Consider the following 57,300-nt stretch of genomic DNA (forward strand, 5'->3'; position numbering starts at 1 on the left):
CCAGGGCCAAAATTCAGAAGCTACATACCGGTATTGCTAATGCCCGCAAGGACTTTCTGCATAAGGCTTCAAGCCAGATCAGCCAAAACCACGCCATGATCGTGATTGAAGATTTGCAGATACGGAATATGTCCCGTTCAGCGTCCGGCACCCGCGAGCAGCCCGGTAACAACGTGAAAGCCAAATCGGGTTTGAACAAATCCATTCTGGATCAGGGCTGGGGAGAATTCAGACGACAGCTTGAATACAAGACGGCATGGAATGGTGGCTGGCTGATTGCCGTACCACCGCATCATACCAGCCAGACTTGCCCTTGTTGCGGTCATGTCTCCAAAGATAATCGCCAGACACAAGCCCAATTTCATTGCGTTGAGTGCGGATTTGAAAATCATGCCGATATAGTCGGTGCGATTAATGTTTTAAGGGCGGGACACGCCCGGTTCGCCTGTGAAGTGAGTGATGCAGTCAGGTCGCCAGCAGCAGGAACCCACCGAGGTGAGTTGGCCTCTGTGGGCTGAACACGGTAGGAATCCCCTTCCTTGGCCTCTTGGGGCCGAGCGTTAGCGAGAGGGAGGGGAGGATGTCAAGGCTGCTTTCCCATCTTGTTTCCCGCGATATAAGCTGTTATTGTTGCTTTTTTAACGAAGTATGGTGGCAAGGCAAATGAACGCTTCCGGCAAGGCATTAGTCGTATCGTTGGTAATGATTGCAGGTATTTTGACAGGCTGTGACCAGGGCGTGCCTGTTAACAGCCAACCGGTTACCGTTCATGGCGATATAGACCATTCTGAAGTGGAACTGGCTCGCGCCAAACAGGCCGAAGCACAGGCCCGGGCTGCCGAGGCCAAGGCCCGCAAAGACGAAGCCAAAGCCATTGCCGACGAAGCCCGTTTGCGCCAAAAAGAAGCCTTAAGCAAGGAAACTGAAGCAAAATCCTTGGCAGCCAAGGCTAAATCAGATGAAGAAGCTGCCCGGCTGAATGCCGAGGCCGCCAAAAACAATGCCATAGAAGCGCAGGCCAATGTAGAGCTGGCCAAGCTGAAGACGGAAGAAGCACGTTTGAAAACCGAAGAAGCCAAAGCGCGTGCCGATGAGGCAAAAACCCGTGCAGATGAAGCCCGCTTGCTGGCTGAAGAGGCCCAGGCACGGCTGGAAACCGCCAAATTGCAGCTGGAAGAAGCGCGTTTGCAAATGCCTGTGGCAGCTGCTACGCAAAACCTGGCGCCCGGTGCCAGCCTGTCTGCACCTGAAAGTCCGAATCCAGAGCCAGGCTCGCCTGCCCCAGATAGTACAGGCCTAACACCTGAGGCGGTTACGCCGGCTGAACCAGACTAGCCGCTGGCACAAACACCTGGCCGACCTTGATCAGGCTGCTGTGAATGTCAAAGGGGCCACCGGCCGCGCTTAATAAATTGCCGCAGTTGCCACCACGCATATCAGTGGCGGGAATACCGGTTTGTGATGACATAAAACAGGTAAAGGCCGGAAGCGTTATCGGTATTTAAAAACGTTTAAAAGTGGATAAGAACAATTAAAAAGCCACTGAAAGCCCGCCATCAACAGTTAGGACTTGGCCGTTAATATAGGAGGCGGCCGGAGAGGTCAGAAAAAGTACGGGGCCGATGATTTCCTCGGGTTTGCCCAAGCGTTGCAGAGGGTTGCGTTCCTGGATTTTACGCATGGTTTCCGGCTCTTTGATCAGGGATTCATTGTGTTCGGTATCAAAAATACCCGGGGCAACCGCATTGCATAAAATGCCTTCATGACCATATTCAACCGCGATGGAGCGGGTCATGGTATTAAGGGCTTGTTTGGTAATGGGGTAAATAAAATCGCCATGGCGAATGACATGACCGGCAATGGAGCTGATGGTAACGATGCGGCCATGGCGGTTCTTGCGCATAAGGTCGATGGCCGAGCGGGAAATGCCGATATTGGCCAGGATATTGGTATTGACGATATGTTCGATTTCAACCGGTGTAAGGTCGTGCAGGGTTTTGCGAATACGAATGCTGGCATTGTTGACCAGGATATCCAGGCGTCCGTACTGCTCTTCTATCTGGGTGAACGCCTCGCGCCGGGATTGGAAGTCATTAATATCAAAAGACAGCCAACTGGCCGACAGGCCCATGTTATTGAAAGCGCTGGCGGTATCTTTGGCGCGTTGCTCGTCACGGGCATGCACAAGAACGGTGGCGCCGGCATTGGCCAGACCATGGGCTATCTGGTAACCCAGACCTCTACAGGCGCCGGTCACCAGGGCAATCTGGTCTTTCAGGGAAAAAAGCTGGTTGGTGGTGCTTGTTGCATTCATGAATTGGCTCCTTGGTCCCGCTACTGGTTGTTTTGTCCAAGTATAGTGCGTATTGACTGCTTTTTAAACAGGGTAAAAACCATACTGCAGGGATAGAATTAATTCTCTTTTCATCCGGTTATGGTATTTTAAAAAATAAAACAGCAAACCGTTTTCAGGAATATTAATAACATGGCAGACAAATCTTTTTTATTACCCGGTATCCAATATCCCATTATCCAGGCACCCATGGCGGGGGTTTCCACACCGGCCCTGGCTGCGGCGGTATCCAATGCCGGCGCTTTGGGTTCATTGGGGGTGGCAGCGGTCAATACGGTGGGTGCTCGCCAAATGATTGAACAAACCCTGGCTTTAACCCATAAACCGTTTAACGTGAATGTGTTTTGTCACCGGCGAACCCCACAAAACCCACAGCAGGAACAGGCTTGGCTGGTACATCTGAAACCCCTGTTTGAGGAATTCGGTGCCACACCGCCTGCACAGCTGAATGAAATTTATGACACTTTTGTGGATAACCGGCCCATGCTGGACATGCTGCTGGCGCTTAAACCTGCCTTTGTCAGCTTTCATTTTGGCCTGCCTTCCACAGGCTATATACAGGCCCTGAAAACGGCTGGCATTACCTTGCTGGCTAGCGCCACCACCCTGGAAGAAGCCCGGCAAATAGAAGCGGCAGGCATTGATTTTATTGTGGCCCAGGGGTACGAGGCCGGTGGGCACCGGGGGGTATTTAACCCAGAGCAGGGTGATGCCTGCATGGGGACATTGGCATTGGTGCGACTGCTGGTTAAGCATTGCCGGTTACCCGTTATTGCCGCGGGGGGAATTATGGATGGCAGTGGCATTAAGGCCGTGTTAAAGCTGGGGGCTTGTGCTGCCCAGATGGGAACGGCCTTTGTGCTTTGCCCCGAGTCATCGGCCAATGCAGCTTACCGTGCCAACCTGAAGAGCGAACGGGCCTTGCATACGGCGGTTACCACCGTTATTTCCGGCCGTGCCGCCCGAGGCATGGTGAATCGCATGATGACCGACCTTGAAACGAGCACCGCACCGGCTACACCGGGCTATCCCATGACCTATGATGCTGGCAAGGCATTGATCGCCGCGGCCAATGCCAAGGGCAATTTTGAATTTTCCGCCCAGTGGGCAGGGCAAGCGGCTTACCTAGCACGTGAAATGCCGGCGGCACAACTGGTAAAAACGCTGGTGGAAGAATGGCAAGAAACCTGATTGGCAGTTCTTGACAATAGTCCAAAATCAGATTGCCCAAGTTTAACGTTAAACTTGGGTATTTTTTATTTAAAACAAAAATACTCTATAACAAATGTTTTTTGTGTTACGGAAAGTGAAATTTTGGCAAATACTTTTCCTTGATGTGGGTTAAGCATATGATATAGACTATTGTGAAAAGAGTAGTGGCTTGCGAAATATCAATCGTTCTTTCAGCTGAATCACCTAGTATGGGCTTAAATCTCATCTAACTGGATAAGAGTTTTTCCTATGTACTCTGAAAAAATACACCCGCATAACATCAAGTATTTTTTTTCAAGATTCTTAATATTGTTTGTCTTGCTTGCCGCATTGGGTGGAATGTCTGCGCCCATGGCCCAGGCTTTGCCCGAGTTTCTGGACACCCTGGTCCCTGAAGAAATTTTCCCTGGCGCTGATCGCTTTGGCCCGGCAGAAGGCAAACCCATGGTTGCCCGGGCTTATGCCAATAATAAGCAAATCGGCTATGTGTATCTTACGACGGATATTGTTAATACCAGGGGCTATTCAAGCAAGCCGATTGATGTGGTGGTTGGGTTGGATAGTAACGGTACGATTGTGGGTGCCAAACTGGTCAGGCACCATGAACCCATTGTTTTAATTGGGATTCCTCAGTCAAAAGTAGATAATTTTATCCAGGGTTATGTCGGGTTGAACATGATTACCACCCCGCGCCGGCCAAATGCCCCGCCACCGGTGGATATTATCAGTGGTGCAACGGTTACCCTGATGGTTATTGGTGACAGTATTACCCGTTCGGTCATGGCGGTTGCCCGTCATTACAATATTGGCAAACCCCATCAGGAGGTGGCGCAGGCAATTGCTGAGCCGGTACAAAAAAGAATTATAGACATGTCCCTGGATGAAACGAAATCCTGGGATGCCCTGCTGGAAGAGGGAGCAGTCCGCAATCTTCATATCTCGATTGATGACGTCAACAAGACATTCGAGCAGACCGGGCGTCAGGGAGCAATAGATAAACCTGAAAAAGGGGACCCTGACGATACTTTTATTAATCTGTATGCCGCTGTGGTCAGTGTGCCGTCAATAGGGCGCAGCCTGCTGGGTGATGCCGAGTGGAACCATTTGCGTGACCGCCTGAAACCGGGGCAACAGGCTATTTTAGTGGCCGGTGAAGGGGTTTACTCTTTCAAGGGCTCAGGTTATGTACGTGGCGGTATTTTTGACCGTATTGAAGTGATACAGCAGGAAGGCAGTTTCCGTTTTACCGACCTGAATCACCAGCGGATTGCCGATCTGATGGCGGCAGGAGCCCCTACCATTAAAGAAATCGCCCTGTTTACGGTGCCCGAATCTGCCGGTTTCTTTGAGATTACCGAACCCTGGCGTTTGCAGTTAATGGTTCAGCGCGTTCTTAACGTAAGGGAAAAAGCATTCGTCACGTTTGACCTTGATTATGAACTGCCACAGGCTTATACCATTGCCGATCCTGATGCGCCTGTCATGTCTGTCACTGCCGATAAAACGCAGCCGTCAACGACTTTGGCAACAAGCGCAACAACAGCGGCTGGTGCGCCCGCCACTGTTTCTGCCGAAGAAACCATCAGTCTGGAAGACGCCGAGGCGTATGAGCCCTTATGGAAACAAATCTGGAAATCCAAAGTTGTCCAGATCACAATTGTCGTGATCGCGCTGGTACTACTGGCCGGTGTGTTTTTCTTCCAGGAAACGCTGGCCAAACACCCTGTTTTCTATGACCGTTTCCGCCTGGTTTTCCTGACGTTCTCGCTCTTTTACATTGGCTGGTTTGCCCAGGCACAGCTGTCGGTGGTGAATGTCCTTACCTTTACCTCTTCTTTGCGCACCGATTTCCAATGGGAATACTTCCTGATGGATCCGATCGTGTTCATTTTATGGTGTGCAACGGCCATTTCCATGGTGTTCTGGAACCGGGGGGCATTTTGTGGCTGGCTTTGTCCGTTTGGATCCCTGCAAGAGTTATTGAACCGGATAGCCAAAAAAATCGGTATCAAACAGGTTAACGTCCCGCATGGCGTGCATAGCCGGATGGCTGCCATTAAATATGTCATTTTTGTGGTGTTGTTTGGGTTTTCCCTGTATGAACTTTCACTGGCCGAACAGCTGGCAGAGGTGGAGCCTTTTAAAACCGCCATTATCCTGAAATTCATCAGAACCTGGCCATTCGTGCTGTTTGCCGTGCTGTTGTTGTTGGCCGGTCTGTTTATCGAGCGCTTCTATTGTCGCTACCTGTGTCCTTTGGGGGCTGCCCTGGCCATTCCTGCCAAGATGCGCATTTTTGACTGGCTGCGTCGTTATAAAACCTGCGGTAACCCCTGCCAGCGGTGTGCCAACGAGTGTCCGGTCCAGGCCATTCATCCGGAAGGGGATATCAACCCTAATGAATGTATCCAGTGCCTGCATTGCCAAATGCTGTATCACCACGAAGAGAAATGTCCTCACCTGATACAGAAAAATTCAAAAAGAAAGAGAACCAAAGCACCGCCTCCGCAGTCCTTGCCGCAAGAAACGGTCGTCAGGTTTATACCGAATGCAGGCAAGACAGGCAATCAATAGCAAGTAATACCTGAAGCAGTAAATATGGTTTTTTAGCTGTAATGTGAAATGACACAGATATCTGAGAGGGATTAACTCTGGCGTCAAATTAAAAAGGAGTTTTTATGTCTGAGCAAAAATCGGATAAAGTGGGTCTGAGCCGTCGTTCCTTTCTGGGAACCGCTGCGCTGACAGGGGCAACGGGTCTGGTTGGTGGCGCACACCTGCCTTCTTTCGCTGCCAAAGATGACAAATCGGGAAAAGGTCTTAAATATGAAGTGGGTCCGGGTGAACTGGACGAGTATTATGCGTTTAACTCCAGTGGCCAATCAGGGGAAATACGTGTGCTGGGTTTACCTTCCATGCGTGAGCTGGTACGGATTCCCGTTTTCAATATGTGCAGTGCAACAGGTTGGGGGCGGACTAATGAAAGTCGTAAAATCCTGAACGAAAACCTGACACCTGCAACCCGGGCATACCTGGAAAGCCAGAATATGCCGGTGCTGCCCAATGGTGACGCGCATCACCCGCATATGTCATTTACCGACCAGACCTATGATGGCCGGTATGTTTTTATTAATGATAAAGCCAATAACCGTGTTGCCCGCATCCGTTGCGATGTGATGAAAACCGACAAGATTCTTGAGGTTCCAAACGTGTCGGGTGTGCACGGCTTGCGCCCGCAGCGTTACCCGCGTACGGGCTATGTGTTTGCCAATGGTGAGCATATTGTGCCCGTGCCTAATGAAGGCACCTTAATGGATGACCCCCAGAAAAACTTCTGGGCTGTTTATACCGCCATTGACGGGGACACCATGAAAGTGGCCTGGCAGGTATTGGTGGATGGCAACCTGGATAATGGTGATGCCGACTATCAGGGGAAATATTCTTTTTCTACCTGCTACAACTCCGAAAAGGGCCTGACCGTTCAGGATGCTTCGGCCAATGAACAGGACTGGTGCGTTGTTTTCAATATCAAGCGTATTGAAGAGGCCATTAAAAATGGTGACTACAAGGAAATTGGCGGGGTGCCAGTGGTTGATGGCCGTCATGGGTCCAAATACACCCGCTACATTCCCGTGCCCAACTCGCCGCACGGATGTAACGCGGCACCAGATGGTATGCATATTGTCCTGAACGGCAAGCTTTCCCCAACGGTTACCGTGCTGGATGTTAACAAGCTGGATGATTTGTTTGACGATAAAATCCAGCCCCGTGACTGCGTGGTTGCCGAGCCAGAACTGGGTCTTGGCCCGCTGCATACCGCGTTTGACGGTCGTGGCAATGCCTATACTACGCTGTTTATTGACAGCCAGATGGTGAAGTGGAATATTGACCTGGCCAAACGTGCTTTTGCCGGTGAGAAGGTTGATCCCATTATCCAGAAGCTGGATGTTCATTATCAGCCGGGCCATAACCACACTACCATGGGTGAAACCAAAGAGGCCGATGGCAAGTGGCTGGTTTCATTGAATAAATTTTCTAAAGACCGTTTCCTTAACGTGGGCCCGCTGAAGCCGGAAAATGACCAGCTGATTGATATTTCAGGCGATGAAATGAAGCTGGTACATGACGGCCCGAGTTTTGCCGAACCGCATGATATGTGTCTGGTCCATCGTTCCAAGGTGCATCCAAAACATATCTGGGACCGTAATGATCCCATGTGGGAAGACGCCCGTAAAATGGCGGAAAAAGACGGAGTAGACCTGGACAAGGCCGCCGATATTATCCGTGATGGCAACAAGGTTCGTGTTTATATGGTTGCCATTGCCCCTGTGTTCAGTATTCCTTCTTTTGAAGTCAATGAGGGAGATGAAGTCACGGTGGTTGTTACCAATATGGAAACGATCGAGGACCTGACGCACGGCTTTACCCTGGAAGGTCATGGCATTGCCATGGAAATTGGCCCTCAGGCGACTTCTTCCATCACATTTGTGGCGGGTATTCCTGGTGTGCATTGGTATTATTGCCAGTGGTTCTGCCATGCCTTACACATGGAAATGGCTGGGCAGATGTATGTCCGTCCCAAGCAGTCGGCCTGATGTGTTTAATGGCATGAAATTAAACACCAGGCACTTATTGCCAGCCGGCATTTTGCTGGCCGGCATAAGTTTTGCCCACGGCAGCCAGGCTGCCATCATTCAGCTTGTGCCCACCGATAGCCTGCAACAGGCTATTGAACAGGCACAGGCGGGTGATGTGCTGCGTCTGGCAGCAGGAGAATACAGGGGTAATGTTGTTATTGACAAGCCCCTGACCCTGGAGGGGCCTGCCGACCGGAGCGCGGTGGTGGTGGGCGCAAGAAAGGGGCGTACCGTTTGGGTGCAATCACCCGATGTAGTGGTACGCAGCCTTACGGTCACGCAGTCAGGACTGAGCCTGCCTGATATGGATGCGGGCGTTTTTCTGGATAAAACCGCTACTAAAGCATTAATTGAAAATAATGATATTTTGAATAATTCGGTGGGTGTTTATGTATGGGGGGCGCATGAGGCGCTGGTACAGAACAACCGGATTGTTGGTACGACAGAATTGCGCGTGTCAGAACGGGGCAATGGTGTGACCTTATGGAATTCTCCCGGTGCCAAAATAATCGGCAATGATATTTCCCTGGGGCGTGACGGTATTTTTTCAAATACCAGCAAGCATAACGAGTTTCGAGGCAACCGTTTTAGTGAGCTGCGTTATGGGGTTCATTATATGTACACCAATGATAGCGAGGTTAGTGAAAACGTCTCAATCGGCAACGGCATTGGCTATGCCATCATGTTTTCCGAACGTTTGAAGGTTAAAGATAATATTGCCATTGACAGCCGGAGCCAGGGAATTATGATGAACTATGCGAATGGTTCGGATATTTCAGGAAACCTGGTGATCAATGCTGAAAAATGCGTGTATTTTTACAATGCCAATAATAATGTGATTAACAGTAATCACTTTGAAGAATGCCAGATCGGCATTCATTATACCGGTGCGGCACAGGGCAACAAAATAAGCAACAATGCCTTTGTCAGCAACCAGAACCAGGTTAAATATGTGGGTTCCCGTTATTACGACTGGTCGGTGGATGGCCGGGGTAACTTCTGGAGTGATAACAGTGCTTTCGACCTGGATGGTGATGGCATTGCCGATACCGCTTACCGTCCCAACGATGTGATTGACCAGGTGATCTGGCGGGCTCCCGTTGCCCGCTTACTGTTGAACAGTCCTGCGGTTGGCGTTGTAAGGTGGGCGCAATCACAATTCCCGGCCATTTTGCCCGGTGGGGTGATTGACAGTGCGCCTGTCATGAAAATGCCCATTACACCTGCGCTGAAAAAATACAGGGAAATGCAATGAGTAGCAAATATCATGTTGTCTTGTCAGGTGTCTCCAAGGCATATGCAAAGCAGTTTGCCGTTAACAATGTAGATATACAGCTGAAAGCGGGCGAGTGTGTGGCCCTGGCCGGCCATAACGGTGCGGGTAAAAGCACCATTATCAAGTTGATCCTGGGTCTGATTCACCCTACACAGGGAAAAGTTCAGTTATTGGGACATGATGTATCAAGCCGTAGCGCGGCCCAGATCCGTGGGCAGATTGGTTATTTACCTGAAACCGTTGCCTTGCACCCCTCTTTGACCGGCGCTGAAACATTGGCTTTTTATGCCAAACTGAAAAAGCAGCCACTGGCGAATAATCCTGGCTTGTTGTCCCGTGTCGGGATAGCGCAGGCCGCCAAGCGCCGTGTAGGGACTTATTCCAAGGGAATGCGTCAGCGGCTGGCGCTTGCCCAGGCGTTGCTGGGCAATCCGCAGGTCTTGCTGTTTGATGAGCCCACCACGGGCCTGGACCCGGCCTCCCGGCAAATGTTTTATGAAATTGTGTCAGAGCTACGCAATCAGGGTTCAACCGTATTACTTAGTACGCATGCATTGGCAGAGCTTGATGGTCAGGCTGACCGTATTATTGTCATGAAAAATGGATCCAAGATTGCCGATGGCAGCATGTCTGAATTGCGTCAGCAAAGCGGGTTGCCCATCCGGATTCGTATAGCCTTAACACCCGGCTCTGAAAGTGCCGGGAAATTGCCGCCCGTATGGCGTAAACATAATGAATCTGCTTATGACCTTCATTGTTCCGAACAGGATAAAGTCCAGGCCATATGCAGTCTGGGCCATATCAATGGGATCAATAATATAGAAATACATACACCCAGCCTGGATGATATGTATGCGCACTTCCTGCGGAGGGAAGATGTATGAACGCTGTTTTTATTATTACCGGTAAAGAAATCCGTGATGGCATGCGCAATCGCTGGGTACTTGCCACTACCGTTTTATTGGCCATGCTGGCTTTGTCCCTGGGGTTTATGGGCAGCTCACCCACCGGGGCCGTTAAGGTGGACCCGTTAACCGTCACGGTTGTCAGCTTGTCCAGTCTGTCTATTTTCCTGATTCCCCTGATTGCCATGCTGCTGTCTTATGATGCCATTGTTGGAGAGATAGACAGGGGAACGATGGCATTGCTGCTGAGTTACCCGGTTGCCCGCTGGCAGGTGGTGATTGGCAAATTTCTGGGTCATCTGTTTATTTTGGCCCTGGCCACCATATTTGGTTACGGCCTGGCCGGTATTACCCTGCAGCTGGTGCATGGTACGGTTAATACCAGTGCCTGGGAACCGTTTGTATTTTTAATCATCGCCAGTATTTTGCTGGGAGCCAGTTTTCTGTCCATGGGATATTTAATCAGTACTCTGGTTCGTGAAAGAGCCACTGCGGCGGGTATTGCCATTGGGGTGTGGTTGTTTTTTGTGGTTATTTTTGATATGGCCCTGCTGGGCGCACTGGTTGCCGATACCCAACAAACGCTAACGGCATCCGTTGTGAATATGGTGCTTTTGTTTAATCCGGCTGATGTCTATCGTTTGCTGAACCTGACGGGCTATGAAAATATTTCGATGTATGCAGGCATGGCGGGCTTAAGCGAGCAGATTGACATGAGCAGGCATGTACTGATGGTGGTGCAGTTATTGTGGATTGTTATTCCCTTTGCGCTGGCCACTTTCTTTTTCAGGAAGAAACAGATATGAAGCGGTCTTTCTTGAATGCAATGGTACTGGCAGCTGTGTTGCTGGCAGGGTGCGGAAGCGAAGGCGGTCCGGCATCAGCACCACCTGCTCCAAAAATGGTTACCACAGATGTGGTTGGGCATTATTGTTCCATGAACCTGTTTGAACATCAGGGCCCCAAAGGCCAGATTCACGTTAATGGCGCTAGTGAGCCGGTTTGGTTTTCTACAATCCAGCAAGTATTTGCGTATACGCTTTTACCCGAAGAACCCAAGGGCCTGAGTGCTATTTATGTGAATGATATGGGGGCGGTTAGCGATTGGTCTCAAAAAGGGGCCAATGATATCTGGATTGATGGTTATAAGGCATTTTATGTGATTGAGAGCCAGTTTGTGGGTGGCATGGGCGGCGAAGATGCCTTGCCTTTTGCCGATGAAACCAAGGCAAAAGCGTTTACCAATGCCTATGGCGGTCGGGTGGTAACATTTGAGACCATGCCCGAAACCTATATCCTGAACTATGACGGCGTTATACAGACGCCTGTTATGGATGGCACTCTTTCACCAACCGGAGCAAACTGATGAAAACATTTACCCCGTCACGTCGTCGTTTTATTGGCATATTTGCCGCTTCAGCCGGTTTGGGCATGATGCCCTGGATGGTGCGCAAGGCATCGGCCCTAACACTTGAGCCGGCCGTTTGGCGTGGAATTGCATTGGGTGCGGATGCCGAGTTGCATATTTATCATGCCAGTGCAAAAAAAGCCCGGCAGCTAATAGAGCTGGCGGTGGCCGAGGTGCGCCGGCTGGAAAACATATTCAGTTTATATCAGGAAGACAGCGTTTTAAGCCAGCTTAACCGGGACGGGTTTATTGATAACCCACCGGCCGATTTTATACGTTTGCTTAGTGACAGCAAATATTTCAGCACACTGACTTCGGGTGCGTTTGATCCTAGCGTACAGTCTTTATGGAAGCTGTATGCCGAGCATTTTACCCGGAATCCGGGCGCAACCCATGAACCCGATGCGGCAGAAATCAGGCGTGTGCTGAGCCTGGTTAATCATCGCCAGATTTATATTGAAGACCGGCGTGCCGGATTCCTGATGCCGGGAATGGCCTTGACCCTGAATGGCATTGCACAGGGTTACATTACCGACCGTGTCACGCAACTGCTGCGCCAGGCCGGACTGGATCGGGCGCTGGTGGACATGGGGGAAATACGTGGGCTGGATGTGAACGAGAGTGGGCCAGACTGGAAGGCCGGTATTCGTGACCCTGAACAGGCAGGGCGGATCCTGGCAACCATCCCCCTGAAAAATGAGGCGCTTTCTACCTCGGGGGGCTATGGCACAACGCTTGATGAAGCGGGTAAATTTACCCATCTGTTCAACCCGCTAAGCGGTGCCTGCCAGCCGGCATATCGCAGTGTTTCAGTACGGGCACCCAATGCGACAACGGCAGATGCTTTGTCAACCGCATTTTCTGTTATGTCATTGGATAATATTAAAGCCGTCGTGAACCAATTGCCGGGTGTTGGTGTTTGGTTGTTAATGCCAGATGGTACGCAAAACCGATTTGGTCAGACAGCCTGAATAACAAACAAACTCCGTTTTTTAACGGAGGTTTGTTGTTGGTTTAAAAACCGGTTTAAAGACATGTGGGTTTGGCATGTTGAGCGGGTTTTAGCGACGGTTGCGTGGTTTGTTGTTATTGCGGGTTGCAGCGGCACCGTTTGCAGGGCGGCCAGGCAAGTGTCTAAAGGTAATACGGCCTTTATTCATGTCGTAAGGTGACATTTCAAGGGATACTTTGTCACCAGCCAGAATGCGGATATGGTGTTTGCGCATTTTTCCACCGGTGTATGCAATTAGCGGGTGGCCGTTTTCCAGGGTGACGCGAAAACGGGAATCAGGTAGTACTTCGGTTACCAAGCCATTCATTTCTATTAATGCTTCTTTGGCCATAGATTAATCTCCTGTGTGATTGAAAATAACATGCATATGCGGCCTTGGCCGTAAGCTTAAAAAAAAGCGGTATGCGTAGATAGGCGCTGTGGCGCTGGCGGATATCGGGATGTAGCGTTTTTCCGCAATGGGAAAAGAGGTATAGCGTATAGCTGCCTGGCGTTAACCAGGTTCAGGGGTGAATTCTTTAAATATTAAACAATTAATATTTTTGAATAAACGGTTAGGTTAATGATACCCGTTGAATATTACGCCATCATAACGACGACAATGCACTATTATATCATACTTGACGTTGTTTGTTAACTACAGCTTGGCCTGGTTAGGCAGGTCTTTCAGGGCAGGTGCAGGGGGCAGGCCGGTCACATCCAGGATTTCATGCTCATCCAGGGTTTCGCGCTCTAATAGTGCAGTGACCAGGGCATCCAGTTGGGGGCGATGATCGCGTAGCAATTGTTTGGCCTGTTCGTGGCTGTTATTGATGATTTTATGGACTTCTTCATCAACCAGGGCGGCGGTTTGTTCGCTGACGGCATCAAGCTGTCGCTGGCCCATCCCCAGGTATTGGTTCTGGCGGGCAGCCAGTTTTACCATGCCCAGTTTTTCGCTCATGCCCCAGCGGGTCACCATGTTGTGGGCCAGGTCGGTCGCCTGTTCAATGTCATTTTCAGCGCCGGTGGTTTTGGTGCCGTAAACGATTTCTTCGGCAGCCCGTCCGCCCAGCATGCCAATAATACGTGCCCGCAAGTAGGCTTCGGGGTAGTTGTAGCGGTCTGCCGGCGGGCGCTGGTAGGTAACACCCAGGGCTTGGCCGCGAGGCACGATGCTAACCCGGTTGACGGGATCGGCGCCGGGCACGACCAGGCCAAGAATGGCATGACCACTTTCATGATAGGCAATCCGCTCACGATCGGCCGGGCTCAGGATAATGGGGCGTTCGGGGCCCAGAATGATTTTTTCAAGAGAGTCAATAAAGTCTTTCAGGTGGATTTCATGCTGCCCGCGCTTGGCCGCCAGCAGGGCGGCTTCATTGCACAGGTTTTTAAGATCGGCCCCCGACAAGCCGGGTGTGGTGGCGGCGACTTCCATTAAGTCTGCATCTTGTGCCAGGGGTTTGTTACGGGTATGCACCTGCAAAATGGCTTCGCGACCGATTTTATCGGGCAGGTTCACCACCACCCGGCGATCAAAGCGGCCGGCTCTTAACAGGGCCTTGTCCAGAATTTCCGGCTGGTTGGTGGCGGCCAGCACAATGACTTCTTCCTTGCCGGAAAATCCATCCATTTCAGTCAGGATCTGGTTAAGTGTTTGTTCCTGTTCGCTGGCTCCGCCCATGACGGCCTGGCCCCGGGCACGGCCGATAGAGTCAATTTCGTCAATGAAAATGATGGATGGTGCATGTTCGCGGGCCTGCTTGAATAAATCCCGCACGCGGGCCGCGCCCACACCGACAATCATTTCAACAAATTCAGAACCGCTCATGGAGAAAAAGGGAACCTGGGCCTCGCCGGCAACGGCTTTGGCCAGCAGTGTTTTACCGGTACCCGGTGCGCCCACCAGTAATATACCCCTTGGGGCAGTGGCACCCAACGCCGTGTATTTCTTGGGGTTTTTCAGGAAATCAACAATTTCAACCAGTTCGTTTTCGGCCTCATCAATACCGGCCACATCTTCAAATGTGATTTTTTTATCCTGTTCGTGATCATAGCGGCGGGCCTTGCTTTTGCCCATGCCAAACATGCTGCCGCCCAATGCCCCGCCGGCCTGTTTTGAGGCGCGCCGGTAAAGCCATACGTAAAAGAAAATAATAAGCAGTACCGGCCCAAAGCCGAACAGCAGGCTGGTCAGGGAACTGCTGCCGTCCTGGATGGGGGTGGCGCTAATGTTGACATTATGGTTGGCCAGAAAGGAGGCAAGCCCCGGGTCGGTGAAGTCGGGTACAACGGTCGAGAACGCCGTGACATTACGGGGCGGTTCTGAGGCTGCTTGCTGGGCAGTACCTTCGGCCAGAGGCAGGGTGACCGGATGGTTGAATTGCCCCTGGATGATTTGGCCCTGATTGTGAATGGACAGGACATTGCCATTGGCAACCTGTTCTTTAAACGTGGTGTAAGGTACTGGCACTGCCTGGTTGGCATCCGGCAAAAACCATTGAGTGACCAGATAATTGCCAACCAGAATCAGCAAAATAATGAGCCAGAAATTGCGTTGCGGCAGCCGGGGCGCGCCGGGGCGTCCCGGCGTATTGTTAAATGAGTTGCCTGAAGAAGAATTATTGCCGTTTTTCATCGTGCGTTGATTGCTCTGGAATTGTTATGGGGCAGAGGCCTTGCGGCTTTGCCTGAAGGACTCTTTCAGTGAAATAAACGGGGGAATCGTTTATGCCTATCATAGCATTGAAAATGTATCTTCATGCTACGATCAGGTTGGCGGGTTATTGGCCATCTGATTGACGAAACAATATATTCAAAGTCAAAGGCTAATCCAGATCACAGGTTGTGAAAAAATGCAGGTTCTCCTGTTGCGTCAGGATGCGGCTTCAGCAAAATTGCCGTCACGGAAATCCTGCAGGGCCTGGTGCAGTTCTTCCTGGGTATTCATGACAAACGGTCCGTACTGGGCAATTGGCTCATTCAGGGGCTGACCGGCAATTAACAGTACCCGTGCATCGGCACCGGCCTGAATGACGACACCATCGGCCTGGTTATTGTTTTCCAGGATGGCCATGCGCTGGACCGGCACCGCTTTGCCTTCAATGGATACGTTGCCACGGTACACATAAACGAAAGCGTTATGGGTGGCGGGCAGGGACTGCACGAAACGGCTGCCCGCCGGCATATGCAGGTCCAGGTAAAGTGGCTCGGTGGTTTCACGCGTAACGGCACCGGCTACACCATGGCTGCTGCCAGCAATAACCGTTACGTCAACGCCTTCCGGTGTGCTGAATTTGGGCAGTTCTTCGGCTTTAATGTCCCGGTACCAGGGTTGGGTCATTTTGTTGCGGGCAGGCAGGTTCAGCCAAAGTTGAAAGCCTTCCATAAGCCCTTCTTCCTGTTGCGGGATTTCAGAATGAATGACGCCCTTGCCAGCCACCATCCACTGCACGCCGCCATTTTCCAGCAGGCCTTCGTTGCCGGCGCTGTCACGGTGTTGCATGCGTCCGGCAATCATGTAGGTAATGGTTTCAAAACCACGGTGCGGGTGGTCGGGGAAACCGGCAATGTAGTCGTCGGCTTTATCGCTGCCAAAATTGTCCAGCATCAGGAACGGGTCAAGCCGGCGTTGCAGGTTTTGGGTAAGCACCCGGGTCAGCTTGACGCCGGCGCCATCAGAGGTGGCCTGGCCGGCAACAATATGTTCTACCTTGCGAGGGTAGGTAACGGTGCTGTGGTTGGTGTTCATGTTGTACTCCTTGCCGGTATATTGCACTTGCAGGGTGCTGCTTGCAATGCCGGAAATTGGGGGATTAATCGTATTATTCCACTATACACAAGACATCAGTATTGAAAAACCACCAAAATGGACCAGATTGTTTCACAAGAGGAACAATGGGTGCCAGCAAAGTGGTTAATAAAAATTACCTTGCAACATCTGCTTTCAGTGACCCACTAGCAGGGTGACCCGGAAGAGCGTTTGCGGCATCAGGAGTCAATCGAATCGGGCTGGTCCAGTTTGCGTATGTGAACGGTTGCAATGCGTTGTTCTTCAAGACTTGCAATACGGAACTCGAACTGCTCATGGGTCAGGGTTTCACCTTCCAGGGGCAGGCGGCCGAAGCGGTTAATCACATAACCGCCCAAAGAGGCATAGTCACCTTCTGCGCTAACCAGCCCTTCTGTCTGCAAGGCGATTTCCAGCTGATGCAGGTCAGCACTGCCTGCCACCGTCCATTGCCCGGGTCCGGTCGCCTGGATTTCCATGGTTTCGTCTTCATCGGGGAATTCACCGGCAATTGCCTCAAGAATGTCGATGGGTGAAACCACGCCTATGAGTTCGCCAAACTCATCACTGACCAGGACGATTTGTCCGCTGGCGCTACGCAAAGTTTCGATCAGGTTGATGGCCGTGATGGATTCAGGCACGTAGACTGGGGTGCGCAGACTGTTTCTCTCATTGATTTTGCCATCACGGATCAGGTCGCCAAGCAGGTCTTTTACACGCGCTACACCAATGACGTTGTCAAGCGAACCGCGGCAGACCGGGAAGTAGCCATGGGGCACTTCAAGCAGTCTTTCACGGATTTTTTCAGGTTCTTCATCCAGATTCACCCAGGAAATATCCGAGCGGTGCGTCATGATGGAGCGTACGTTGCGTTCGGCCAGCGTCAGGACACCACTGACCATGCTGCGCTCTTCCGGGGCAAAGGCGGCGGGTAGCATGATGTCGGGCGTATTGGCCAGTTCACCGGTGTGTTCCTCTTGTGACTGGCGCCCACCCAGCAGGCGCAGAACCGCCTTTGAGGTGCGCTCACGCATGGGAAAACGGGCCTGTTCCTTGACCGTATTGCGTTGGGCTACCTGATTCAGGGCCTCTATCATGATAGAAAAGCCAATGGCCGCATACAGATAGCCTTTGGGCAGATGAAAGCCCAGGCCTTCGGCGAACAGGCTTAAGCCAATCATCAGCAGGAAGCTCAGGCACAGTACGACAACCGTTGGATGTGCGTTCACGAAACGGGTTAACGGTTTGGAGGCAACCAGCATGACACCGATGGAGATAATTACCGCGGCCATCATGACCGGTAACTGGTCTACCATGCCAACGGCGGTGATGACAGCATCCAGGGAGAATACGGCATCCAGTACCACAATCTGTGTGACGACCACGCCAAAGCTGGCGTAGCCGCCGGAAGCCGGCCCCTTATGGGAGACCCCTTCAAGACGCTCATGAAGTTCTGTTGTTGCCTTGAAAAGCAGGAACAGGCCACCTACCAGCAGGATTAGGCTGCGGCCTGAAAACCCCTGACCGAAGAGGCTGAACAGCGGGGTGGTTAGTGTAACGATCCATGAAATGACCGAAAGCAGGCCCAGGCGCATGATGAGTGCCAGGCTAAGGCCAATGACCCGGGCCCTGTCCCGCTGGTGTGGCGGCAGTTTTTCTACCAGGATGGCGATGAAAATAAGGTTGTCTATGCCAAGGACGATCTCTAGCACGACCAGCGTGGCAAGACCGATCCAGATGGCTGGATCCATGAGTAGTTCAATCATTGTAAAAGACTATTGAGGTTTGGCTGGCGTGGGCCAGCGCCGTACTGGGAGGTTCTAGGTCAGAAGCCATGGGGCATGTTCAAATGAAATACGAAGTGGATAAATGGTTGAAAAGAATCATTGTTTTATTGTTACATAATCCTAGCACGCGATTATGACAATTACAAGATACAAACATGACGGGGCTGGTGAGGACGGCTTGGTCGGTATTTTTTAATTTCCTCTTTTGGAGGAGCCGGTGAATATGCTATAGTCACGCCCTATGCGAAGCCTTCAACGCCCTCTTCGACATAAAGTTACCGATGCCTGGCAAATTTTATTTTTCCTGGCGGCGCTGTCGTTTTTGTGCCGGGCGCTGATTCCTGCCGGATACATGCCCGATTTTTCAGGTGCGCGTGAGGGCAAGTTTTCCATTACCATTTGTACCGCTACCGGCACCAACACCATACTGGTGGACGCAAACGGGGAGCTTGTTGAGCCATCATCGGGTGACTATCCCGACAATCAGGATTGTGCATTTTGCCTTGTAGCATCGCAAACATTAATGCCTGCCCCGGAAATGCCCGCGTTGGCGGTTTTCCTAACATCCCGTCCTGTCTCTTTGCCGCATGCCAATCATGCGCTCCCCCCGCTTCCTGCCCAGGGTCCGCCACTGGGCTCGCGCGCTCCTCCTTTAAACCTCGGTTAAGTCTTCGTCTGTGATTGTGTCCGTATCAATCACGCTTTAACGGTAGTTTTTCCGAGGTTTTTTTATGTTTATTTTTCATTCCGGTGCCTGTCTCAGGCGGGCCGTGTCATTGCTTTCTTTTGCGTCTTATTCCCAGGTCATGTTTACGCCTGGACAGTAAGCCTTTGCAGGGGCTGGTGAACCTGTAAGTACATCGCAACAGGCATTCAGTCAGATTTCGTCAAGATCCGGCATCATCCTTGAGTTGCGCCCGGTTTGCGTTACTTATAAACATAAATAGATATAAAAATTAACAAATGACAAATTTTAAACCAGTTTTCTTATCACGCTATCGCCTGCCCGTGCAGGCATTTCCTGCGTTGGCAGGTGTCATATTGGGTACCGTCTGGGCCAATACCAGCGCAGCCAGTGTTACGCAGCTGGCGCCCATTGTGGTAACGGCATCTGCAAGCGAGCGCTTGTTGGAAGATGCGCCAGCCAGTGTCACGGTGCTAAGTAGCGAAGAATTGAGCCGTCGGCCAATTTATAATGTGGCCCAGGCGGTAGAAGGAACGCCCGGTGTGAACTTGAGCAGCGTTGGCATTAATGGCAAGGGTATTTCAATCCGTGGCATGAAAACAGACCATACCCTGGTTCTGTATGATGGCATGCGCATCAACCAGTCGGGGCCGCTTATTTACGGTTCGGATTTTGAGCACGGATGGATGCCCGCAGAAGCCATTGAGCGTATTGAAATTGTTCGTGGCCCCATGTCTTCGTTATATGGCTCCGAGGCGCTTGGTGGTGTGGTTAACGTTATATCACGGCGCGCCACCGATGAATGGGTTAACGTCTTTTCTGCCGATGGCGTTTTCCCCCGCAACAGCCGGGGCGGTGACCGGCACCGTATGGGGGCCTATATTTCAGGCCCCTTGATACAGGACGTGCTTGGCTTGACGGTCTCCGGGCAATATCAACACACACAAGCCCTGTACGCCCCCGAAAGTGCGACGCCTACGGCCTTTCATGAAACTTCCATGGGGTACCGGAAAGACCTGCTGGGTACGGTGGGTTTAACTTGGACGCCCGATGACAGGCAACGCCTGGATGCCACGATGAGTGTCGGTAAAGAAGACCGCTGGCGTCACAGTACCACTTACCGTTCAGACGACAATATCCGCCGGCAGCGCCTTTCTCTGTCACACACCGGAGACTGGGACTGGGGGAAAAGCGAAATCAAGCTGTACCGTTCCAACCTTAAGCGTGTTAATGACCGGACAGATGGTGGTAGCACCGGCCCGCACCAGTTTACCGATAAGGTTGCCAGTGGCATGGTCAGCTTTGAACCTTTGCATGGGCACACGGTGACGTTGGGTGGCGAATTGCGCAAGGAAATCCTGGAAGATCCTACCGTGAATGCATCCGGCCGGGAAAGTGCCACCCACAAGGCTTTTTTCCTGCAGGATGAAATGATGCTGGGCGAAAACTGGGAGTTGTTGCTGGGCAGTCGTTTCGACCATCATCCCAATTATGGCTGGCAGACCAGCCCGCGTGCTTATGTGCTGTATCACTTCAATGATGAACTTGTTTTCAAGGGTGGTGTGGGCAAGGGGTTTCGGGCGCCTACGCTTAAACAGCTGTCGCCAGGTTATCGCGGCTCATGGGGGCGGGGCTCGGAGATATTCGGTAACCCCGACCTGAAGCCCGAAACCTCGGTGTCGTATGAAGCGGGTTTTGATTATACCGGTGACCGCTGGCAAGCTAATGCCATGCTGTTCCTGAACCAGGTGGAAGACCTGATTGATACCAACTGTGTTGCCGGGTGTGCCGACCGGAGCAAAACCTATGAGTACGTCAATATAAACAAGGCCCGTATTAGCGGCCTGGAAGTGGGTTTTGGAGTGGAGCTGCCCTGGCAGCTTCAGCTGAATGCCAACTATACCTATCTGGATGCCGTAGACCGAAGCAGCAAAACGCGTCTGACTGACCGTCCGCGCCATGTCGCCAATGCCACCCTGAACTGGCAGCCGGCCGATGACTGGGATGCCAGCCTCAGGTGGCAGTATGTCGGTTCCCAGCGCACGACAAGCGCATCAGGCTATCAGCCGGCTTATTCAATCCTTTCCCTGTACGGCAGTTACGATGTCAACCGGCATGTGACCCTGCATGCAGGCATCGAAAACCTTACCGACAAGCGTCTGGCCGATGAGTCTGCAGACTATGTGCTCAGTGATGAAGGACGTCGCCTGTTTGTTGGCGTGGAAATGAGGTTCTGACATGATGCGTAAACTGACTCTTCTTAATCTATGGATATGGTGGTGTGTGGGTGTTGCCGGGCTGGTACCGGCACAGGCTGCGGCCGAAGTTTCTGCTCCGCTTGTCAAGGTGGTCACCAACCGGTCGGTGCTGCCGGCCAAGTTTCAGGTGCTGGCACCAATCGCCAAGCGTGCCGGCGTCCGGCTTGAGCATGTGGACGTTGGCACGGCAGGTGCCCCTGCCGGACAATGGTTGCCGGGCGCCAGTTTGGTTGTCCTGGATACGCCGCGCCCCAGTGCCCGTGCCGAAGTGGACGGTGCGATTGGTCAAAGCCTGCAAACGGGTGATGTCCCCTGGCTCAGGGTTGGCGGCCGTGTTGAAGACTTTGGCGGCATGACGGCCGAACAGGCCCGGCAATTGTCAGCTTATTACACCAACGGCGGGGCCGGTAATTTCAGGCTGTTTTTCCAGGCTGCCAAAGACCTGGCCCAAGGCCGTTCCATTGCGTCGTTGCCAGCTGCCGAACAAGTGCCCGAGACCGGTTTTTATCATCCGGCCGCCCCGCAAGTATTCGAGTCGCCTGAGCCTTATTTGGCCTGGGCCCGGGCACGCATGCCCCAGGCTGTTGGCCAGCTTGCTTTCCTGATTCACAATGGGGTGGTTAGTGATATGCAGACGCAGCTTATTGATGCCCTGATTGCCGCATCTGAAGCCAGAAACATCTTGCCTGTTGCCTTCTGGTATGACAGTAACGACCCCAAGGCATTGACGAAGGTTATCAAGCCGGCCGGTGCCGATGCGATGGTTAATATGCGCATGACGCAAAACAGCGCCGAGCGGGCTGCCGAACTGGCGCAACTGGACATCCCTGCCATCCAGACCTTGACCTATCGTGAGGGTGATCAGGCGCAATGGCTGGCAGCGCCCAGCGGTGTGGCACAAAGAGTGGTGCCGATTTTTATGGCCATTCCCGAAACCTGGGGCATGAGCGATCCCATGGTACTGTCTGCCCTGCAGGACGGGGCGGCAGTTCCCATGGCCGAACAGGTGGATGGTTTGCTGGATAAACTGCGCAAGTTAATTGAGTTACGCCGCAAGCCTGCCAGCGACAAGCAGCTGGCGCTGATGTTCTGGAATTATCCGGCCGGAGAGCGCAATTTTGGCGCCTCACACCTGAATGTCCCGCTTAGTATTGAAAATATTACCCAGGCGCTGAATCAGGCCGGCTATGATGTTGATCCGGTGGATGAAGCCGGCATGATTGAAAAGGGTCAGGCCATGCTTTCCATGCTGTATCGAAGCAGCCAGCCAGAAGATTTGCTGGCCCGTGACTTGGCGGCAGTGTTGCCGGTTGCGCAATACCAGGCATGGCTGGACAAACTGCCAGCCGGGCCACGCGAGGGTATGGCGGTCTGGGGGAATCCGGCAGACCATTGGGCGGTTCGCACGGTAAATGGCGTGCCCGCGTTTGTGATTCCCAGAATGAAGTTGGGCAAGCTGGTTATCATGCCACAAATGCCAAGAGCTGCGCAAATGGGCAGCCATTATCACGATGAGTCGATGGCGCCCGATCATTTGTATATGGCCGCCTACCTGTGGCTGCAAGCGTCTTTCAGTGCGGATGCCCTGATCCACCTGGGCACGCATGGCACCCAGGAATGGTTGCCAGGCAAAGACCGGGGGCTTTCCATGCGCGATTATCCCTTTCTGGCGCTGGGGAGTTTGCCTGTTTTTTATCCCTATATCCAGGATAACGTGGGTGAGGCGCTGCAAACGCGACGCCGGGGCAGGGCGGTGTCCATCAGTCACCAAACACCACCTTTCGCGCCCGCAGGGCTTTACGATGAATTGCGTGATATGCACAATCTGGTTGAAGAGTATGAGCAGCTGGACGAAGGGGCCGTGCAGCAGACGGTCATGGAAAAAATCCTGGCCGCAGCCCGGGATTCCAGCATGATTCAGGATTTGGACTGGGAAGAACGCCAGGCCCGTGACGATTTTTCCGGGTTTTTGCAGGTCTTGCATAACCATTTGCATGCGCTGGCCCAAACTGCCATGCCGCTGGGGCTGCACCGTTTTGGCCAACCTGCCTCAGCGGAACACCGGCTGGCCGTGGTCATGCAGCAATTGGGCCAGCCATTTTATGATGCACTGGGCTTGTCGGACGAACTGTTTGTGGAAGATTTCACGCAGCTGCAGGCCAGTGTGCCGTACCAAACCCTGAACCGTTACCTGCGTGAGGGGGAAGACATGGCAACGGCCGCACCCGGGCTTCAGGAACATTTATTACGCGCCCTGGAACTGGACGCGGGCCTGGCTGATACCGGTGAAATGGAAGCATTATTAAGCGGGTTGTCGGGTGGCTTTGTGCTACCCGGGCCGGGTGGTGACCCCATACGCCGTCCGGGTTTGGCCAGCGGCCGTAACCTGTATGCGCTGGAACCCGATAAATTGCCCACGCCGTCCGCTTATGAAAGCGGGGGTGTGGCACTGATGCAATTGGCAGACACGTATCGCAACGAGAACCAGGGGGCCTGGCCCAAGCGTCTGGCATTCAGCCTGTGGGCAGGCGAAGCGGTACGCCATCAAGGCATTACCGAAGGGCAGATTTTGCATGCATTGGGCTTAAAACCGGTGTGGGCGCGCAATGGCCGGATTTCCCGCCTGGACATTATTCCCGCCGCTACCCTGGGCCGGCCGCGTATAGACGTTGTTATCCAGGCAACGGGGGTTTACCGGGACCAGTTTGACGGCTTTATGCGCTTGCTTGCCGAGGCCATGAACCAGCTTGCGGAACTGGATGAGCCCGATAACCCGATTGCGGCCAATACACAGCGGATTACGGACGAGCTGCTGGCAGCAGGCATGCCGGCAGACGAGGCCGTACAGGCTGCCCGTTACCGGATATTCAGCAGTGCACCTGGCAATTACGGCACAGGCCTGCCTGGCATGATGCAGCAATCCACCCAATGGAAAGGGGATGATGAACTGGCCGGGCAGTTCCTGAACCGCATGCAATATGCTTATGGCAGCGAGGGTTGGGCCATCAAGCCCTCTTCAACCAACCTGCTGGCGGCCCAGTTGCGGGGCACCGATGCGGCGGTCATGTCGCGCACGTCAAATATACATGGCGTGCTTTCCACCGACCATCCCTTCGAGTTCCTGGGCGGGCTGTCGGTGGCGATTCGCCATCTGGATGGCAAAAGCCCGCCGCTGTATATTTCCGATTTGCGCAAAAAAGAACCTAAAACCACTTCCATGCAAGCCTTTCTTGCCAATGAAATGCGGGTCAGATACCTGAACCCGCACTGGATAGAAAGCATGCGAAATGAAGGCTATGCCGGCACGCTGGAGGTGGTGGATACGGTTAATAACCTGTTTGGCTGGCAGGCCGTAGACCCTGCCACGGTGCGACCCGACCAGTGGCAGGCAATCTTCGATACCTATATTGAAGATACGCGCGAACTGGGCACAAACGAATGGTTTGAGCAGCACAATCCCACTGCCCAGGCACAGGTGCTGGAACGCATGGCCGAAGCCATTCGCAAGGGTTATTGGGATGCGCCCGAAGCCACCCGGCAGGCGCTGGCCGAGCGCTGGAACGAACTGGAGCAACAGTTTAATGCCACGGCGGGTGACCCGCTGACACGGACATTCGTGGCGGACATGGCCCAGGGGTTTGGCCTGGCGCAAGCGGCTGCTGAGGCGGATGCCGCAACGCCTGATGCCGCTTCTGCGGCCGATGCCCAGGCGCAGTCAGCGGTCAGTGGCCAGCTTATGCAGCCAGTGGAAACGGCACCGCCTTTGTTTCCCTGGATGCTGGTTTTTTCACTTGCCCTGTTGGGGGCGGCCACCTTGTATGGCGGCCTGCGCCAATGGCGTGGGGCCCATACAAGGTCTGCACACGCATAATTTTTTTGGAGTATTAAATGAACTTTCTTGAATCGGGCCTGTATGAACTTGCCGGGCTTTTCCTTGCACCCGTACTTGTAATGATTTTGCTTTGCCTGTTGTATTCCTTTGCCTCGCTGGGCGGTTTTGCCGTTGAGTGGTGGCAACGGCGCCAGCAACGCGCGCAATCGGTGCTGCACCAGCAGCATGCCAGGCATGGCGGCACTGCCGATGACTTGGAACTATGGATTATGCACCGCCTGGAGCTGTTGCGTATTGTATCGCGCACGGCACCCATGCTGGGTTTGATTGCCACCATGATACCCATGGGCCCGGCCTTGCTGGCGCTTGGCGGGGGCAATGCGGCTGGTGTGGGCGAGAACCTGGTCACGGCTTTTTCAGCGGTTATTCTGGCATTGATTGCGGCCAGCGTTACGTTTTCCATCTTGACGGTACGGCGACGCTGGCTGTTGCAGGAACTGCGTGAGCTGGAACGCCAGGGCTTGCTTGTGGCACAGGAGGCCTGAACATGCGATTTCTGGAATCTGATGATGCAGATGATCCCATCCTTTCGGTGGTTAACATGATTGACCTGTTTCTGGTGGTGATAGGGATTTTAATGGTGGTGGTTGCCCTTAACCCGCTTAATCCGTACGCCGCCCAGGATGTGATTGTGATTGAAAACCCCGGCAAGGCCAATATGACCATGACCATTAAAGAGGGTGAAGAGCTGACCCGTTATGAGTCTAATGGTGAAATCGGGCAGGGGCAGGGCATCAAGGCCGGCATTACCTACCGGCTGGATGACGGGCGCATGATTTATGTGCCCGAAACGGCTGTTGCCCAGTAAGGGCACCTTGTTGTTGGAAAGCATTGCTTGCCCGTTACCGGGCAAGCAATGCTTATAAAACAGGCCGTTAAACGGCGGTGTAGCCGCCATCAACCAGCAGGCTGGTGCCGGTAATGAAAGAGGCATCGTCACTGGCCAGGAACAAAACGGCGGCAGACACTTCTTTGGGTTCACCCATGCGGCCAATCGGGTGCAGGGCGGCAATACCGGCACGGATTTCCGGTGTAATGGTTTCGGTTAAGGGGGTGTTGATATACCCGGGGCAAACCATGTTGCAGCGGATACCTTCCTTGGCATGAGAGGTGCCTACCATTTGGGTGAGCATTTTGACGCCCCCTTTAGCGGCAGAGTAGGCGGTTAGTTTGTCGCGGGCTACCATGCTGTGGATAGACCCATTGTTGACAATGGCACCGCCCGTGCCCTGTTTTTTAAATTGCTGGACGGCATATTTATCGCAGTAAAAAACACCATTCAGGTTGATGTCGATAATTCTCTGCCAGTCTTTGCTGTCCAGTTCATCGACATTGGCTTCGATATTGATGCCGGCATTGGCAAAAATGACATCCACCTTGCCGTATTGTTCCACCGCTTGCTCAAACAGGTTCTTGACTTCCTCTTCATTGGAAACATCGGCCTTGACAAAAAAAGCCTGCCCACCCTGGGCGGTGATTTTGTTAACCACGGCCTGCCCTTGTTCGATGGAAATATCGGAAACAATCACTTTTGCACCTTCAGCCGCAAAAGCCATGGCGGCAGATTCGCCCAGGCCACTGGCTGCACCGGTAACAATGACTGCTTTATTGGTGAAACGGTTATAACTCATTGCAAATCTCCATTAAATGAAAGAACTGTCTGGTTGACAGTATTATTTAAGTATAAACGATGCGTTTTTCAGGAAGAAAAATAGCCTTCGGTATTTGGCAGGCAAGCGTGAAGGTACTTTTTAACACCTTGTTTTTTCAAGGGATTAATTAATAATGATTCTCATTTGTGATATATTATCAGTTGACAATAGTAAATAACCCTATACGGGCTACTGAATGAGATTGTAAATGACAGAAATTACCCTTGATACACAGAAGCAGCAACACCCCATTAAAATGCGTTTGCTGCAAGTTAAACGAATTACTTCGTTAAGCCCGTCAATACGTCGCATCACCTTAAGTGGTGATGACTTGAACGGTTTTCTTTCCGCCTCTTTTGAGGATCATATTAAATTATTTTTGCCCGACTCCCCCGGTGAAAAGCCCCATATGCCGGTGTTGGGGGAAAAAGGGATGGAATTTGCGCCAAATCGCCCCAAGCCGCTTACCCGCGACTATACACCACGCCGCTATAATCCCGACACCAACGAATTGGATATTGACTTCGTGTTAAACCATGAAGGGCCGGCCACCCGCTGGGCAAGCCAGGCAGAGGAGGGGCATTACCTGGGCGTGGCCGGGCCGCGCGGTTCATTTGTGATTCCTGCCGGTTTTGACTGGCACTTGCTGATGGGTGATGAAACCGCCATTCCGGCGATTGCGCGCAGGCTTGAAGAATTGCCGGCGTCGTGCAAGGCGATGGTTATTATCAAGATTGCCAGTGAGGACAGTAAAATACCGTTGCAGGGCCAATGCGATTTTGAGGTTCGCTGGGTACAGCAAGACAGTGATTTTGCCAATAAAAATGAAGCTGAACTGCTGGCTGCCTGTTTGGGCGATATTGTTTTGCCTGCCGGAGAAGGCTATGTATGGGCGGCAGGCGAGTACAGCGATATTAAGGCCTTGCGTGAATACATGATTGATCAGTTCAAAATTGATAAAAAGCGTATTCGTGCCAGTAGTTACTGGCGTAAATCACAGGTTGCCACGCATACGAATTTTGAGTGACATAAAAGCGGCTGGGGGAATCAAATCCAGCCGTGTTTGTATAAAATCATTAATAGTGTAAGGGTCTTGTCTTACAGACTGCAGTTAAAGCGGTGCATTGTCAATTCTGGACAAATCATCATTCACAGCGAATATTTTTCCGTTCACATGGGGAATGCCAAATCCTTTTAAACGAGCGGTGTGCATGTCCAGATAGGCTTGGGCACTGGGTTTGTCCTGAAACAGGTAAATGCCGCCGGCCTCATTGGCACTTTCATTTTCTGTCCATATTTTCCAGATCAGACCGGGTTCTTGCGCAATGGACTGGGCCAGGTCATTCATTATTTTGCTCATTTCCTGGCCCCAGGGGCCGGTGTAGGGGAAGTCAACTTGAAGCAGGTGTCTCATGGTTTCATGATTCCGTAGTGAGTGGTGGAAAGCAATAGTGTACTACCTGAAACCGCTTCCTCCAATGGGATGCAAAGCTGGTATGTAGCAGATGCATGGGTGGATTCATTGGCATGCCATATACTGCAAAACCATAAGGCTGCGGTGGCATTTTTTCACCCGTAGTCCGGTTTCAAATTATCGGATCCATATGCGTACACAATTATTCAAGAATTACATCGGTGGTCAGTGGGTGAGCGCCGAATCAGTCAGTACTAACCGTAATCCCTCCAATATTAACGACATCGTCGGCGAATTCAGCCAGGCGGATCTGGGGCAGACGAAAGCTGCCATCCAGGCTGCCAGGGATGCCTTTCCCGCCTGGGCCATGTTCCCCATGCAGGAACGTTCCAATATTCTTGCCCGTGCATCAGCAGAAATTCTGGCGCGCAAGGATGAGCTGGGGCAATTGCTGGCACGCGAAGAAGGTAAAACATTACCCGAAGCCATTGGCGAAGTTGCTCGAGCCGGGCAAATATTCGGCTTTTTTGCCGGAGAGGTTTTGCGCATGGCAGGTGAGAAACTGCCTTCGGTACGAGCGGGTGTAGACGTCGAAATTACCCGTGAGCCGCTGGGGGTTATTGGCATTATCACGCCATGGAATTTTCCCATTGCCATACCGGCATGGAAGATTGCGCCTGCCCTGGCATACGGCAATACGGTGGTGTTCAAACCGGCCGAGCTGGTGCCAGCGAGTGCATGGGCTTTGGTGGATATTCTGGTAAGGGCGGGTTTGCCTGCCGGGGTGCTTAATCTGGTAATGGGGCGCGGCTCGGTCGTTGGCGAGGAAATCGTGACTAGCCGGGAGGTTGATGGGGTGTCCTTTACCGGGTCGGTTGCAACAGGGCAATCTATTGCTGCCAAGGTCGTGGCGCGCATGGGTAAAGTGCAGCTGGAAATGGGAGGGAAGAACCCATTGGTGATTACTGACGATGCCGATCTGGATGTTGCCGTTGAGTGCGCGATCCAGGGTTCCTATTTCTCTACCGGCCAGCGTTGTACGGCTTCTTCACGGCTGATTGTCACGCCCGGTATTCATGACCGTTTTGTTCAGGCCATGCAGGCACGCTTGTCTGCCGTGAAAGTGGGCGATGCCCTGGCCACAGGCACCGATATTGGCCCTGTAGTCGATCAGAATCAACTGGAAACCGATCTGTCTTATATCAATATTGGCGTGGAAGAAGGAGCGCGATTGCTCCATGGCGGCGAGCGTTTGCAACGCCAGCATGATGGTTTCTACCTGTCACCCGCCTTGTTTGTGGATGCGGACAACACTATGCGCATTGCGCGGGAAGAAATCTTCGGGCCGGTTGCTGCGGTGATTCGTGCCAATGATTATGAACACGCACTGGAACTGGCTAACGATACCCAGTTTGGGCTGTGTGCCGGGATCGTTACCACTTCACTGAAATTGGCAACGCATTTCAAACGTCACGCACAGGCCGGTATGGTCATGGTGAATCTGGCTACGGCAGGGGTGGATTATCACGTTCCTTTTGGCGGCCGCAAGGGCTCCAGCTATGGGCCACGTGAACAGGGCAGGTATGCCGCCGAGTTCTACACCACCGTGAAAACCGCCTATGTGAATGCCTGATTGGCATGCTTTATAAAAATTTGATTCAAGGAGAAGACAATGCATAAAAAATGGAAAATTTTATTGGCGGCAACTTGCATGGCAGGTGCCGTTTTAAGCAATACCGCCAGCGCCGATACGTACCCCTCTCATGCCGTAACGATGGTTGTGCCATGGCCGCCCGGTGGTCCTTCGGATATTGGTGCCCGTCCTTTGGCCGCGCATTTGCAGAAGATGCTGGGCCAGTCTGTGGTCATTGACAACCGTGCCGGTGCGGGCGGCAATATCGGCAGTAATATGGTTGCCAAGGCCAAACCGGATGGACATACTTTACTGCTGTCATCCAGCGGGCCTTTTGTGATTAATCCCTATATTTACGCAAAAATGCCCTATGACGCGGAAAAGGACTTCACGCCAATCAGCAATCTGCTGCAGGTACCGCTGGTGCTGGTGGTGAATCCTTCCGTTCCGGTGAATAACCTGCAGGAGTTGCTGGCATACATTAAAGAAAAGAAAGGTGATTTTCAATGGGCATCTGCGGGCAATGGTACGACCCAGCACCTGACCGGCGAGCTTTTCAGAATGACGGCCAAACTGGATATGGTGCATGTGCCTTACAAGGGTACCGCACCGGCGATTACCGATCTGCTGGGCGGACACGTGCCAATGATGTTTGACAGCACCATTGCTATCGTGCCACACATTAAAGCTGGCAAGGTACGGCCTATCGCGATTTCCAGCCCCGAACGCTCGCCATTATTGCCTGAGGTTCCTACCTTTGCCGAAGCCGGTTTGCCGGGTGTGGAAGCATCGGCCTGGTATGGCCTGTTCGCTCCTGCCAATACGCCTGCCGAGGTTGTGAACACGCTTAACAAGGCCACGCTTGATTTCATGCAAACCAGTGAGTATAAGCGCATTCTTGATGAAACCGGTTCCCGGCCGGTAGGTGATACGCCAGAAAATTTTGCGGCTTTTGTGAAACAGGAAGCCATTAAATGGAAAGACCTTGTGCAAGCCACCAACACCAGACTCGATTGACGAGTTTCCCGTAAATGATTGAAGTAGATAAATAAAATGACGACTGCCCAAACACTTGATACCGCTTCCCGCAATGGCGGCCAGATTCTGGTTGATGCACTGCGCCACAACCAGGTTGATACCGTGTACTGTGTGCCCGGAGAAAGTTTCCTGCCGGTACTTGATGCCCTGCATGATGCCACGCAAATCCGCACCATCGTGACCCGCCATGAAGGTGCCGCTTCCAATATGGCCGATGCCTATGGCAAATTAACCGGCAGGCCAGGCATTGCTTTTGTGACCCGTGGGCCGGGTGCGACCCATGCCAGTAATGGTGTGCATACCGCCAAACAGGACTCGACCCCCATGATTCTGTTCGTGGGACAGGTTGAAACCACCATGAAAGAGCGTGAGGGTTTTCAGGAAGTAGATTACCGCCAGGTGTTTGGCAGCCTGGCAAAATGGGCTACCGAGATTGAAGATATTGAACGCATTCCCGAAGTAGTGTCGCGTGCTTTCAGTGTTGCCATGTCCGGTCGGCCCGGGCCGGTGGTGGTGGCCTTGCCGGAAGACATTCTTTTCAATGCCGCTGCCGTGGCAGATGCCCCTCCTGTGCGTATCAGCCAGGCGGCACCTGCACAACACGACCTTGACGAACTGGCCCGTTTATTGGAACAGGCAAAGAAACCCTTGCTGGTGGTGGGTGGTACGGGCTGGACGGAAAATGCCACCCGTGATCTTGCCCGTTTTGTTCATACTTATAATTTACCGGTTACAGCTTCGTTTCGCCGGCAGGATCTGTTTGATAACCGTGATGCGCATTATGTGGGGCAGTTGGGCTTGGGCACATCGCCACAGCTGGCTGAATGCGTAAAGCAGGCCGATCTGTTGCTGGTGCTGGGTTCTCGCCTGACGGATACACCTACTGCCGGGTATAGCCTGGTGACATCGCCCGGCCCCGGTCAGACATTGGTTCATTTGCATGTTGATCCGGCAGAGCTTAACCGTGTCTTTGTGGCCCATTTGCCTATCAATACCAGCATGCCTGCCGCTGCTGCGGCGTTAGCCGGTTTGAAACCGCAGGCTGAACCCGCCTGGCGTGCCTGGACAGAGGCAGCCCGTGCCGATTACATCGCGCACTCTACTCCGCTGGCACCCGTAGCGGATTACAAGGGGGTGGATATGGGGGCAGTGGTAGCGCATTTGAATAATGTGCTGCCCGATGATGCGATTATCGCCAATGGCGCAGGCAACTATACCGTCTGGGTGCACCGCTTTTTCCGTTACCGCCAGCCCGCCACGGAACTGGCACCCACCAATGGGGCCATGGGCTACGGTTTGCCGGCAGCGATTGCGGCCAAGCTGCATGCACCGGAAAAAACCGTGGTCTGTTTTGCCGGTGATGGCTGCTTCATGATGTATCCGCAAGAACTGGCCACTGCCATGCAGTTTGGCGCGCCAGTGGTGGTGATTGTGGTAAATAATGGCATGTTCGGCACTATACGCATGCACCAGGAGAGGGAGTATCCTGGCCGGGTATCTGGTACAGCGCTGTCTAATCCGGATTTCGTGACGTTTGCCCATGCTTTTGGGGCCTATGCCGAACGGGTACAGGAAACCACAGACTTCCCGGCCGCTTTTGAACGTGCCCTGGCTTCAGGCAAGCCCGCCTTGCTGGAACTGTGTACTGACCCGGCACAGATTAACCCGCAGTTGCGCCTGGCGTCTGTTTAAATGGAGGGCGGTACGCCGGGTTGATGCCCGGATTGTAAAGCGGCATCAAGCTCTGTGTCCGGCCAAAGTCTATTCTGAACCAGATCAATCACGGTTTCCTTGATGATCTGGTTGATTTGCCAGGTTTCTGACGACTCTCTTGGGGTTTTACCCATTAACAGCGCCACGCAACGGCTGATGCCCGGTTCGGTAAGACGGTAGGTTTTCAGCCGGCCGGCATTCACATCCTCAATCACCGCTGCCAGTGGCAGGATGGTGCATCCACAGCCATCCATCACCAGTTGTTTGGTCATGGTGGTGGAGCCATCGCATTCCAGGGCCAGTTTCAGGCTGAAACCATGTCGTGCCGCTACGGTTTCGGCCATGAGACGTATGCCATGATGGGTGCTGGGCAGGATAAGGGGGATGTCAGCCAGCTGGCTGACCGGGATGCTATTGGCGACAGGAATCGTGAAATCAGGCGGGGTGATCAGCCAGATGCCTTCATGCAGCAAAGGGTCATAAGACAAGGCACCGGCGTGTTCAGGACGATACAGTAACAGCAGGTCAATCTCGCCATCATTCAGGTTGCTTAACAGCTGGTTGGCCAACCCTTCTATGAAACGAATTTGGGTATTGGGATAACGGCCCCTGAAAGCATGGTAAAGCTTGCCGAATGTCATCCTGGCAATCGTCGGCTGGGCACCTATGCGCAGCCTGGCGGGCCCGGTTGCCGTACCTTTTTGCATGGCCCGCATGGCAGTTTCAAGGGTGCTGGAAATGGTTTGCGCATAAACCATTAATTGCTGCCCGCGTTCAGTGAGCATCACACCACGGCCACTGCGATGGAACAGGCGGCCTCCTACCTCGGATTCCAGCAGGCTTACCCGCCGGCTCACGGTAGACTGGTCCATCCCTTTTTCAATGGCTGCTCGGGAGATGCTGCCTGCGTGCACAACCGCTGCAAATAGTGCCAAATCATCGGAGTTCATAAGGAGATTTTAACGCAGTAACAGGACCGGTTTTGTTGAGCGGGTAATGAGCCTGGTGGTGGTGCTGCCAATAAAAAACTGGCGTATTTTTGAGTGGCCATAGGCTCCCACCACGACCAGGTCTATCTGATGCAATGCGGCATAACTCATGATTGATTTATCCACTTCACCGTCCAGCGTGTTTGTGGTGACGGTAAAATCTTGTGATTCCAGTTGTTCTTTGGCCCAGGACAGCTGGTTTTGTATTTCCTGGCTGGGCTGGCCCACATAAACCAAATAGGCGGTCAGCCCCTTAAGAAGCGGGCTTGATGCAATTTGTTCAATACATTTTCTTGCCGTCGGGCTGCCATCAAAAGCCACCAGAAAAGATTGGGGCGTCTGGAATGGAGAAGTGGCGATCAATACCGGTTTATAAATCGCACGGACAACATTTTCAATTTGCGTCCCGATTTTGTCGGAACGCAATTCGGTTTGCGTGCCGTGTTTCCCCATTACCAGTACACGGATATCTTCTTCCAGTACAACCACTGTTTCCAACAGGCTACCATGGCGCTGGAAACCATGAGTTTTAAGATTAAATTTATGTAGCAGGTATTTGCCGGCTTCTTCAAGCAAGACCTTGCCATGCTTGATTTCAATTTTTCCCTTGCGCTCTTCCAGTTCAACCAGTTCCTGCAACAGCGTTTCCCGGCTGCCAAAACCAATGGCGCCACTTAAATCTTGCGGGGCCTGGGCCTTGGGGGAATCAATAACATGCAAAAGTTCAAGGGGTGCATTCAGTTTATGGCTGAACCAGGCGGCGTAATCACAAACGGTATGGGTACCGGGTGAGCCATCAATACATGCAATAATTTTTGACACGGTTTAAGCTCCTTTTAGTGCTTGCCCAATTGATCCAGGGCATCCGGTTTAAGGTGAACGCCGAATTTTTCAATCATGGTCTGGCTTGCTTCATTCATGCCAATCACGTTTACTTGCGTACCTTCACGCTTGAACTTGATGACCACTTTATCAACGGCTGCCACCGCGGAAACATCCCAGAAATGAGCCTGGCTGATATCAATCACGACGTGTGAAAGCGCTTCCCTGAAATCAAATGCCGCTGTGAATTTTTCGGCAGAACTGAAGAAAACTTGCCCCTTAACCACGTAAGTACGCGTGTTTCCCGTGTCATCCAGGGTTGATTGGACAGACATGTAGCGTTCAATTTTATTGGCAAAAAACAAAGCCGACAGCAATACGCCAATCAGCACACCATAAGCCAGATTATGGGTGGCAACCACAACAGCCACCGTTGCAATCATAACAATATTGCTTGAGAGCGGGTAGGTGCGAATATTTTTAAGTGAATCCCAGTTAAACGTGCCAATTGATACCATGATCATGACAGCTACCAATGCCGCCATGGGGATGACCTTTAACCAGTCACTAAGAAAAACCACCAGAATTAACAGGAAAATACCGGCACAGAACGTTGATAAACGGGTGCGGCCTCCCGATTTCACGTTAATCACCGACTGGCCAATCATGGCACAACCGGCCATGCCACCCATGAATCCGGCGGCAATATTGGCCACCCCCTGGCCCTTGCATTCGCGGTTTTTATCACTGGAGGTGTCTGTCAGGTCATCAACAATCGTGGCGGTTATCATTGACTCAAGCAAACCCACGGCCGCCAAGGCAATGGCATAAGGAAAAATAATGTTGAAGGTTTCAAGGTTTAAGGGAATGTCGGGAAGCAGGAAGACCGGCAGCGTGTCGGGTAACTGCCCCATATCACCAACGGTACGGATATCCAGTCCCAGGATGATCGCCACCAATGTCAGCACCAAAATTGTGACCAAGGGTGAAGGAATTAAGGAGCCAATTTTAGGAACCAGCGGGAATAAATAAATAATGGCCAGCCCTGCTGCCGTCATGGCATAAACAGGCCAGGTCACATTCGTCAGCTCGGGCAACTGCGCCATGAAAATAAGGATGGCCAGTGCATTGACGAATCCAATCACGACCGATTTGGAGACAAACCGCATCAGCTCAGCTAATTTAAGGTAACCCGCGATAATTTGAATGACACCGGTCAGGATTGTGGCTGCCAGCAAATATTCCAGGCCATGTTCTTTGACCAAGGTGGTCATTAATAAAGCCATGGCTGCTGTGGCGGCGGAAATCATGCCTGGCCTTCCACCAAAAAAAGAGATGACAACAGCGATACAGAACGAGGCGTATAAGCCGATTTTGGGGTCTACCCCGGCAATAATGGAAAAGGCGATGGCTTCAGGTATTAAAGCCAACGCAACCACCATACCCGACAGCACATCGCCACGGATATTCGAGAACCATTGTTCTTTGACATTGGAAAACATAGGAATAGGAATCCGTAATGAAGTTTGGCCCCGCATTATAGACCGGGTTGAACGGGACCGCGCTGTTTTATGGCATAAGCGCTTATTGCTGCAGGCTTAAGGCCGAATTCTCCAAATGGGTTTTCAGGCTTTCTTCCAGACCCAGCTGGCGTGCCAGTTCGTCTAAATAGGCTCGCTCCATGAAACTGTCGGCACCGTTAACCAGCACGCTGGCCATATACGCTTCGGCAGCCTGCTCGGGGGTTTCCACCAGTTTGGCGATGGCAGCCGGGTCGGCTGGGCTATTGATTTGGGCACGAATCCAGGCATGCTCATCGGGTGAGGCATTCAATCGATCAAATTCGGCTTCCAGCAAACGCTGTTCGTCGGCATTGATATGGCCGTCAGCCTTGGCAGCGGCAATCATTGCCATCAGAACCAGTTTGCTGTGCTGCTCCAGTTCGGTGGCAGGTAGCTGGTTGAATGCCTGGGTTTGATAGGTGATTTGTGCAGGAGCTGGTGCGGCAACCGGCTGGCTGGATGCTTGCGGTGCCTGGGCTTTGTTTTCTTTCCACTGGCCATAAGCATGGTAAGCCGCCGCCCCTAAAGCGGCTACGCCGCCATAAGTGGCCACCTTGCCACCGATTTTCCTGAACTTTTTGTTACCCATTAATAATGCCAGTGCTCCACCGGTAAGGGCGCCACCGGCAAAACCCTTAAGGCCGGACGAGCCGTTTGAGTTGGATGCGGTAGAGGCAGGGTTGGCCTGGGATGTGTTTTGACCAGAGACCAGGCCCTGTGCCGATTGCATCAATTGCTGTAAAACGTTCTGTATTGACATGTGTCACTCTTTATTTGAAAAAAACGGTTTGGATTAGATGCCAACCTGCATAATTAGTTCATGGTTTCTCGTGATTGAAGATGATTCGCTCTTGGGCCAGGAGTTTCAGGATATATGGAATCAAGCTTGTAAATAGTTTTTTTATGGATATTGCAGGCTATATTGAAAATTTGGATGGCTAAATGAAAGCAGCAAAGGACTGGACAAAGGTTTCGCACCCAACTGAAAAAATAGAAAGGATGGAGGCTTTCTTTTCCGGTTATGGATTTGCGCCTCACAGACACGATACATACGCCCTTGGCATTACCCTTAATGGTGTACATAACTTTAACTATCAGAAGTCCATGCGACATAGTATGCCGGGCAATGCAATTGTGATACATCCAGATGAGCCCCATGATGGAGAGGCAGGAACTGAAGCGGGCTTTCATTATAAAATTCTCTACATTCAGCCTGAGATAATCCAGCAAGTACTCGGGGGTAAGCCTTTGCCATTTATTTCCGGGGGGATTTCAACAGACCAGCGCGTTATCTCTGCTATTGCCAGGATGCTTTCCAATCTTGATTTTCAGTTAGATAGTCTGGAAGAAGATGATGGCATATATGATATCGCGCAGGCTCTTAATGATGTATCGTGTAAAAAGAAACAGCGCAAAAAATTAAATTATAAAGCTGCCGATTTGGCCAGACAGTTCATGCTTGATACCCTCAATGAGGCCGTTACCATGGATCGCCTTGAACAAGTCTCCGGCGCTGATCGCTGGAGCTTGTCGAGAGATTTTCGTGCTTTGTTCGGAACAAGTCCTTATCGGTATTTGAACATGCGCCGTCTTGATAAGGCCAAAAGTATGATCATTACCGGGATGGCGTTGGTTGATGTCGCTGCAGCTTGTGGCTTCACAGATCAAAGTCATATGACACACCATTTTTCCAAGGTTTATGGATTGCCTCCTGGTCGATGGGCTACTCTCATGCTTCGCAATTAGCTTCAAGTTTGCACGATCATACAAGACGCTTTGGTTTTTTTATCATTAGAATGACTCTGGATTCTAAAAAAATACCGAGTGTTTGTTTTGCACATTTCGATTTATTTTTTGGGGTCAGGATGGGATCTTTTTGTCCATGTAAAGGGGTAAAGATCTCCTGCTTCTGTCAAGTTAGTTGGAACATAAATCATGCCGTCTTTTCGCAGGGTGCTCCCATCCGCTATTGCCATTATTCCAGTGAGTATGCTTTTTGGTATTCTGGCGTATCGGGCAGACTGGAGTTATCTTGAAATTCTGGTCGCCGGGTTTCTTGGTTTTACGGGTAGTGGCCAGTTTGCCTTGTTGCCGCTGGCAGAGGCTAATGCCGGCTTCCTGACAATGCTGGTTATTTGCGCATCTATTAACAGTCGATACTTTCCAATTGCATTCACCACAACTAAAAGGTTGCCAAAGACATTTTTTGCCAGAATGTTTGTTGCTCACATACTTGGTGATGAGGCTTACGCCACGGAAAAAAATAGCGATACGGTTAAAGAGACAGTCTGCATTCGATTGACTATTTTCGTATTCTGGGTGGTTTCTGGCGTAATAGGAGCCATGATTGCGAAGGCCATTCCCAATGCTTGGCTAAGCACAGATATCCACTTGGGGTTCCCGGCCAGCGTTGTGTTGGTTCACCTGTCTGTCTCACAGATAAAGATGCGGGTATCTGGTATTTTTCATATGCAGTTGGTGATGGTAATTGCTTGCCTGTTATCGGGCACTGCCTTCTACTTGTTGTTAGGATCAACTTATTTTTGGATGCCGGGCATAATCATTGTGGCTCTTATTTTGGATAAATGGAAAAAGTATGAATGAGGGCATAATCACGGCCATCTGGGCACTTTTTTTTACGAGTTTGCTCGTCCGGGTGTTACCGGTGCTCTTCGACTTTCAATTTCCTGAGAAGCTAATAAAGTGGATGGAGAGGATTCTACCCTCAGCCGTTTTTCTAAATTTTATCGTATATATTTTTTTGCAGGAAATGCAGGTTTCAATGATTCCTGCAATGGTATCTCTAGGCATTACAGCTATTCTGGCCTGTTTAAATCGCGGCGGGCTATTTACGGGTGTATTGGGCGGTTGTGTATCGTATTACTTATTGAGCGCTGTTTTGGCCTGATGCAAAGGGTGGCTGGCAGGATTTTTCTACTTAATGATTAGTTATTTGCACTGTTTGGCGCCGAGGTGGTATACATTCCCATGCGGAATACATATTCTCGTAAATCAACTGGGCGATAAGACCGCCAGTGAGTCGATGATGGGAGCGTCCAGTAAAGGGGAAATCAGGCAATCCTGTTCATTACGATGAAGCGACTCTGTGCCTGTCGTGGTAGTAAGGTCTTTTGCAGTCTCGTTATTACCGGAGCTGGTCACAGAGACAAACACCTGTTCTGGTGAAACCGGGGCAGAACCAGATAGGTAATATACCTTGTCACGGGATCTGCCTTGAGATTGCAACATGCCTCTTAATGTATTCAGTACAGATTCGGGTAGTAAATCGAGCATGTGTAATTTCAGCAAGGTCTGCTCGGGTAAGTCTTTCTCTCGCAATAATGGTTGACGCCAATGTTGGCTCTGCCAGCCACTGAAAATCTTGGGTATCCCTGAGCCCCCACGCTCTCCCAAACCTATTAGCAGGAACATTTGGTGCAAAGTGCGGTTGCGGCAGTCACTTTCACCACCGCGAATAACTTGCTCTACGGGTAGACGCAGACCACCGGGGTTGCGAAATCCAAACATATTGGGGCGCTTCACGACAAGAACAGATAATCTCCCTGTGTAGTCAGCATGTACTAATGTATTAACCAGTGCTTCACGCAAGGCGACATGAACTGGCGTATCCTCTTTGCGTTGGCCGTTTTTTATACTGAATGGAACTTTAAGTTCCGCTATTAGTTTGCGGTATACACGCCGATAAAAATCAAACAGGTTGCCAGACCAGGTGCCATCAGGCACCAAGCGATCGACCCAGCACAATTCCGTTTTCGCTTCTGGCTGTTCCTGATAATCCAGGAAATAATATGGAAACGCTTCCTGAATAGATGACCAGCGGCCAAACATCAGTAGTCCAGCCAGTGTCAGTCCTTCTTTACCGGTGGTGCGATCACGGCGCCAGCCGCGCAGACTCTGTAAAAAAGCAAAATCATCCTGCTCAAGGTAGGGGTGTCCGGGTTTTTCATCCTTAAGCATTTGACGGTAAATGCGCCCCCTGTGTCAGGATAGTTGTCACCCTCCCATTTCAACTAAAACAGGCGGTAAAGGACACTCATCATGGCCCGTTATTCCCATGAACGTAAACAAGCGGTACTTAATAAATTACTCCCCCCTTACAACCTGACGGTTGCCGAACTGGCCCGTCAGGAAGGCATTAGTGAAGCAACCCTTTATAATTGGCGTAAACAAGCCAAATCAGAAGGACGCCCTGTGCCAGGATCTAAACCCAAATCAGAACAATGGTCAGCCCAAGCCAAGCTGGCGACCGTCATTGAAACCGCTACACTGTCTGAGGCGCAGCTCAGTGCGTATTGCCGTGAAAAAGGGCTTTATCCTGATCAGGTCAAACGCTGGAAAGAAGAGTCCTTACAAGGCTTTGAGCGCAGTGCCGAGCAAGAGAAGGCTTTGCGTAAGCAGGCACAGAATGACCGTCAGGAGATTAAAAAACTGCAGCGTGAATTACGGCGTAAGGACAAGGCCTTGGCTGAAGCGGCTGCCTTGCTGGTGCTGCGAAACAAGCTCAATGCGCTCTGGGACAACAGCGACAGCAACGAGGAAGAATGACCTCAACCCCAGAGCGCCAAGCCATCATCACGCTGATCCAACAGGCCAATGCCGATGGTGCCCGCCTGGTCCGGGCCTGCTCAGAGGCAGATATCTGTCTGCGCACCTATCGACGCTGGGTCCAAGCCGGTGCCGTGCAGCACGACAAACGCCCTACAGCCGTCAAACCGGCACCGGCTAACAAGCTCTCACCGCAAGAGCGTGCAGACATCGTCGACATCTGCAACCGCTCGGCATACAGCCAGTTGCCACCCAGCCAGATCGTACCTGACCTGCTGGACAAAGGCATTTATATGGCCTCGGAATCCACCTTCTATCGTGTGCTCAGCGAGGTTGGGCAACTGCATCACCGTGGCCAAAGCCTGATACCCCAGCGTCGGCACGAACCGACCACCCACCAGGCCAATGGGCCCTGTGAAGTCTGGTGCTGGGATATTACTTACTGTCCTTCAAGGGTACGGGGGCAGTTTTACTATCTCTATCTGTTTGAAGACCTGTACAGCCGCAAGATCGTGGGGTATGAAGTCCATGAGGCTGAGAGCGGTGAATATGCTGCTCAACTGCTTCAACGTTGTCTGTTGCGTGAGCAATGCCTGCATCAACCCCTGATTCTGCATTCAGACAATGGGGCGCCGATGAAAGCACAAACCATGAAGGCCAAACTCGAAGAATTAGGCGTCTTGCCTTCCTACAGTCGTCCCCGGGTCAGTAATGACAATGCATTTGTGGAGTCCCTGTTCAGGGTGCTGAAATACCGTCCACAGTGGCCATCATCTGGGTTTGCTTCGCTGCATGAGGCACGGCAATGGGTTGAGCGCTTTGTCAGCTGGTACAACACCGAGCATCGTCATAGCAAACTCAACTTCGTGACGCCCCAGCAACGGCATAACGGTAAAGACACTGCATTACTGGCTCAACGCCAGGCAATACTGGAGCAGGCCAAGCTGCGTAACCCCTCACGCTGGGGAACACGCCCAGTCAGAAATTGTGAGCCGATTGGACCTGTCACGTTGAACCCTGAAAAAGAGATGAAGATGCAACAAGCTGCTTAAGACAAAAAACAGTGACAACTACCTTGACAAACACCGCATCCGCAAACCCACCTTAAAAACTTCGAAGGTATTTTACAGGCCGATGTCTATGCTGGTTACAACGAGGTATACCGAACCGGCAAGGTTATTCAAGCGGGTTGTTGGGCCCATGCCCGACGCAAGTTCCATGATATTCATGTCCATCGGCCCTCAGACATCACCCATCATGTGCTCACTCAAATTGGCCGTCTGTATGAAATTGAGGCCGGTATCCGGGGCAGTCCACCACAAACTCGTCAGGCCGAGCGCCAGAGCAAGTCATGGCCAATTGTGCTTGCCTTGCATGAGTGGTTCATGCAGCAGTTGCCGACCCTATCACGTAAATCCGTAACGACCGATGCCATCCAGTATGCCCTTAACCAGTGGCAGGCCTTGACACGCTATCTGGATGATGGGGAAATCGAAATCGATAATAACGCTGCAGAACGAGCCTTGCGCGGCGTGTCTGTTGGACGCAAGAATTACTTATTCCTGGGTTCGGATGCGGGTGGTGAGCGGGCGGCAACGCTTTACAGTTTGCTGGGCACGGCCAAACTGAACGGGATCAATCCCGAGGCGTACCTGTGTCATGTGCTGTCGGTGATTGCTGACTATCCGGTTAATCGCATCGACGAGTTATTGCCCTGGCGAGTGCAGCTGTAAAAAACAAGTTTTAAGCTGTCAATACGGTATGGGGCGGAGCGTTACTTTAGGAGGGAGGTTAAGCTGATATGTTCATGAGAGGGAAATGGCCAGCAGGGGATAGGGTGGTACTAGGCTAAGTGGCAGGTCGGCTACGGTTATTAACCCGATAAATGAATTTTAGTTTCTAACTATTTTGTCATTTTTGATTTTCGTACTAACTTATGACGCCACACCTAGTTCCCATCTATTTTGTCACTTTTACCTAAACAGCCCTCAAAAACAGCCATTTTCACCCCTCCCAGTTCCCAACTATTTTGTCCGCCCACAAGCACAATTAGTTCACCGCCCCGCCTTACTCCACCGTCACACTCTTGGCCAGATTCCGGGGTTTATCCACATCGGTCCCCCTTACGCAAGCGGCATGGTACGACAGCAACTGCAACGGAATGGTATGCAGTATGGGTGACAGCTTTCCATAATGTTCCGGCATGCGAATCACATGCATGCCTTCGCTGTTCACAATCTTTGAATCGTTATCGGCAAACACATACAGCTCGCCACCCCGGGCGCGTACTTCCTGCATGTTGGATTTGAGCTTTTCAATCAGTTCGTCGTTGGGGGCGATGGTTACCACCGGCATGTGTTCGGTGACCAGGGCCAGCGGGCCGTGCTTCAGTTCACCGGCGGGGTAGGCTTCGGCGTGGATATAGCTAATTTCTTTTAATTTTAAAGCACCTTCCAGGGCAATCGGGTAATGCATGCCACGGCCCAGGAAGAGGGCGTTTTCTTTGCTGGCGAAGCGGTCGGCCCAGGCCATGATTTGTGGCTCCAGTGCCAGGACGGCACTGATGGCGGTGGGCAGGTGGCGCAGCTGTTTCAGGTAATCGGCTTCTTTTTCTTCGCTAATGCGGCCTTTCACCTGAGCCAGGGCCAGCGTAAGCAGGAACAGGCCCACCAGCTGGGTGGTAAAGGCTTTGGTAGAGGCGACGCCAATTTCCACGCCGGCCCGGGTAATGAAGTTCAGCTTGCATTCGCGTACCATGGCGCTGGTTTGCACGTTGCAAATGGTCAGGGTGTGTTCCATGCCCAGTGAACGGGCGTGCTTCAGGGCGGCCAGGGTGTCGGCGGTTTCGCCTGATTGGGAAATGGTCACGACTAATGATTTGGGGTTGGGTACGCTGTCGCGGTAGCGATATTCGCTGGCAATTTCCACATTGACGGGGATTCTGGCGATGGATTCAATCCAGTATTTGGCGGTCAGGCCGGCATAAAAGCTGGTGCCGCAGGCCAAAATCAGGATGTTATCAATGTCTTTAAAAATCTTGTAGGCATCGTCGCCGAACAGGTCGGGTGTGATGTTGTCAATATCTTGCAGGGTATCGCCCACGGCACGGGGTTGTTCAAAAATTTCTTTTTGCATGTAGTGGCGGTACGGGCCCAGGTCGGCTGCAGCCGTATGGGCGTGAACGGTGTGAACCCGGCGTTCTACCGGTTTGCCATGGCTGTCAATAATCCATACCTTGGACAGTTGCAGGTCTATCACGTCGCCATCTTCAAGATAAATGATCTGGTCGGTAGTGCCGGCCAATGCCAGGGCGTCAGAGGCCAGGAAGTTCTCGTTGTTGCCCAGGCCTACTACCAGGGGAGAACCCTGGCGGGCACCCACCACGCGGTGCGGTTCATCGCGGCAGAAAACCGCCAGGGCATAGGCCCCTTCCAGGCGACGCACGGCCTGCTGCAGGGTTTCAAAAAGGTCGCCGTTATATAGGTGGTTAATCAGGTGGGCAATTACTTCGGTATCGGTCTGGCTTTCAAAGGCATAGCCAAGGGCTTTGAGCTCATCACGTAGCTCATCGTGGTTTTCAATAATGCCGTTGTGCACCAGGGCAATGCGGGGTTCACCCTTGTCCTGGCCCGAGAAATGCGGGTGGGCGTTGTGGGTGGCAGGCGCGCCGTGAGTGGCCCAGCGGGTGTGGGCAATGCCGGTAAAGCCGCTGAAGTTGTCTTCCTTGATCAAGGCTTCCAGTTCTGCCACGCGCTGCGTGCTGCGGGTGCGTTTAAGCTGCCCGTTTATATACAGGGCAACACCGCATGAGTCATAGCCACGGTATTCCAGACGCTTAAGCCCTTCTACCAGGATAGGGGTAATATCTCTTTGCGCAACAGCACCAACGATTCCACACATGAGAAAACTCCGTTCGGATAAGTAAAGATTGTATTTTGCACTGTATTGGAAGAAATTAAATTTCTAAATTAATAGATTAATAACGGAATATTTCATATAAACCATTGTTATTAATATAATTTCATTTATTATTTAAATATGTAATTTAATTTCAAATGGCAGGAAGTCATGCTTGAATTGGATGAGTTAGATAAGCGCATATTGCAGCAGTTGCAAAAAGACAGTTCTTTAACGAACCAGGAATTGGCAGAAAAAGTGCATGCCTCTGCCCCTACCTGTTTGAGACGGGTGCGCCGTTTGCAGGAAAGCGGGGTGATCCAGAAACAGGTGGCCATTGTAGACCCGCAAAAAACCGGGAGTACGCTAACGGCGATTGTTGAAGTGACCCTGGATGTGCAGACGGCGGAAGCCAATACGGCGTTTGAGCAAGAGGTGAATGGGGAAACGGCGGTTTTACAATGCTATCGCGTTTCAACGGGGCCGGATTTTATCCTGGTGATCCAGGTGGCAGATATGCCGGCCTACCATGAGCTGGTGCACCGTTTGTTTACAGCCCGCAAAAATGTTCGTAATGTGCGCACGTTTTTTTCAGTCCACCGCAGCAAGTTTGAAACCTATATTACTGATTTTTAGCCAGCAATTGCGTATACGCCTGCAGGTAACGTTGCCCCATTTTTTCTACATTATGTTCGTCAATGACGTAGGTGTAGGCTTTTTCAGCCATGCTGGCAGCGTCTTCAGGGTGGTCCAGCGTGGTATTGATGCCTTCGGCCAGCGCCTGGCTGTCACCCACGTCACAAAGAATGCCCCGGCCATCGGCCAACACTTCTTTCAGGCCACCCGCGTTGGTGGAAACAACCGGTACGTGCTGCAGGAAGGCGTCAAAGACACTGCCGCCCACCCCTTCAAATTTGCTGCTCATGACAAAGACATCAAGGGCACTGTAATAGTCTTCTACCTGTTTGCGAAAGCCAGCCAATAAGTAAACGTTTTCAAGGGACAACTCTTTGATCAGGGCTTTGCAGGCCTCAGATTGATCGCCATCGGCCCCAAAATGCAGGAAAACAAAGTCTTGCCTGATGCGGTTCAAATGGCCAATCGCCCGTATCAGGGTTAAAGGGTCTTTTTCCGAGGTTAGCGCGGCTGCGGTGGCCAGGATTTTTTTATCTTTCAGGTTAAATTCCTGTATAAGTGCCCCGGCTCTTTCCTCATTGGCGGTGTAGGTCGCCGGGATGGCACTGGGAATCACAATCGAGTCTACGCCCAGTCGCTTGGGCTCTTCTGTGGAGGCTTTGCAAACCGAGACGAACAGGTCCACCCGTTTCCATTTCAGGGCGGTGATTTTTTCTTTGTTTGGGGCGATATTGAAAGCGGTGCGGCGGGTATAGACTGCTTTGGTGTGGTGAAACAGCTTGCTCAGCACCAGCCAGGTAAGCGTATTGGCCGTTTGCGAATGAATGATATCGAAATGCTTTGCATGACGGATTAAAAATGGTAGCTGTTGCCAGGCTTTTGACAGGGTGTATATGGTGAATCCTTCAGCCATTGCCTGTTGCGAGAGCGCATTGTTTGCCCGTGTCAGTAAGGCTACTTCATGCCCGGCCTTGCGAAATTCCTGCATGCTGAACAAGGTCTGGCGTTCACCGCCACGCCAGCCTTTTTCAAAATTCATTTGCAATATTTTCATGAGTACTCCTGAGCGATCACCGTCAAACCATCTTTGCGGAAATCGTAAAATGTATTTTTTTATTGTGCCGCAAATGTGTTGTGCATTCCTGGCAGCCAGGGTTAATGCAGGGATTTTATGGCCTGTTTTCTTTTTTCTTTTCCCTGTTTTTCAGCCAGAGAATGGCATGTTTGTTAAAAACGGATTGTACCGAGAGCACCGCCAGCAGCAGTCCGGCCTTGCCATCCAGAAAACCGCGCTTGATAAAGTAGGTCCTGAAAAACCGGCCAATCGTGTGAATCATGACCGAGGTCAGGCTGTTTTTCTTGCCCTTGCGAAAACGCTGTTCGGCCCAGGCTTCGGCATAGTTGGCTGATTTAAGCAGGTATTCGTGCAGATTGTTGTAGGTGTAATGCAGCAGGTCGCCTTTAAGCTGCTTTACTTTTGCGCCAGCCGGAATAATAACGTTTTCATGAACCAGCGCGTCATCAAAACGGGTCAGGGTGGTGGGGTAAAAACGCTCGACATAGCCAGGATACCAGCCGCTGTGATGAATGAACTGGCCAAAGGCCCAGCTTAGGCGGGCCACTTCAAAAATGGTGTTTTCAGGCGGGTTGGCCAACACTTCCCTAAGGCTGGCAGCCAGCTCGGGCGTGAGCTGTTCATCGGCATCGATCCACAATAGCCAGTCTGCCGTCACGTACTGCTGGGCAATCTGGCGCTGGCGGCCAAAGCCGGGCCATTCCTGGTTCACATAAAACTTATCGGTGTAACGGCGGGCAATGGCTTCGGTCTCATCGGTGCTGCCTGAATCAAGAATAATGATTTCATCGGCAATGTCCTTGACCGAGTCCAGGCAGGCAGCCAGCATGCGGGCTTCGTTCTTGACAATCAGGGCAACAGCCAAGGTGGTTTTTTGAGTGGTCATGGTGGAGTTTAAATAACTGCTGTATCCAGTTTTTTGATAAAGCGCAGCAGGTTGATGACAACGGCAATAATAATAATGCCTGCCGCAATGACAAGCGCATAGATGGGCCCCTGGCTTTCGCTGAAAGTAAAGCACAGGGCAACAATACCAGCACCAACACCCTGGCCAAACAGACGGGTGGTGGCCTGCACGCCGCCGGTGGCACTGCTGCGGTGATGGGGGGTGGAAAGCAGCATGGCCTTGTTGTTGGGCGTTTGGAAAAAGCCAAAACCCATGCCGGTCAGGAACATATAAAAGCTGATGAGCGTAAGGGGAGCCGGAACCGGCAGGAATAACAGGCCTAATATGCCAATGGCCATGATGAGGGCACCTGTGCCAGCCAGCAAAGAAGCCGGAAAACGGGCGGAAAGCCGTGCGGCCAGCGGGGCGATGACAATGCTGCCAATAGGCCAGGTGCTGAACAGGATGCCAACGGTTGTCAGGGACAATTCAAGCGAGCGCTGAAAATAAAAAGGCAGTACCAGCATGGCGGTGGTGGAAGCGGCAAAAGTGAGGGCCGAAACCATGACGGCATACCTGAAAACAGGAATGCGGAACAGGTCGACCGGTACCAGCGGGGCCTGTTGTGGCGCCGAACGGCGGACCAGTAAAATGGCGCAAACGGCGGAGCAGAGTAGGGCTAGGCTTGCCGCCCAGGGCATGTTTCCGGCTTCATCAAGACCCCAGATAAACAGGCCGAAAACCAGCATGTTAAGCAAGGCGCTAATGTAATCGAAGGGAGCCTTGATGGTTGGAATGAGGGGCAGGAAACGGGCAGCATAAAGCGCCAGCAGGCAAAATGGAATCGTGAAAACGAAAATCCAGCGCCATGGGGCAATGGCAATGATGAATGCGCCAATGGATGGGCTAAGAACCGCCATCAGCCCCACAATCATGGCATTCAGGCTGATGCCGGTGGCCAGTTTGTGGGGCGGGTAAATATTGCGTACCAGGCCGCCAAACAGGCACATGACCGAAGAAGAGCCCAGACCCTGTATGACCCGGGCCACAATCAGGGTTTCCAGGCTTTGGGCGATCCAGCATAATACGGCACCCGCCATGAAGACGGCAATGCCAATCCGGAACATCCGGGTAATGCCAATGCGCTCGGAGATTGCTGAAAACGGCAATAGCGTGGAGATAATGGCAATGGTGTAGGCATTGACAATCCAGACCGACGATGACGGGAGAATGCCCAGCTCTTGGGTAATGGTGGGCAGGGCAATATTGGCGATGCCCGCGTCAAGGACAGTAATGCTGATGGCAATGAGCAATGCCATGGCGGCCCAGTACCGGGCCGGGGTGGGCAGTCCGGCTAGTTTTTTGGGTGCCGGTGATGGGGGAGGCGCTACAGATGGGGTGCTCATGCTTTTTTATCGGGGCGTTTCCAGTTTAGTTTGCTTTCCTGTTTCTTGGGGCTCAATGTCAGGGCATCTGCGGGTGCGGCCTTGACCAGTGTGGTGCCTGCGGCCAGGGTTGCGCCCTTATGGACGGTTACCGGTGCCACCAGCTGGGTGTCAGAACCAATGAAAACGTCATCTTCGATAATGGTCTGGAATTTATTGACGCCATCGTAGTTGCAGGTAATGGTGCCGGCACCAATGTTAACGCGCTGCCCAATTTGGGCATCGCCCAGATAGCTCAGGTGGTTGGCCTTGCTGTTGGCGCCCAGGGTGGTTTTTTTCAGCTCAACAAAATTGCCGACATGCGAGTGTGCGCCCAGTTGGGTGCCAGGACGCAAGCGGGCATAAGGGCCAATAACAGCCTGTTCTGCCGCTTCGGCTTCTTGCAGGTGGCTGAAAGCCTCAACCCGGGTGCCAGTGCCCAGTTTGACATCACGCAATACGCAGTGCGGGCCAATCCGTACGCCATCGGCCAGCGTTACATTGCCTTCAAAGACACAGCCCACGTCAATAAAAACATCCCGGCCGCATGTCAGGTTGCCGCGCAGGTCAAAGCGGGCCGGATCAGCCAGGGTTACACCGGCTTCCAGCAGGCGTTTGGCCTGTTCGGCCTGCCAGGCGCGTTCCAGCTGGGCTTGTTGAATGCGGCTGTTGACGCCTAGCGTTTCCCAGGGAAAATCGGGTTGGGCGGCACCAACGGTTACACCATCCTGGACGGACAGGGCAATGACATCGGTAAGGTAGTACTCACCCTGGGCATTGTTGTTGTTAATGCGGCCCAGCCAGTTTTTGAGTAGTCCGGTGGGAGCGGCAAGAATGCCGGTATTGACTTCAGTCACGGCGCGTTCTGCTTCGCTGGCATCCTTGTGTTCAACAATACGGATAACATTGCCCGCTTCGTTACGAATAATGCGGCCGTAACCGCTTGGGTCAGGCAGGGTTTCTGTTAAGACCGCTACCCCTTGCTCACGGGCTTGCAGCAGGCGTTGCAGGGTTTGTGCCTGAACCAGCGGCACATCGCCATAAAGCACTAGCGTGGTGTCTTCAGGGGCCTGGCCGCCTGTCAGGAAAGGCACGGCCTGCTGAACTGCGTGGCCGGTACCCTGCTGGGGTTGCTGAAGTGCAAATTCAATGCCCGGTATATGGGCAAAATCGGCTTTCACTGTTTCGGCGCCATGACCCACCACAACGGTAATGCGGGTGGGGTCCAGCTGCATGGCACTCTCTATGACATGCGCCAGCATGGGTTTGCCGGCTAGTGTATGTAAAACTTTGGGTAAGTCCGACTGCATGCGTTTGCCCATGCCGGCGGCAAGAATGACGATATTGAGTGACATAATATTGTGTAGTGAGGCGTTATAAATAATGAGTAGCGAATTATTGCTTACTTTAACCGGAAACCGCACTTTACAGCCGCGGTTTCCGGTATGCCGGATCATTTTTTTGCAGGTGTTGTGGTTTTCTTGGCGGTGGTTTTTCTGGCGCTGGTTTTTGCCGGGGCGGCAGCGGGTTTGGTGCTTTCCCCCGATTCAGCTTCAGGAGTGGCTTCGGTGCTGGCTTGCATGGTGGCGGCAGTTGCCTGGGCCAGCTGGTTGAACTGGTTTTGCAGCATGTTCCACCAGACGTTGGCAGCAGCGCCCATGGCGTCACTGCCGCTAGCGGTCGTGTCCGGCTCGTTGGACGAAGCGGTTTCGGCAGCCTTGGGCTTTATGCCAAGCACTTCATCAAGGGTAGCCTGGCCTTTATGTTGCTCGGCCACCGCGCTAACAAAGGAATTCATGGTGGCAATGCTGGCACGCTGGATTTCCATACCCTGAATAGTGCTGGAAAGCATTGAAAGGTTAAGCTTCAACCAATTTTCAACGGTTTTCAATTCCTGGATGCGTTTGTCCAGGTCTTCGGGGTTAAGCGAGGTGCTGGCCATGGGAAATGAGGAAGGCGTGCCGGTTTGGGCAAATGACTGCCATGCCTTGCCCATCATTTCCATGCTGCTGATAAGTGGGTTGCCTGCCGTGATGCCATCCTGCCCAAAACCGGGAAGAACAAAAGGGTTGGTGTTTTGTGAACTCATGAGGAATCTCCTTGGTGAATTAAGGCAGCTGGTGCAATAATTGTCTGGCGGGCTGGTTTAGTAGCCCTTCAAGAATAACGACGGCCGCTTCTATGGTAATTACCCTGCGGGTAATCATATCAAGCACTTCTTCCTGCTCAAATATCCTGATTTCCGAGACTTCACCGTCACGGTTGGCAGGCTGGGTTTCTGGCAGGATAATGCAGTCACTAACCATAATATCCTCAACCTGATAGCCTTCGGGCAAGCGACGGTGCATTTGTAAAATAGTACGTAATGGCGTGCGGATTTGCAAATCGGGCTCATCCAGTCCGGCTTCTTCGTCACTTTCGCGTAAAAGCGCCTGTTCCAGGTCCTCAATTCCGTTGGCAAGACCGCCAACCAGTGTATCCCACATGCCAGGATCGGTGGATTTGGTAGCGGCCCGTTTGGCCAGGTAAAGCTTCAGGTCGGGGGTCCAGGCATTTAAATGCACGGCACGGGTCAACAGGCCAAGCGGGCGCATGGCGGCTCGTTCTATGACACCAATAACCTGTCCTTCGGCATACACATTTAGCAACTCATTACGCCAGGCCCTGGCGCAGTTGGCCTGGTGCAGGCAAGTGGCAATACTGGCCAAAAGAGGATCCAGTTCAGCCCTGGAAATGCCCGGGCTGGCAATATGGAATTTGGTGGCTGTCTGGCAAACCTGCGGATGATGACGCAAGGCTTGCTGTGCTTGGGCGGTAATGAAACCGGCAGATTTTCCGGCAATGAGCAAAGGAAGGGAATGTCTATGAGGGAATTCCTGTATTTCCTGCTGTAGCCCTTGATAAAGTTCAGTTAATTGCTTCAAATTGGTATGCGGTACGTATCAAACATGCAACGATTGTAGCCTTTATGCTTTTGATACAGTAACTTTAATCTGTGTTTATATGGTTAAATGAATGTACTATGATGTAAATCAATGCGTTGTAGATAAAGTTTGTGCCACTAAATAATAAATCTGTACCTGAATAGTCAGTGTTGTAGATAGTAATAAAAAATGATATTTGGGTGCAACAGCCAGAGGTCAACATGAAAAAGTTGAGAGGGTTGCCAGGCATTGCCGCATTCATTGGTAGCACGGCGGTATTTGCCCAAACAGGAGACATGCCAGGAGGGCCCAGGGTTGCGCAGGTTAACCTGACCCCCGGGGTAACTGAAATTGCCGCAGATATCTATTGGTTGCACTGGATGATGCTCATCATCTGTACCGTTATTTTTGTTGGTGTATTCGGGGTCATGTTCTATTCGATCTGGGCCCACCGCAAATCAAAGGGCCACAAGGCGTCCGTCTTCCATGAGCACTTGGGTGTTGAAGTCGCATGGACTGTTATTCCTTTTATTATTGTGATTGCCATGGCATTGCCGGCCACCAAAACGGTGGTGGCCATGAAAGACACCTCCAGTGCCGATCTGACCATCAAGGCCACGGGTTATCAGTGGAAATGGGGTTATGAGTACCTGGATGGCCCGGCCAAAGGGGTCAGTTTCCTGTCGAATCTGGCAACACCTCTGGATCAGATCATGGGTGATGCTGAAAAATCAAATACTTACCTGATGGAAGTGGACCAGGAAATGGTGGTGCCGGTTGGCAAGAAGATACGCGTGGTCGTGACGGCCGCTGATGTTATCCATTCCTGGTATGTGCCCGACCTGGGTGTCAAGCAGGATGCCATTCCAGGGTTTCTGCGCGATACGTGGTTCCGGGCCGACAAGACCGGAACGTTTCGGGGGCAGTGTGCTGAATTGTGTGGACAAAACCATGCCTTCATGCCGATCGTTGTGCGCGTTGTGTCCGAAGAAGATTTTGCAACCTGGTCAAAAGAGCGTAAAACGCTGGCCGCAAAATAACAGCACCAGGCTTAATTCAGAGACTTAGTTTAACCGGTCGCCAGTTATAGACGGGGACTATGCAGGTAAGGAGGACAACACATGACTAGCGTCGCAGTCGGTCACGCCCAGGATCACGTTCACGATGATCACGATGCCAAACCCAAGGGTTGGCGACGATGGCTTTTTGCCACCAACCATAAAGATATCGGGTTGATGTACCTGATCTTCTCGTTTATTGCCTTGCTGGAAGGCGGCACCCTGGCGCTGTTGATACGGATTGAGCTTTTTGAGCCGGGTGTGCAGTTCTTTCAGCCGGACCTGTTCAACCAGTTTACAACCATGCATGGCCTGATCATGATTTTTGGGGCAATCATGCCGGCGTTGGTGGGGTTTGCCAACTACATGATTCCTTTGCAGATTGGTGCATCGGATATGGCTTTTGCCCGCATGAACAACTTCAGTTTCTGGCTGTTGCCGGTGGGTGGCATTTTGTTAACCGCTTCTTTCTTTGTGCCGGGCGGTGCCAATGCGGCAGGCTGGACCATGTATGCGCCCCTGTCCCTGCAAATGGGGCCGGGTATGGATATGGCCATTTTTGCCATTCATATCCTGGGTGCGTCTTCAATCATGGGGGCGATTAATATTATTGTGACCGTGCTAAATATGCGGGCACCGGGCATGACTTTGATGAAAATGCCGCTGTTTTGCTGGACTTGGCTGATTACCGCTTACCTGCTGATTGCCGTGATGCCTGTTCTGGCGGCGGCGGTGACCATGTTGTTAACCGACCGTCATTTCGGTACCGGGTTTTTCAATGCGGCCGCGGGGGGAGATCCGGTGTTGTACCAGCACGTGTTCTGGTTCTTTGGACACCCTGAAGTTTATATCATGATTTTGCCGGCATTTGGTATTGTATCTGCGGTTATTCCGACTTTCTCGCGCAAAAAACTGTTTGGTTATGCGTCTATGGTGTATGCCACCTCAGCGATTGCGATCCTGTCATTTATTGTGTGGGCGCACCATATGTTCGCAACGGGCATGCCGGTAACCGGGCAGTTGTATTTCATGTATGCCACCATGCTGATTTCCATTCCAACCGGGGTGAAAGTGTTTAACTGGGTGGCTACCATGTGGCGCGGCTCATTAAGTTTTGAAACACCCATGCTGTTTTCAATCGGTTTTATTTTCGTGTTTACCATTGGTGGTTTTACCGGACTGATTGTGGCGGTGGCGCCTATTGATATTGCCGTGCACGATACCTATTACGTGGTGGCGCACTTCCATTATGTGCTGGTTGCCGGCTCTTTGTTTGCCCTGTTTTCAGGCACCTATTACTGGCTGCCAAAGTGGACCGGATACATGTATGACGAGAAGCTGGGCAAGATTCACTTCTGGTCAACCATGCTGTCTTTTAACCTGACCTTTTTTCCGATGCACTTTTTGGGCCTGGCTGGCATGCCGCGCCGTTATGTGGATTATGCAACGCAGTTTACCGACTTCCACCAGATCGCCACGATTGGGGCTTTCTGGTTCGGGTTTTCACAGTTGCTGTTTCTGTATATTGTGATTAAGGCGTTTCGTGGCAAAGGGCAGAAAGCAACCGCGCAGGTATGGGACGGCGCCGAGGGCCTTGAATGGACGCTGCCATCGCCTTTGCCGTTCCATACTTTCGAGACCCCGCCAGAAGTGAAGTAAACAGTAAACCGTTTTTTCATTAACAGGTAGAAACAATGACACCCGAGCAACGTCGTAAAAACAGAAGGGCAGGCCTCATATTGGCAGTTGTGGTAGTGGCCCTGTTCCTTTGGACAATAGGCAAAGGCCTTAAGATTGTCTAATTAAAAGGGCAAGTGAATGAGTGATGATATTAAAGAGCTGGCGCAGCGAAAACTGAATTTTTTCCAGACCCTGAAGGCTATCTTATGGGCTTTTCTGGGTATTCGCAAAGGCGCCAGTTATCAGGAAGATATTTCAAGGCTCAATCCTGTTCATATTATTCTTGCTGGCATTATCGGGGTGCTGGTTTTTGTTTTTATATTGGTGATGCTTGCTCGGTGGGCTATTTCAGGGCTGGCCTGATTCCAAGTAAACGTATTTGTACCAAAGGAGAAAGCTATGGGTGCAAGTCATTCCGTCAATGGCAAAGAGGCGCCATATTATTATGTGCCTGCATTTTCGGCTCATCCGGTCAGAACCAGTTTTGCCATTTTAATCATGCTGATTGGGGCCGTCACCTGGATTAACCGTGTTCCCTATGGAAACTGGATTTTTCTGGTTGGGTTGCTGTCATTGTTTATTATGCTTTTTTTCTGGTTTCGTGATGCCATCCGGGAATCCGAGAGCGGGCTTAACAGCAAGCGCATTGATGATTCCTATCGTTGGGGGATGGGCTGGTTTATTTTTTCCGAGGTCATGTTCTTTGCAGCTTTTTTTGGCTCGCTTTGGTATGCCCGTGAAATAACCACCCCCTGGTTGAGTAATCTGGATCACCAGTTAATGCTGTGGCCGGGGTTTTCAGGCCAATGGCCCAATTTCGGACCGGCCGGGATTGTTCCGCATTTTGAAACGATCGGACCTTTCTGGCTGCCCACCATTAATACGATTTTACTGTTAACGTCCGGGTTGACGCTAACCTTTTCGCATCATGCCTTGCGGGCCAGCAAGCGGGGCAGCAGTATTTTCTGGCTGTTGCTGACCGTGGTCCTGGGCTTTACCTTCCTGTATTTTCAGGCGGTTGAATATGGCCATGCCTATTCCGACCTGAACCTGCGTTTTGATTCTGGAATTTATGGCTCGCTGTTTTACATGTTAACCGGATTTCACGGTTTTCACGTATTGCTGGGCGCCACTATCCTGACCATTATTTTGTTGCGCCTGGTCAGTGGGCATTTTACGGCAGAGCACCACTTTGGCTTTGAAGGGGCGGCCTGGTATTGGCACTTTGTTGATGTGGTCTGGTTGGGGCTTTATTTGTTTGTATATTGGTTTTAAGGTGCTGGCCACCCTGCAGGGGCCGGTTTGATCCGGCCTTTTGTTGTTGGTCGGCGGGGGGCTTATGGCCTGAAACCGCTGCTGTGGATCCAGCCCATGTAGTTGGCAAACAGCACAAAGGCCAGCAGGGCAATCGAAAGACCAACACGCAAGGTCAGGGCGTTGACGGTTTTGTTGCTGGTCCCTTTGTCCCGCATTAAATAGAAAAAGGCAACTGCCAGGCTGACAATAATGGCCAGGAAAGCTAACCCGATGAATACATGCATGATGGACTCCCCCAATGGGCAAAAACGAATGAAAAACAGTCAACCCTTAAAGATAAAGTACTGGCTTGCCTTACTGCTTTTGGCAATGCTGGTGGTGCTTTTTATTTTTCTGGGTCGATGGCAATTGCAGCGTGCCGATGAGCGACGGGCCATTCAGGCCGATATCGAACACGGGCAACAGCTTTCCTCTTTATTACTTCAAAATGATACACCTGAAAGTGAATGGCGGGAATGGAGAAAGGTTAGCGTGACCGGTATATGGCAACCGCAGTTCAGTGTGTTGCTAAACCGCAATCACCATGGCCGTCCGGGTTATTGGCTGGCAACCCCCCTGTTGCTGGACGGGAGTCCTGATAAAGCCGTTTTGGTTTTGCGTGGCTGGTTTGAGCGGCGTATTGCGCCAGATTCCCTTCCCGATTTTCCGGTAACCGCAGAAACGGTCACCCTTGACGGGCAGTTGCTGGGGCATGTGCCACGCCTGTTTGAGCTTTGGTCTTTATCGGGTGAAAAACAGGCGCAATTGCCGGCTCGCCTGCCATTGCCAGGGCCAGATTTGCCACAGGTGCAAAATCTTGATTTGAAGGAATTGGCCCAGGCAAGCAGACTGGTTTATTTACCCGTCGTGGTTCAGCAAACCGGTGTGGATAATGACGGGCTGGCCCGGGACTGGGTAACACCGCCGGTTGATGATCACAAGAATACGGGTTATGCCCTGCAATGGTTTGGGTTTGCCCTGATAGCGCTGCTGGCCCTGCTATTTGTAGGATACAGGATGGGTCGTTATGGGAAATCAAGGAGCAAAAATGAGTAGTGATGTGTTGGAGATGAAAAAGCGGTCCCTGGTGCCTTTGTATCTGATTCTGCTAAGTTGCATTATTCCTGTGGTGGCGGCAGCCCTGCTTTACTTCGTGCCGGGTTTAAGACCCGAGGGGGCGACCAATTATGGCTCTTTCGTGATGCCACAACGCAGTATGCCATCGTCTGCCCAGTTGCCATTACGCACCCTTGATGGCAATTTGTTTGACCTGAACTCCCTGAAAGGGCGCTGGGTACTGGTTAGTGCCGATGGTGGAGCCTGTCCTGATTCTTGCGCCACCAAGTTGCATTACACCCGTAATGCCCATGCCAGCCAGGGCAAGAATGTAGAGCGACTGGTGCGCGTGTGGTTTGTGACCGACAACGAAACCATCCCGCAGAAGGTGCTGGATGCGTATAAAGGCACCTTGATGTTACGGGTTGACCCGGTTGCACTGGGTACTTTTTTATTAGGCCAGGATGTTCGTGCAGGAGCGGATGAACTGGAGCGGGAAATGGATAAATATTTGTGGATTATTGATCCGCTTGGCAATTTGATCATGTATTACCCCGGCCAGGAAACCGATCCTGTCCGGTTCCGTAATGATATTGCCAAGTTGTTGCATGTTTCGGTAATTGGGTAAGCCATGGCAACCCGGGTTCATTCTGTTTATCGCCGGCTTGTTTTCCTGACCTGGTTTTTTACCCTCGACCTGATCATGTTTGGCGCTTTTGTGCGTCTTACCGATTCAGGCCTGGGCTGCCCCGACTGGCCGGGCTGTTATGGCAAACTCACGC

The 57,300-nt window shown here is 51.9% G+C and carries 52 protein-coding genes and 2 pseudogenes (1 of these 54 only partly in view); 33 read left to right on the forward strand and 21 right to left on the reverse strand.

The window, feature by feature from the left end:
- Positions 1–518 (forward strand): RNA-guided endonuclease InsQ/TnpB family protein (locus JHL22_RS13275; RefSeq protein ID WP_200238433.1); only part of this gene is annotated, 518 nt, incomplete at its 5' end.
- Positions 519–663: 145 nt separating this feature from the next.
- Complete coding sequence (locus JHL22_RS13280) at positions 664–1,335, forward strand: hypothetical protein (protein WP_200238436.1); 672 nt, start codon at positions 664–666, stop codon at positions 1,333–1,335.
- On the opposite strand, the gene JHL22_RS13285 is transcribed toward JHL22_RS13280, so the two are convergent.
- Complete coding sequence (locus JHL22_RS13285) at positions 1,313–1,468, reverse strand: hypothetical protein (RefSeq protein WP_200238439.1); 156 nt, start codon at positions 1,466–1,468, stop codon at positions 1,313–1,315. The genes JHL22_RS13280 and JHL22_RS13285 overlap by 23 nt on opposite strands.
- A 63-nt stretch (positions 1,469–1,531) precedes the next feature.
- Complete coding sequence (locus tag JHL22_RS13290) at positions 1,532–2,314, reverse strand: SDR family oxidoreductase (protein ID WP_200238442.1); 783 nt, start codon at positions 2,312–2,314, stop codon at positions 1,532–1,534.
- Between the two features lie 171 nt (positions 2,315–2,485).
- Between JHL22_RS13290 and JHL22_RS13295 the strand changes: the two genes are divergently transcribed.
- The 8 genes from JHL22_RS13295 to JHL22_RS13330 all read left to right on the forward strand — a co-directional run bounded on the left by JHL22_RS13295 (position 2,486) and on the right by JHL22_RS13330 (position 12,762).
- Positions 2,486–3,544: an NAD(P)H-dependent flavin oxidoreductase gene (locus JHL22_RS13295; protein WP_200238445.1), complete on the forward strand. Its 1,059-nt coding sequence runs from the start codon at positions 2,486–2,488 to the stop codon at positions 3,542–3,544.
- A 360-nt stretch (positions 3,545–3,904) separates the two neighbouring features.
- Positions 3,905–6,139 carry a NosR/NirI family protein gene (locus JHL22_RS13300; RefSeq protein ID WP_234041295.1) on the forward strand — a complete coding sequence of 745 codons (2,235 nt, stop codon included), beginning with the start codon at positions 3,905–3,907 and terminating at the stop codon, positions 6,137–6,139.
- Positions 6,140–6,243: 104 nt separating this feature from the next.
- Positions 6,244–8,160 carry a TAT-dependent nitrous-oxide reductase gene (nosZ, locus tag JHL22_RS13305; protein WP_200238451.1) on the forward strand — a complete coding sequence of 639 codons (1,917 nt, stop codon included), beginning with the start codon at positions 6,244–6,246 and terminating at the stop codon, positions 8,158–8,160.
- 13 nt (positions 8,161–8,173) lie between these two features.
- Entirely contained in the window at positions 8,174–9,457 is a 1,284-nt protein-coding gene (locus JHL22_RS13310; protein ID WP_200238453.1) for a nitrous oxide reductase family maturation protein NosD, read from the forward strand.
- Positions 9,454–10,362, forward strand: a complete 909-nt coding sequence (locus JHL22_RS13315) for an ABC transporter ATP-binding protein (protein ID WP_200238456.1) — start codon at positions 9,454–9,456, stop codon at positions 10,360–10,362. Before JHL22_RS13310 ends, JHL22_RS13315 begins: the two co-directional genes overlap by 4 nt.
- Positions 10,359–11,189: an ABC transporter permease gene (locus JHL22_RS13320; RefSeq protein ID WP_200238458.1), complete on the forward strand. Its 831-nt coding sequence runs from the start codon at positions 10,359–10,361 to the stop codon at positions 11,187–11,189. Before JHL22_RS13315 ends, JHL22_RS13320 begins: the two co-directional genes overlap by 4 nt.
- Positions 11,186–11,749 (forward strand): nitrous oxide reductase accessory protein NosL, encoded by a 564-nt coding sequence (locus JHL22_RS13325; protein ID WP_200238461.1) that lies wholly within the window; start codon positions 11,186–11,188, stop codon positions 11,747–11,749. The genes JHL22_RS13320 and JHL22_RS13325 overlap by 4 nt, the downstream gene beginning before the upstream one ends.
- The gene (locus JHL22_RS13330) at positions 11,749–12,762 is read left to right on the forward strand and encodes an FAD:protein FMN transferase (protein WP_200238464.1); all 1,014 of its coding nucleotides are present in this window, start codon (positions 11,749–11,751) and stop codon (positions 12,760–12,762) included. Before JHL22_RS13325 ends, JHL22_RS13330 begins: the two co-directional genes overlap by 1 nt.
- Before the next feature lie 90 nt (positions 12,763–12,852).
- Here JHL22_RS13330 and infA read toward each other — a convergent pair whose 3' ends face one another.
- From infA to JHL22_RS13350, 4 genes are all read right to left on the reverse strand, one after another.
- Entirely contained in the window at positions 12,853–13,134 is a 282-nt protein-coding gene (infA, locus tag JHL22_RS13335) for a translation initiation factor IF-1 (protein WP_189384449.1), read from the reverse strand.
- Positions 13,135–13,440: 306 nt separating this feature from the next.
- Positions 13,441–15,423, reverse strand: coding sequence for an ATP-dependent zinc metalloprotease FtsH (ftsH, locus tag JHL22_RS13340; protein ID WP_200238467.1), 1,983 nt, complete (start codon positions 15,421–15,423; stop codon positions 13,441–13,443).
- Between the two features lie 237 nt (positions 15,424–15,660).
- A complete protein-coding gene (locus tag JHL22_RS13345) occupies positions 15,661–16,536 on the reverse strand; it encodes a pirin family protein (RefSeq protein WP_200238469.1) in 876 nt (291 codons plus the stop codon).
- Between the two features lie 239 nt (positions 16,537–16,775).
- Positions 16,776–18,338, reverse strand: a complete 1,563-nt coding sequence (locus tag JHL22_RS13350) for a TerC family protein (RefSeq protein ID WP_200238643.1) — start codon at positions 18,336–18,338, stop codon at positions 16,776–16,778.
- A gap of 265 nt (positions 18,339–18,603) precedes the next feature.
- Between JHL22_RS13350 and JHL22_RS13355 the strand changes: the two genes are divergently transcribed.
- From JHL22_RS13355 to JHL22_RS13375, 5 genes are all read left to right on the forward strand, one after another.
- Positions 18,604–19,029 (forward strand): DUF2946 family protein, encoded by a 426-nt coding sequence (locus JHL22_RS13355; protein WP_200238472.1) that lies wholly within the window; start codon positions 18,604–18,606, stop codon positions 19,027–19,029.
- Positions 19,030–19,325: 296 nt separating this feature from the next.
- Positions 19,326–21,284, forward strand: a complete 1,959-nt coding sequence (locus JHL22_RS13360; RefSeq protein ID WP_200238476.1) for a TonB-dependent receptor domain-containing protein — start codon at positions 19,326–19,328, stop codon at positions 21,282–21,284.
- A 1-nt stretch (position 21,285) separates the two neighbouring features.
- The gene (gene cobN, locus JHL22_RS13365; RefSeq protein ID WP_200238479.1) at positions 21,286–25,176 is read left to right on the forward strand and encodes a cobaltochelatase subunit CobN; all 3,891 of its coding nucleotides are present in this window, start codon (positions 21,286–21,288) and stop codon (positions 25,174–25,176) included.
- Between the two features lie 17 nt (positions 25,177–25,193).
- Positions 25,194–25,682: a MotA/TolQ/ExbB proton channel family protein gene (locus tag JHL22_RS13370; RefSeq protein WP_189384436.1), complete on the forward strand. Its 489-nt coding sequence runs from the start codon at positions 25,194–25,196 to the stop codon at positions 25,680–25,682.
- Between the two features lie 2 nt (positions 25,683–25,684).
- The gene (locus tag JHL22_RS13375; protein ID WP_189384435.1) at positions 25,685–26,005 is read left to right on the forward strand and encodes a DUF2149 domain-containing protein; all 321 of its coding nucleotides are present in this window, start codon (positions 25,685–25,687) and stop codon (positions 26,003–26,005) included.
- A 67-nt stretch (positions 26,006–26,072) separates the two neighbouring features.
- Here the strand turns inward: JHL22_RS13375 and JHL22_RS13380 are convergent, their stop codons facing one another.
- Positions 26,073–26,828: an SDR family NAD(P)-dependent oxidoreductase gene (locus JHL22_RS13380; RefSeq protein ID WP_189384434.1), complete on the reverse strand. Its 756-nt coding sequence runs from the start codon at positions 26,826–26,828 to the stop codon at positions 26,073–26,075.
- A 229-nt stretch (positions 26,829–27,057) separates the two neighbouring features.
- On the opposite strand from JHL22_RS13380, the gene JHL22_RS13385 reads away from it, so the two are divergent.
- Positions 27,058–27,876 carry a siderophore-interacting protein gene (locus tag JHL22_RS13385; RefSeq protein ID WP_189384433.1) on the forward strand — a complete coding sequence of 273 codons (819 nt, stop codon included), beginning with the start codon at positions 27,058–27,060 and terminating at the stop codon, positions 27,874–27,876.
- Positions 27,877–27,960: 84 nt separating this feature from the next.
- Here the strand turns inward: JHL22_RS13385 and JHL22_RS13390 are convergent, their stop codons facing one another.
- Entirely contained in the window at positions 27,961–28,263 is a 303-nt protein-coding gene (locus tag JHL22_RS13390; RefSeq protein WP_189384432.1) for a monooxygenase, read from the reverse strand.
- A gap of 190 nt (positions 28,264–28,453) precedes the next feature.
- On the opposite strand from JHL22_RS13390, the gene JHL22_RS13395 reads away from it, so the two are divergent.
- Genes JHL22_RS13395 through JHL22_RS13405 form a run of 3 tightly spaced genes read left to right on the forward strand, consistent with a single transcriptional unit; the run spans position 28,454 to position 32,626 of the window.
- On the forward strand, positions 28,454–29,896 hold the full coding sequence (locus tag JHL22_RS13395; protein ID WP_189384431.1) for an aldehyde dehydrogenase family protein: 1,443 nt from the start codon (positions 28,454–28,456) through the stop codon (positions 29,894–29,896).
- Between the two features lie 39 nt (positions 29,897–29,935).
- Complete coding sequence (locus tag JHL22_RS13400) at positions 29,936–30,913, forward strand: Bug family tripartite tricarboxylate transporter substrate binding protein (protein WP_189384430.1); 978 nt, start codon at positions 29,936–29,938, stop codon at positions 30,911–30,913.
- 36 nt (positions 30,914–30,949) lie between these two features.
- A complete protein-coding gene (locus JHL22_RS13405) occupies positions 30,950–32,626 on the forward strand; it encodes a thiamine pyrophosphate-binding protein (protein WP_189384429.1) in 1,677 nt (558 codons plus the stop codon).
- Here the strand turns inward: JHL22_RS13405 and JHL22_RS13410 are convergent.
- The 4 genes from JHL22_RS13410 to JHL22_RS13425 form a co-directional block, all read right to left on the reverse strand.
- Entirely contained in the window at positions 32,623–33,597 is a 975-nt protein-coding gene (locus JHL22_RS13410; RefSeq protein ID WP_200238480.1) for a LysR family transcriptional regulator, read from the reverse strand. The two genes, JHL22_RS13405 and JHL22_RS13410, sit on opposite strands and share 4 nt — an antisense overlap.
- 9 nt (positions 33,598–33,606) lie before the next feature.
- The gene (locus JHL22_RS16155; RefSeq protein ID WP_200238483.1) at positions 33,607–34,458 is read right to left on the reverse strand and encodes a universal stress protein; all 852 of its coding nucleotides are present in this window, start codon (positions 34,456–34,458) and stop codon (positions 33,607–33,609) included.
- Positions 34,459–34,472: 14 nt separating this feature from the next.
- Complete coding sequence (locus JHL22_RS13420) at positions 34,473–35,960, reverse strand: SulP family inorganic anion transporter (protein ID WP_200238485.1); 1,488 nt, start codon at positions 35,958–35,960, stop codon at positions 34,473–34,475.
- 82 nt (positions 35,961–36,042) lie between these two features.
- Positions 36,043–36,780, reverse strand: a complete 738-nt coding sequence (locus JHL22_RS13425; protein ID WP_200238488.1) for a tellurite resistance TerB family protein — start codon at positions 36,778–36,780, stop codon at positions 36,043–36,045.
- Between the two features lie 182 nt (positions 36,781–36,962).
- On the opposite strand from JHL22_RS13425, the gene JHL22_RS13430 reads away from it, so the two are divergent.
- The 3 genes from JHL22_RS13430 (at position 36,963) to JHL22_RS13440 (ending at position 38,928) form a co-directional block, all read left to right on the forward strand.
- Positions 36,963–37,766, forward strand: a complete 804-nt coding sequence (locus tag JHL22_RS13430) for a helix-turn-helix domain-containing protein (RefSeq protein WP_200238490.1) — start codon at positions 36,963–36,965, stop codon at positions 37,764–37,766.
- Between the two features lie 189 nt (positions 37,767–37,955).
- The gene (locus tag JHL22_RS13435; protein WP_200238493.1) at positions 37,956–38,624 is read left to right on the forward strand and encodes an AzlC family ABC transporter permease; all 669 of its coding nucleotides are present in this window, start codon (positions 37,956–37,958) and stop codon (positions 38,622–38,624) included.
- Positions 38,617–38,928, forward strand: a complete 312-nt coding sequence (locus JHL22_RS13440; RefSeq protein ID WP_200238495.1) for an AzlD domain-containing protein — start codon at positions 38,617–38,619, stop codon at positions 38,926–38,928. Before JHL22_RS13435 ends, JHL22_RS13440 begins: the two co-directional genes overlap by 8 nt.
- Before the next feature lie 104 nt (positions 38,929–39,032).
- On the opposite strand, the gene JHL22_RS13445 is transcribed toward JHL22_RS13440, so the two are convergent.
- A complete protein-coding gene (locus tag JHL22_RS13445) occupies positions 39,033–39,998 on the reverse strand; it encodes a DUF8451 domain-containing protein (protein WP_200238497.1) in 966 nt (321 codons plus the stop codon).
- 81 nt (positions 39,999–40,079) lie between these two features.
- Between JHL22_RS13445 and JHL22_RS13450 the strand changes: the two genes are divergently transcribed.
- Positions 40,080–41,638 (forward strand): IS3 family transposase gene (locus JHL22_RS13450; RefSeq protein WP_200238502.1). Its coding sequence is split into 2 segments (ribosomal slippage): positions 40,080–40,533 and positions 40,533–41,638, totalling 1,560 coding nucleotides; the frame shifts between segments, so codons are not numbered across the junction.
- Positions 41,639–41,674: 36 nt separating this feature from the next.
- A pseudogene (gene tnpC, locus JHL22_RS13455) lies at positions 41,675–42,319 on the forward strand (IS66 family transposase); the annotation flags it as partial.
- 334 nt (positions 42,320–42,653) lie between these two features.
- Here tnpC and glmS read toward each other — a convergent pair.
- Positions 42,654–44,486, reverse strand: a complete 1,833-nt coding sequence (gene glmS / locus JHL22_RS13460) for a glutamine--fructose-6-phosphate transaminase (isomerizing) (RefSeq protein ID WP_200238505.1) — start codon at positions 44,484–44,486, stop codon at positions 42,654–42,656.
- A gap of 168 nt (positions 44,487–44,654) precedes the next feature.
- Here glmS and JHL22_RS13465 point away from each other — a divergent pair, with 168 nt between their 5' ends.
- Entirely contained in the window at positions 44,655–45,119 is a 465-nt protein-coding gene (locus tag JHL22_RS13465) for an Lrp/AsnC family transcriptional regulator (RefSeq protein WP_200238507.1), read from the forward strand.
- On the opposite strand, the gene JHL22_RS13470 is transcribed toward JHL22_RS13465, so the two are convergent.
- The 6 genes from JHL22_RS13470 to JHL22_RS13495 form a co-directional block, all read right to left on the reverse strand.
- Positions 45,106–46,173, reverse strand: coding sequence for a glycosyltransferase family 4 protein (locus JHL22_RS13470; protein ID WP_200238510.1), 1,068 nt, complete (start codon positions 46,171–46,173; stop codon positions 45,106–45,108). The two genes, JHL22_RS13465 and JHL22_RS13470, sit on opposite strands and share 14 nt — an antisense overlap.
- Positions 46,174–46,288: 115 nt before the next feature.
- On the reverse strand, positions 46,289–47,080 hold the full coding sequence (locus tag JHL22_RS13475; protein ID WP_200238513.1) for a glycosyltransferase family 2 protein: 792 nt from the start codon (positions 47,078–47,080) through the stop codon (positions 46,289–46,291).
- Positions 47,081–47,088: 8 nt separating this feature from the next.
- The gene (locus JHL22_RS13480; protein WP_200238515.1) at positions 47,089–48,486 is read right to left on the reverse strand and encodes an MFS transporter; all 1,398 of its coding nucleotides are present in this window, start codon (positions 48,484–48,486) and stop codon (positions 47,089–47,091) included.
- Positions 48,483–49,859, reverse strand: coding sequence for a bifunctional UDP-N-acetylglucosamine diphosphorylase/glucosamine-1-phosphate N-acetyltransferase GlmU (glmU, locus tag JHL22_RS13485; protein ID WP_200238518.1), 1,377 nt, complete (start codon positions 49,857–49,859; stop codon positions 48,483–48,485). The genes JHL22_RS13480 and glmU overlap by 4 nt, the downstream gene beginning before the upstream one ends.
- A gap of 98 nt (positions 49,860–49,957) precedes the next feature.
- Entirely contained in the window at positions 49,958–50,593 is a 636-nt protein-coding gene (locus JHL22_RS13490; protein ID WP_200238521.1) for a PhaM family polyhydroxyalkanoate granule multifunctional regulatory protein, read from the reverse strand.
- A gap of 19 nt (positions 50,594–50,612) precedes the next feature.
- Positions 50,613–51,428, reverse strand: coding sequence for an NUDIX hydrolase (locus JHL22_RS13495; protein WP_200238523.1), 816 nt, complete (start codon positions 51,426–51,428; stop codon positions 50,613–50,615).
- A gap of 221 nt (positions 51,429–51,649) precedes the next feature.
- Here JHL22_RS13495 and coxB point away from each other — a divergent pair.
- The 5 genes and pseudogenes from coxB to JHL22_RS13515 form a co-directional block, all read left to right on the forward strand.
- Positions 51,650–52,462: pseudogene (coxB, locus tag JHL22_RS13500) on the forward strand (cytochrome c oxidase subunit II); the annotation flags it as partial.
- A gap of 87 nt (positions 52,463–52,549) precedes the next feature.
- Entirely contained in the window at positions 52,550–54,145 is a 1,596-nt protein-coding gene (ctaD, locus tag JHL22_RS13505) for a cytochrome c oxidase subunit I (RefSeq protein WP_200238528.1), read from the forward strand.
- A 35-nt stretch (positions 54,146–54,180) separates the two neighbouring features.
- The gene (locus tag JHL22_RS16000) at positions 54,181–54,288 is read left to right on the forward strand and encodes a cytochrome oxidase small assembly protein (protein ID WP_234041298.1); all 108 of its coding nucleotides are present in this window, start codon (positions 54,181–54,183) and stop codon (positions 54,286–54,288) included.
- A 16-nt stretch (positions 54,289–54,304) separates the two neighbouring features.
- Positions 54,305–54,529, forward strand: coding sequence for a DUF2970 domain-containing protein (locus JHL22_RS13510; RefSeq protein WP_200238531.1), 225 nt, complete (start codon positions 54,305–54,307; stop codon positions 54,527–54,529).
- A gap of 36 nt (positions 54,530–54,565) precedes the next feature.
- A complete protein-coding gene (locus JHL22_RS13515) occupies positions 54,566–55,441 on the forward strand; it encodes a cytochrome c oxidase subunit 3 (protein ID WP_200238533.1) in 876 nt (291 codons plus the stop codon).
- 62 nt (positions 55,442–55,503) lie between these two features.
- Here the strand turns inward: JHL22_RS13515 and JHL22_RS13520 are convergent, their stop codons facing one another.
- Positions 55,504–55,707, reverse strand: coding sequence for a twin transmembrane helix small protein (locus JHL22_RS13520; RefSeq protein WP_200238536.1), 204 nt, complete (start codon positions 55,705–55,707; stop codon positions 55,504–55,506).
- On the opposite strand from JHL22_RS13520, the gene JHL22_RS13525 reads away from it, so the two are divergent.
- The 3 genes in view from JHL22_RS13525 to JHL22_RS13535 are tightly spaced (at most 3 nt apart) and all read left to right on the forward strand, a layout consistent with a single transcriptional unit that may run on beyond the window.
- Positions 55,706–56,518, forward strand: coding sequence for an SURF1 family protein (locus JHL22_RS13525; protein WP_329610671.1), 813 nt, complete (start codon positions 55,706–55,708; stop codon positions 56,516–56,518). The two genes, JHL22_RS13520 and JHL22_RS13525, sit on opposite strands and share 2 nt — an antisense overlap.
- Positions 56,511–57,146, forward strand: coding sequence for an SCO family protein (locus tag JHL22_RS13530; protein WP_200238538.1), 636 nt, complete (start codon positions 56,511–56,513; stop codon positions 57,144–57,146). The genes JHL22_RS13525 and JHL22_RS13530 overlap by 8 nt, the downstream gene beginning before the upstream one ends.
- A 3-nt stretch (positions 57,147–57,149) precedes the next feature.
- A protein-coding gene (locus JHL22_RS13535) for a COX15/CtaA family protein (RefSeq protein ID WP_200238541.1) crosses the window boundary here: on the forward strand, positions 57,150–57,300 show its 5' end (the start). 866 nt of this gene lie beyond the right edge of the window; 151 of the gene's 1,017 nt are visible here — the first part of the coding sequence; its start codon is at positions 57,150–57,152; its stop codon lies beyond the right edge, outside the window.

The organism is Advenella mandrilli, from assembly GCF_016595155.1.
Classification (GTDB): Bacteria; Pseudomonadota; Gammaproteobacteria; order Burkholderiales; family Burkholderiaceae_B; genus Advenella; species Advenella mandrilli.

What these genes read in the sequence shown, in the direction of transcription:
- JHL22_RS13530 (WP_200238538.1), top strand. Translation starts at nt 56,511, where the DNA reads ATGAGTAGTGATGTGTTGGAGATGAAAAAGCGGTCCCTGGTGCCTTTG.
- JHL22_RS13425 (WP_200238488.1), bottom strand. Translation starts at nt 36,780, where the DNA reads ATGTCAATACAGAACGTTTTACAGCAATTGATGCAATCGGCACAGGGC.
- JHL22_RS13430 (WP_200238490.1), top strand. Translation starts at nt 36,963, where the DNA reads ATGAAAGCAGCAAAGGACTGGACAAAGGTTTCGCACCCAACTGAAAAA.
- JHL22_RS13525 (WP_329610671.1), top strand. Translation starts at nt 55,706, where the DNA reads ATGATGGACTCCCCCAATGGGCAAAAACGAATGAAAAACAGTCAACCC.
- JHL22_RS13315 (WP_200238456.1), top strand. Translation starts at nt 9,454, where the DNA reads ATGAGTAGCAAATATCATGTTGTCTTGTCAGGTGTCTCCAAGGCATAT.
- JHL22_RS13325 (WP_200238461.1), top strand. Translation starts at nt 11,186, where the DNA reads ATGAAGCGGTCTTTCTTGAATGCAATGGTACTGGCAGCTGTGTTGCTG.
- JHL22_RS13410 (WP_200238480.1), bottom strand. Translation starts at nt 33,597, where the DNA reads ATGAACTCCGATGATTTGGCACTATTTGCAGCGGTTGTGCACGCAGGC.
- JHL22_RS13400 (WP_189384430.1), top strand. Translation starts at nt 29,936, where the DNA reads ATGCATAAAAAATGGAAAATTTTATTGGCGGCAACTTGCATGGCAGGT.
- JHL22_RS13435 (WP_200238493.1), top strand. Translation starts at nt 37,956, where the DNA reads ATGCCGTCTTTTCGCAGGGTGCTCCCATCCGCTATTGCCATTATTCCA.
- JHL22_RS13285 (WP_200238439.1), bottom strand. Translation starts at nt 1,468, where the DNA reads ATGTCATCACAAACCGGTATTCCCGCCACTGATATGCGTGGTGGCAAC.
- JHL22_RS13515 (WP_200238533.1), top strand. Translation starts at nt 54,566, where the DNA reads ATGGGTGCAAGTCATTCCGTCAATGGCAAAGAGGCGCCATATTATTAT.
- glmS (WP_200238505.1), bottom strand. Translation starts at nt 44,486, where the DNA reads ATGTGTGGAATCGTTGGTGCTGTTGCGCAAAGAGATATTACCCCTATC.
- JHL22_RS13390 (WP_189384432.1), bottom strand. Translation starts at nt 28,263, where the DNA reads ATGAGACACCTGCTTCAAGTTGACTTCCCCTACACCGGCCCCTGGGGC.
- nosZ (WP_200238451.1), top strand. Translation starts at nt 6,244, where the DNA reads ATGTCTGAGCAAAAATCGGATAAAGTGGGTCTGAGCCGTCGTTCCTTT.
- JHL22_RS13300 (WP_234041295.1), top strand. Translation starts at nt 3,905, where the DNA reads ATGTCTGCGCCCATGGCCCAGGCTTTGCCCGAGTTTCTGGACACCCTG.
- JHL22_RS13355 (WP_200238472.1), top strand. Translation starts at nt 18,604, where the DNA reads ATGCGAAGCCTTCAACGCCCTCTTCGACATAAAGTTACCGATGCCTGG.
- JHL22_RS13320 (WP_200238458.1), top strand. Translation starts at nt 10,359, where the DNA reads ATGAACGCTGTTTTTATTATTACCGGTAAAGAAATCCGTGATGGCATG.
- JHL22_RS13310 (WP_200238453.1), top strand. Translation starts at nt 8,174, where the DNA reads ATGAAATTAAACACCAGGCACTTATTGCCAGCCGGCATTTTGCTGGCC.
- JHL22_RS13385 (WP_189384433.1), top strand. Translation starts at nt 27,058, where the DNA reads ATGACAGAAATTACCCTTGATACACAGAAGCAGCAACACCCCATTAAA.
- cobN (WP_200238479.1), top strand. Translation starts at nt 21,286, where the DNA reads ATGATGCGTAAACTGACTCTTCTTAATCTATGGATATGGTGGTGTGTG.
- JHL22_RS13280 (WP_200238436.1), top strand. Translation starts at nt 664, where the DNA reads ATGAACGCTTCCGGCAAGGCATTAGTCGTATCGTTGGTAATGATTGCA.
- JHL22_RS16000 (WP_234041298.1), top strand. Translation starts at nt 54,181, where the DNA reads ATGACACCCGAGCAACGTCGTAAAAACAGAAGGGCAGGCCTCATATTG.
- JHL22_RS13380 (WP_189384434.1), bottom strand. Translation starts at nt 26,828, where the DNA reads ATGAGTTATAACCGTTTCACCAATAAAGCAGTCATTGTTACCGGTGCA.
- glmU (WP_200238518.1), bottom strand. Translation starts at nt 49,859, where the DNA reads ATGTCACTCAATATCGTCATTCTTGCCGCCGGCATGGGCAAACGCATG.
- ctaD (WP_200238528.1), top strand. Translation starts at nt 52,550, where the DNA reads ATGACTAGCGTCGCAGTCGGTCACGCCCAGGATCACGTTCACGATGAT.
- infA (WP_189384449.1), bottom strand. Translation starts at nt 13,134, where the DNA reads ATGGCCAAAGAAGCATTAATAGAAATGAATGGCTTGGTAACCGAAGTA.
- JHL22_RS13345 (WP_200238469.1), bottom strand. Translation starts at nt 16,536, where the DNA reads ATGAACACCAACCACAGCACCGTTACCTACCCTCGCAAGGTAGAACAT.
- JHL22_RS13405 (WP_189384429.1), top strand. Translation starts at nt 30,950, where the DNA reads ATGACGACTGCCCAAACACTTGATACCGCTTCCCGCAATGGCGGCCAG.
- JHL22_RS13420 (WP_200238485.1), bottom strand. Translation starts at nt 35,960, where the DNA reads ATGTTTTCCAATGTCAAAGAACAATGGTTCTCGAATATCCGTGGCGAT.
- JHL22_RS13295 (WP_200238445.1), top strand. Translation starts at nt 2,486, where the DNA reads ATGGCAGACAAATCTTTTTTATTACCCGGTATCCAATATCCCATTATC.
- JHL22_RS13440 (WP_200238495.1), top strand. Translation starts at nt 38,617, where the DNA reads ATGAATGAGGGCATAATCACGGCCATCTGGGCACTTTTTTTTACGAGT.
- JHL22_RS13445 (WP_200238497.1), bottom strand. Translation starts at nt 39,998, where the DNA reads ATGCTTAAGGATGAAAAACCCGGACACCCCTACCTTGAGCAGGATGAT.
- JHL22_RS13470 (WP_200238510.1), bottom strand. Translation starts at nt 46,173, where the DNA reads ATGAAAATATTGCAAATGAATTTTGAAAAAGGCTGGCGTGGCGGTGAA.
- JHL22_RS13520 (WP_200238536.1), bottom strand. Translation starts at nt 55,707, where the DNA reads ATGCATGTATTCATCGGGTTAGCTTTCCTGGCCATTATTGTCAGCCTG.
- ftsH (WP_200238467.1), bottom strand. Translation starts at nt 15,423, where the DNA reads ATGAAAAACGGCAATAATTCTTCTTCAGGCAACTCATTTAACAATACG.
- JHL22_RS13375 (WP_189384435.1), top strand. Translation starts at nt 25,685, where the DNA reads ATGCGATTTCTGGAATCTGATGATGCAGATGATCCCATCCTTTCGGTG.
- JHL22_RS13475 (WP_200238513.1), bottom strand. Translation starts at nt 47,080, where the DNA reads ATGACCACTCAAAAAACCACCTTGGCTGTTGCCCTGATTGTCAAGAAC.
- JHL22_RS13370 (WP_189384436.1), top strand. Translation starts at nt 25,194, where the DNA reads ATGAACTTTCTTGAATCGGGCCTGTATGAACTTGCCGGGCTTTTCCTT.
- JHL22_RS13510 (WP_200238531.1), top strand. Translation starts at nt 54,305, where the DNA reads ATGAGTGATGATATTAAAGAGCTGGCGCAGCGAAAACTGAATTTTTTC.
- JHL22_RS13465 (WP_200238507.1), top strand. Translation starts at nt 44,655, where the DNA reads ATGCTTGAATTGGATGAGTTAGATAAGCGCATATTGCAGCAGTTGCAA.
- JHL22_RS13395 (WP_189384431.1), top strand. Translation starts at nt 28,454, where the DNA reads ATGCGTACACAATTATTCAAGAATTACATCGGTGGTCAGTGGGTGAGC.
- JHL22_RS13490 (WP_200238521.1), bottom strand. Translation starts at nt 50,593, where the DNA reads ATGAGTTCACAAAACACCAACCCTTTTGTTCTTCCCGGTTTTGGGCAG.
- JHL22_RS13330 (WP_200238464.1), top strand. Translation starts at nt 11,749, where the DNA reads ATGAAAACATTTACCCCGTCACGTCGTCGTTTTATTGGCATATTTGCC.
- JHL22_RS13360 (WP_200238476.1), top strand. Translation starts at nt 19,326, where the DNA reads ATGACAAATTTTAAACCAGTTTTCTTATCACGCTATCGCCTGCCCGTG.
- JHL22_RS13290 (WP_200238442.1), bottom strand. Translation starts at nt 2,314, where the DNA reads ATGAATGCAACAAGCACCACCAACCAGCTTTTTTCCCTGAAAGACCAG.
- JHL22_RS13480 (WP_200238515.1), bottom strand. Translation starts at nt 48,486, where the DNA reads ATGAGCACCCCATCTGTAGCGCCTCCCCCATCACCGGCACCCAAAAAA.